The following is a 57,671-nucleotide window of genomic DNA, read 5'->3' on the forward strand; positions in this document are numbered from 1 at the left end:
ATCGGCATGGTCGTTCCTCCCAAGCAGAGAGGAAATCCTGACACGAAGGTCGGTGAGCTTCTTGAGAATCGTCAATCGGATGAGCCGAGCTCAAAAGAGCGGCGCCTGAAGTCCTTCGACCGTGAGAGCCTCTTGCACGGCAGGGCGCGCAAGCACTCGCTCGGCCAATGCATTCAGATTGGCGAGAGTCCGCGGCGGGCGCGGCATGGCCCGTCCCCATCGGATCAGGAGGAACAGGAAGAGATCCGCCGCGGAGAAGCGATCTCCGAGGAGCCATGTCCTGTCGCCGAGCTGTTCGGAGATCACGTCGAACATCCGGTAAAGGCGTTGCTCGGCAGCCCTCTTCGCTGCCGGGACAGCGGCCTCATCGGTCACATGTTCACGCGGATAGAACCAGGCGCGATACTCGGCCTGCGGCGTGTTCGTCAGGTGAACCATCCATTTGTAGAACTCCGCCCGCTCGCGGCTCCCCACTTCAGGGGCGAGACCGGCCTGCGGGAACCGGTCGACGAGATGCAGGGCAATCGCCACGGTCTCGAACAGCACGAGGTCTCCATCGACCAGCACGGGGATGCGGCCGTTCGGATTGAGCCTCAGGTATTCCGGACTTTTCTGGGCCTTGTTGTCCTGGTCCACGAAACGCATCTCGAAGGGCGCCCCGATCTCCCGCAGCATCATGTGCGGCAGCAGGCTGGCATAGCCAGGATAGTAATGGAGAACCAACATCGGACGGGCGCCTTTCTTGACTGTGGAGCTACCTTGCTAGGATGCGAGCGGCAGCTCGTAAAGGTGGCTCCGGCCCTGTCCAGACCTTCCTTTCAGGGACGGGTGCCCTATCGTCCTGAGGAGTTTCGGGAGTGTCGGGTATGACGGACCATGTGCGCGCGATCATCGAGAAGCTGCGGGTCGAACCGGGAGAGCGCGCTCGATTGAATGAGCGCGACCCTCGCGATTCCAGCCTGTTTTCCGACGAGAAGGAGACGAAGGTCGCCACGGCCGACCTCGCCCGGGACATCGACGTGCTGCAGGACCGGCTTTATGCGGAGGGGTCGCGCGCCCTCCTCGTCATCCTTCAGGGCACCGACACCTCGGGCAAGGACGGCACGATCCGCACCGTGTTCAACGCGACCGGCCCCCTGGGGGTCTCCGTCACCGCCTTTGGGACGCCGACGACACGAGAACTTGCGCACGACTATCTGTGGCGCGTCCATTCTGCCTGTCCGAGACGCGGCACCATCGGCATCTTCAACCGCTCCCATTACGAGGACGTCCTGATCGCCAAGGTGAGGAAACTCGCCCCGCAGGAAGCCATCGAGCAACGCTACGACCAGATCAACGCCTTCGAGAAAATGCTCGCCGAGAACGGCACGACCATCCTCAAGTTCATGCTTCATATCTCGAAGGGCGAGCAGAAGGAGCGGCTCCAGGAGCGGCTCGACGATCCGAAGAAGCACTGGAAGTTCAATCCGGGCGACCTGGAGGACAGGGCCTATTGGGACGAATACCAGGATGCCTACGAGACCATGCTGGACCGCTGTTCGACGCATCACGCCCCATGGCATGTCGTTCCCGCCGACCGGAAATGGGTGCGCAACGCGGCCATCGCCTCCATCGTCAAGGCGACGCTCGAAGAGATGGATCCGCAATATCCGACGGTCAGCTGGAACCCTGGCGACTTCACCATCACCTAACGGGAATGCCACCTTCGTCGAAGGCCCTTGCCGAGGTGGGCTCCGCGCGCGACAATAATCTCATGAAAAGCATTCTCGTCCCGATCGAAGATCATGGCCTCGTCGAGAGCCAACTCGAGTTGGCGCTCCTCCTCGGCCGAACCTTTGAAAGCTATATCGAGGGTCTCGCAATTACCCCCGATTACCCCGTCGTCCTGCCGGTCGACATCGCCATCGGCGTCCCCTCGCCGCTGACCCCGGAAAACCGCATCGATATCGCGCGAACCTGCCGCGAGCGGTTCGACGGCTTCATGGCCGCCAAGCAGATTTCGCGTTCGTCCGCGGGACTGGCGGGCCTGAGTTTCGGCTGGCGCCAGGACGGGTTGATGGAGGATGCCTTCCTGGGCGCCTATGGTCGGGTGTTCGACACGGTCGTGGTCGGCAGGCCGGACGGCTCGGAAGGCCAGACCCGTCTTTCCACCGTCGAGTCCGCGCTTTTCGAGACGGGCCGTCCGGTCCTGATCGCCCCACCGCGCGTGCCCCGGACCTTCGGCGAAGTCGCCGTCATCGCCTGGAACCGCAGCACCGAGACGGCACGCGCGGTGCTCGGTGCCATGCCGCTGCTGAAAAAGGCGCGCCGTGTCGTCATCCTGGAACTGGAGGATTGGGGTGTGCCCGGCCCGTCGGGGTCGGAACTCGCGCGCTCCTTGCGGATGCACGATATCGCCGCTGAAGCCATGACCGCTCCGGATCCGGCGGACAAGCCGGGCGAGACCATTCTGTCCGAATGCGCCGCTCTCGGCTGCGACCTCCTGGTCAAGGGCGCCTATACCCAGAGCCGCCTGAGGCAGATGTTCTTCGGCGGGGCGACAAGTCACATCCTGAGCAACACCACGATCCCCGTTCTGATGGCTCACTAGAGCATCGGACCCAAAAGTGGATTTGCACTTTTGGGTCCGATCCGGTGCTCCACCTTTTGGATGAGCGCATCGTGCAAATGCCGGACTCGGGTTTCGCGCGATGCGCCAAGCAGTGAGGATTCACCATGTTGCGTGACATGGCCGTCGTTCTGGACGAGCGTTTCCGCCGCCTGGTCATTCCTTCGGCCCGGCTGGAGAAGCTCGCGGAAGGGTGCCGCTGGGCGGAGGGACCGGCCTATTTCCCGGCCGGACGCTGTCTCGTCTGGAGCGACGTGCCCAACGACCGGATGATGCGGTTCGACGAAACCTCGAACACGGTCAGCGTCTTTCGCGCCCCGTCCGGATATTCCAACGGCAATACGGTGGACCGCCAGGGCCGACTCGTGACCTGCGAGCACGGCAACCGGCGCGTCACCCGCACCGAACATGACGGCTCCATCACGGTGATCGCCAGCCATCACAAGGGCAAGCGGCTCAACAGCCCCAACGACGTGGTCGTGAAGTCGGACGGCTCGATCTGGTTCACGGATCCGGCCTACGGGATCGATTCCGATTACGAAGGCCACAAGGCGGAGAGCGAGATCGGCGCCTGCCATGTCTATAGAATCGACCCGCAGGACGCCTCCATCAGCATCGTTGCCGACGATTTCGTCCGCCCGAACGGCCTCGCCTTTTCTCCCGACGAGACGAAGCTCTACGTCGTCGACACGGGCGCGACGCATGTCACGGACGGGCCCCGCCACATCCGTGTCTTCGATGTGGACGAGAGCGGTCGCCTCACGGGAGGGGGCATCTTCGCCACCTGCACCAGCGGGCTTTTCGACGGGTTCCGGCTGGACGACGAAGGGCGGATCTGGACCAGCGCGGGAGACGGGGTGCATTGCTATGAGAGCGACGGCACACTGATCGGCAAGATCCTGGTTCCGGAAGCGGTCGCCAACGTGGTTTTCGGAGGCGTGAAGCGCAACCGGCTCTTCATCTGCGCGACGACGTCGCTTTACGCCATCCTGCTCCCCGTGAACGGGGCGAAGACGTTCTAATCGTCCACGCCGGGGCGTCCCTCCACCGTCATGAGCGTGGCCATCAGAACGGCGACGAGCTTTTCCTGGCCCTCGCGCTCGGCAATGACATCGGTCTGCGCGAGAGTGAGGGTGCGGCCCGCCTTGACGACCTTGCCGCGTGCCAGGATGCGTTCTCCCAGGGCCGGCGCGAGAAGGTTGATCTTGAATTCAGCCGTGAGAACGCCCGCTCCGGGCGGCATCAGGGTCAGGGCCGCGTAACCGGCAGCCGAGTCCGCAATGCTCGCCACGGCTCCCGCATGCGTGAATCCATGCTGCTGCGACACGGCCGGAGATGCCGGCAGCGCGATGTCCACCACCCCCGGCGAGACGCGGGCGATGGATGCCCCTAACGTCTGCATCAGCCCCTGTTTCGCGAAACTCGCCCGCACCCGTGCCTCGAAATCGGCGTCCTGCGGCACCGGTTCGTTCATGTTCGCGCCTCCTTGATCGCGTTCATTAAGACAGCTTTCATTCCCCTTGTGAATGATGCGCGCTTCCATCATGTGTGCGGGCCATGAGTCACGCTGCCTCCCTCTCCCCCCGAGTGCGCTCCGGTGCCCTGATCGGCATCGGCCTGATGCTGCTCGGCACCTTCCTGTTCTCCGTGAACGACGTCATGGGCAAGTGGCTCGTCGCCACCTATTCCGTCGGACAGGTTCTGCTCCTGCGCGGCCTCGCGGCGCTGGCCGTGCTCCTCCCGATCATGCGGCAGCAGGGCATCCCGGTCAGGATTCCGCCGCGACCGGGCCTCCACGCCTTCCGCATCCTGCTTTCGACGCTCGAAGTCTCCTGCTTCTATTGGGCCGTCACCTACCTGCCGCTCGCGGACGTGATGACCTATTACCTGGCCGCGCCGATCTATGTCGCGGCCTTCGCGGCATTCTGGCTGGGTGAGAGGATCGACAGGCCGCGCATCGCCGCCATCGCCGTGGGCTTCATCGGCGTGCTGATCGCGCTTCGCCCCTCACCGGCAACGATCTCCTGGCCGGCCCTCATCGCCCTTGCCGGCAGCATGTTCTACTCGCTCCTGATGATCACGACCCGGAAGCTGAAGGATACGGACGACGGTACGCTGGTTCTGGGCCAGATGCTCGGCAACGTGATCTTCGGCATCGCCGTCGCGCCCTTCGCCTGGGTGACGCCGGGCTGGCTGGACCTAGCGGGCCTTTTCCTGCTCGGAATCGTCTCGATGACGGCCCATGCCTGCGTCAACCGCTCGCTCAAAATCGCCCCGGCCTCCGTCGTCGCGCCCTATCAGTACACCCTCATCATCTGGGCGATCGTGCTCGGCTACATGGCCTTCGGAGACATCGTCGAGTTCTGGACCCTCGTGGGCGCCGGCGTCATCTGCACGGCAGGCGTGGTGCTGCTGCTCCTCGAACGCGAAGCCGCCCGGCGCGGGCGCGTGGCGAAGGACATCGAGGAACCGGTCCTTCCGGAGGCTTAACCCAAAGACTGATAACCTCTGCACGGGCTCGCCCCACAAACGACCTTGACAGGTTCGGCGCCGCGACCGTCAATGACGTAATAAAAACACAGAGGGAATCCGATGCGTCTCAAGCTCACCATTGCTGCCGCTACGGCAGGAATTCTCTTTGCCTCCGCCGCCTTTGCGCAGGACATCAAGATTGCTCTGATCGCCGGCAAGACCGGACCGCTCGAAGCCTACGCCAAGCAGACGGAAGCCGGTTTCATGATGGGCCTGGAGTACCTCACCAAGGGCTCCATGACGCTGAACGGCCGCAAGCTCTCCGTGATCGTAAAGGACGACCAGCTCAAGGCGGATCTCGCGAAGACCCTGTTGGAACAGGCCTACAGCGACGACAATGTCGACATCGCCGTGGGCACCACTTCGTCCGCTGCAGCGCTCGCGATGCTGCCGGTCGCGGAAGAAAACGGCAAGGTGCTGATCGTCGAGCCCGCCGTGGCCGATGCGATCACCGGCGAGAAGTGGAACCGCTTCATCTTCCGGACAGCCCGCAACTCCACGCAGGATGCCTATGGCGCGGCGGCCGCCGTCCCGGCGACCGGCGACGTTTCCATCGCGACCCTCGCCCAGGACTACGCTTTCGGCCGCGACGGCGTCGCCGCCCTCAAGAACGCACTCTCGGAAATCCGCCCGAATGCCAAGGTGGTTTTCGAGGAATACGCCCCGCAGAACGCCACGGACTTCACGGCCTCGGCCCAGCGGATCTTCGACGCCTTGAAGGACAAGCCCGGCAAGAAGATCATCAACATCATCTGGGCAGGCCAGCATCCGCTGCCGAAGATCGCGGATCTGAAGCCGGAGCGCTTCGGCATCGAGATCGCACCCGGCGGCAACATTCTGCCCGCCATGCAGATCTACAAGAACTATCCCGGCATGGAAGGCGCGATCTACTATTACTGGGACTTCCCAAAGAACGCCATGAACGACTGGCTCGTGGCCGAGCATCAGAAGCGCTTCAACGCGCCGCCGGACTTCTTCACCGCAGGTGGTTTCGCCGCCGCCTCTGCGGTCGTCACGGCCATCCAGAAGGCCGGGGGCACCGACACCGAGAAGCTGATCGCGGCCATGGAGGGCATGAGCTTCGAAACCCCGAAGGGCACCATGACCTTCCGCAAGGAGGATCATCAGGCGCTGCAGGACATGTATCACTTCAAGGTCAAGACCAGCGGCAAGGATTCCAGCGACCTGCTCGATCTCGTCGCCACGATCCCCGCCGACAAGATGCCGATCCCGGTCCGCAACAAACGCTAGGCAGACGTGACGTCCCCGGCAGCCGCGATGCCCGCGCTCGAAACGCGCGGGCTCACCGTTCGCTTCGGCGGCCATGTGGCCGTCGACAATGTCTCGTGCCGGTTCATCCCCGGAACGCTCACGGCCATTGTCGGCCCGAACGGAGCGGGCAAGACCACGTATTTCAACCTGATCTCCGGTCAGCTGCGCGCCACATCGGGACAGGTTCTGGTGGAGGGAGAGGACATCACGTCTCTTGCCCCGTCCGCCCGCGCCAAGCGCGGATTGGGCCGGGCCTTCCAGCTCACCAATCTCTTTCCCGACCTGACGGCGCTGGAGAACGTGCGCCTGGCGGTCCAGAGCCGTGCGGAGGCAGGATGGTCGCTCCTGAGGGTGTGGAACGGCCGCCGCGACCTGATCGACAGGGCGGACGAGATCCTCGATCGCGTTCGCCTGAGCGACAAGCGCCACATCGCGCCGAAGGCGCTCTCCCATGGCGACCAGCGCAAGCTCGAAGTGGCGCTTCTGATCGCGATGGAGCCCAAGGTCTTCATGTTCGACGAGCCGACGGCCGGAATGAGCGTCGACGAGGTGCCGACCGTGCTCGAACTGATTCAGGACATCAAGCGGCGCGGCGACGCCACGGTCCTTCTCGTGGAGCACAAGATGGACGTGGTGCGCTCGCTCGCGGACCGGATCGTCGTGCTGCACAACGGTGCTCTCGTGGCGGATGGAGACCCGGCGAAAGTCATCGCCTCGCCCGTGGTGCAAGAAGCCTATCTCGGCGTGGAGACGGCCCATGCCTGAGCCTCTGCTGCAACTCTCCGGGGTTCAGACCCATATTGGCCCCTATCACATCCTGCACGGCGTGGACTTCGCCGTCCCCGCGGGTCAGTTGACGATGCTGCTCGGCCGCAACGGCGCTGGCAAAACGACCACCCTGCGGACCATCATGGGCTTGTGGCAAACCTCGTCCGGAACGATCCGCTTCGATGGCCGGGACATCACGAAGACCAGCACGCCGGACATCGCGCGCGCAGGCATCGGCTATGTTCCAGAAACGATGGGCATCTTCACGGATCTCACGGTGCGGGAGAACATCGTTCTCGCCGCCCGCAGCGGCCCGGTGGATCCCACGCGCCTCGACTGGATGCTCGGCCTCTTTCCGGCCCTGAAGCGTTTCTGGAACCTGCCGGCGGGCAATCTATCCGGGGGGCAGAAGCAGATGCTCGCCATCGCCCGCGCCATCGCGGAACCGCGCCGCCTCCTGCTCATCGACGAGCCGACCAAAGGCCTTGCGCCCGTGATGGTGCGCAGCATGATCGAAGCGTTCAAGGCACTGAAAGCCGCGGGCGAAACGATCCTGCTCGTGGAGCAGAACTTCCACGCGGCGTCGGTGCTCGGCGACAGCGTGGTCGTGATGGACGACGGGCGCGCCGTTCATTCCGGCGCCATGGGCGATCTGGTGACGGACAAGACTCTTCAGCAGCGCCTGCTCGGCCTCTCCCTGGACGCTCACCAATGACCGATATGGCTGCCGACACCGCCGCCTCCCATGATCCTCTTCCGCGCTCACGGACGGATTGGCTGCCGCTTCTCCTCGTTCCGGCGCTTGCCCTCGCCGCCCTGCCCCTGGTCGGAAGCGGCTCGACCTGGGTGACGCTCACGGTCGCCGGCCTTGCCATGGGCATGATGATCTTCCTCATGGCATCAGGGCTCACGCTCGTGTTCGGCCTCATGGACATCATCAACTTCGGCCACGGAGTCTTCATCTCGCTCGGGGCCTACGCCACCCTCATCGTTCTCGGCCCCCTCGCAGGCTGGGCACAGGCCGAATCCGTCTGGCTGAACCTCGCCCTTCTTTCGCTCTGCATCCTGGTCGCCATGGGCCTCACGGGCATCGTCGGCATGGTGTTCGAGCGCGTCATCGTTCGCCCGGTCTATGGCAGCCATCTCAAGCAGATCCTCGTCACCATGGGTGGCCTGATCGTGGCCGAGCAGGCGATTCACGCCATCTGGGGCGCATCGCCCATTCCCATTCCCCTGCCAGAAACCCTTCGCGGCGCATTCGTGATCGGCGATGTCGTGATGGAGCGTTACCGCGTCGTGGCCGTGGGCATCGGCCTCGTGGTGTTCATCGGCATGCAGCTTCTGCTCAACCGCACTCGCATCGGCCTTCTCATCCGGGCCGGCGTCGAGAATCCGGAGATGGTCGAAGCGCTCGGCTACCGCATCCGCCGCCTGTTCGTCAGCGTTTTCGTGGCAGGCTCGGCCCTCGCGGGGCTCGGCGGCGTGATGTGGGCCTTCTACCGACAGACCCTGACTGCGGGGATGGGAATGGAAGTGATGGTGCTCGTGTTCATCGTCATCATCATCGGCGGCCTCGGCTCCGTGGGCGGATGCTTCGTCGGCTCCATCCTGGTAGCGCTGGTTGCGAATTACGTCGGCTTCATCGAGCCGAAGCTGGCGCTCGTCTCCAACATCCTCGTCATGGCTCTCGTGCTGATCTGGCGTCCGCAGGGCCTCTTTCCGGTTGCGCGCCGATGAACCCGTCTCCTGCCCGATCCCCGGATCTTGATGAAGTCCGTCAGAAAGGCGGATTCATCAGTGTGGTCCTGTCCTCGGATCCGCCGCGCTCGAAGGCGCTGACCTTCATCCTGATCGCCATTCTCCTCGTCCTGGCGGCGACGCCGTTCCTGTTCTCCGGCAGCCAGCCCCTGAGCACGGCCGCGAAGATCTGCGTCTTCATCGTCCTGGTGGCAAGCTACGATCTGCTGCTCGGCTATACCGGGATCGTCTCCTTCGCGCATACCATGTTCTTCGGCATCGGGGGCTACGGCATGGCCATCGCGCTGGAACGGCTCGGACCCACCTGGAGCTCGGTCCTCATCGGCCTTGTCGCGGCGCTGTTCCTCTCGGCTCTGCTTGCAATCGCCATAGGCCTCCTGTCCTTGCGCGTGCGGGCGATCTTCTTTTCCATGATCACCCTGGCGGTGGCCTCCGCCATGGCTGTCCTCGCCTCCCAGCTTTCCACCATCACGGGCGGGGAGGACGGCCTGTCGTTCCAACTTCCCCATGAGCTGCGCCCGGCATTCCGGCTTCTGTCGGAGCCGGTTCTGGGCGTGTCGATCAACGGGCGCCTGATCGCCTATTACATGCTGTTCTTCGTTGCGCTTCTCGTGTTCCTCCTGCTCCTGCGCATCGTGAACTCGCCGTTCGGGCGCGTGCTGCAGGCGATCCGCGAGAATGAATTCCGCGCCGAGGCTTTGGGCTATCGGGTCGTGGCCTATCGCACGGCGGCCTCGGTCATTTCAGCGCTGGCCGCAACGGTCGCGGGCGCTCTCATGGCCCTGTGGCTGCGATACAACGGACCGGATACGACGCTCTCCTTCTCGATCATGATCGACATCCTGCTGATGGTCGTGATCGGCGGCATGGGAACAATGTACGGATCCGTGATCGGCGCGACCCTCTTCGTGCTGGCCCAGAGCTATCTGCAGGTCCTCATGGATGCCGGCAGCAAGGCGCTTGCGGGCATTCCGGTGCTGCCCAACCTGATCCATCCCGATCGGTGGCTGCTCTGGCTCGGCGCGCTGTTCGTGATCAGCGTCTACGCCTTTCCGGGCGGAATCGTGGGGCGGCTCAGACAGGCTGAGCAATAAAGTCGTAACCGGGAAACCTCGCCGGTCTGCTGCGTTTTCTTCCAAAGCGCGGAGGGAGCGCCAATGAGCCGTGCCTTTGTTCGTGAAACGGAAGGTGGGGAAGCCTTCGAGGACCTCCCTGACCGGACCTTGAGTCCTCATCATCTCGTCACTCCGTCGGGACTAGCCCAGATGGATGCCGAGATCGATGCCCTGGAACGTCGTCTCGATGAGGCGAAGGCCGCGGACGACAAGGCCGAGATGGCGCGTCTCTCACGTGACCTGCGCTACTGGTCGGCCCGCCGCGTTTCGGCCGAAGTGGTTCCCCCTCCCCGCGACATCGCGCACGTGCGCTTTGGCGCGCGCGTCACCTTCGAGCGTGAGGATGGACGGCGGCAGACCTATCGCATTGTCGGCGAGGATGAAGCCGATCCTGCCAAGGGGACGATTTCCTATGTCTCGCCCCTCGCTCAAGCGGTGATGGGCAAAGAGGTCGGCGACGTCATTCCCGTGGGAGCGACAACGGCGGAGATCATCGAGATCGCGGGGTGAGGAGGCTTAAACCCGGTCCTCGCCCGCTCCCCTCATGGCTGCGTAATGGGCCCGCTTCGCCTCATACATCCGCAGGTCGGCACGCTTGACGACGGCTTCCAGCCGCTCGCCCGGTTCGCTGGTGGCAAGCCCCATCGAGAACTGGAGCGGCAGACCCGTATAGAACTGATTATTGACGTCGAGCATGTTCTCGATGCTCTCCAGCACGAGCTTGGCGTCACGCTCTTCCGTTCCCGGCAACAGCAATGCGAATTCGTCTCCGCCGATGCGGGCCGCGCAGGCGGGCTTGTCCACGGCTTTGCCCAGCACCTCGCCGGCACGGCGCAGCAATGCGTCTCCAGCCGCGTGCCCGAGCTGATCATTCGCGGCCTTCAGGCCATTGAGGTCGATGATGATCACCGTGACCGGGAACGGTCCCTTGCGCTCGAGCCGGTTGAGCTCGTCGACGTAGAAGGACCGGTTGTAGAGCTTGGTCAGCACGTCGTGCTTCCCGAGATATTCCAGGTAAGCCTCGGCGCGCTTGCGGGCGGTGATATCCGTCAGGGCGACCTGAACCAGGGACCAGTCACTCTCGTATCCGGGCAGAACCGAGAACTGAAGATGGAGGTGAAGCTCGTCGCCTGCGAGGGAGTAATTCACGACTTCCCGCTGCTGGAAAATTTTTCCGTTCCAGAGATCGACGAGCTGCTCCCGGAAATGCTCCTGCATCTCCTCGCGGAAGACATCTCCGAGATTGCTGAGCAGCGTCTTCTTGTCGGGCGCCGCAAACAATTCGAGCGTGTGCCGGTTCACGTCGATCACGCGGATTTCGCTCAGGCAGCGGGCGATGAATTCCGGATGCACATCGGTGAATGTGCGAAAATCCCGGATCCCTTGCCGCCGGACATCTTCGAGCAGCTGCTTGACGGCGCTGAAATCCTCGACCCACAGCGAAACCGGAGAATGTTCGAAGAGACCGCGCGCATAGACTTCGCTCATGGCCAGCTCGCGCCGGGCCGTTTCCCTTTCGGTGACATCCTCGATCGCCACGAGGACGCGATCCCATCGCTCCTCGTGGCCCGGCAGGATCGCTCCTTTGAGCTGGATGTCGAGTCGCTTGCCGGACAAGGTGTAATTGACCGTGTTGCTTCCGAACTGGAATTCCCCGTTCCAGAGCTGAACCAGTTCGTCGATATGGGCCTTGAGCATGTCGGCCCGGAAGATTCGGTCGAGATTGCCGATCAGATCCGTCAGGCTGCCGGCCTCGAAGAGGCTGAGCGTCTTGTGGTTGACCTTGATGACGCGGATCCGGCTGGAACAGGCGCTGACACGCTCCACGTCCTCCTCCAGATACTCCCTCAAAGACGTGACCCCGGCCGCCCTCCATTCCTCGAGGAGTTGCTTGACGCCGCTGTAATCCTCAAGCCAGAGGGATACCGGCGCCAGATCGAACATGCGGGCGTCGTCCTGCTGGTCGTCTGGATAGGACGCCGCCAGGACACCGGCGCTTAAATGGGGCATGGAAGGCCTACAGGTATTCTTTCTTGGGGCAATTCACCCCGAAGCCGTGATGTAATACAAGATCAAACCGCCAAAAAACCGGCTCTTTCCATGCTGCAAGCGCAGCAATTGCTGCTGCCGGTCCCGGCGGATCCAACCTGAGCGCCAACCCTCAGCAGGTCACCGGGTGCTCCTGAAGGCAGGCGTTCTTTCCCCCTTGTTTCGCCGACGGCCATGGGTCCTCAGGCATCGGTGCGCATCTGGTCCGCGACGGTCTGGCTCATGTATGGGTGCCCGGCCTCGTTCAGAGCACGGTCCAGAGCCTCGATGGCGTTTAGGATTTTTGAAAGCTCCTCCGCCATCTCGACGGAAGGCAGCGGCGCTTCCGCGATCTGCCGCGTCATTTCCCTTCGCCGCTTCACCAGGCTCTCGCGCGCGGCATTCAGTTCCTTGATCTCCTCGGAAGTCATGGGCTCCTCGTTCTCTTCCGTCGCTTCAGAGATAAGTCCGTTCGGCTGAATATGTTCGTAGACTGTGCCCACAGAATGAGCTGAGCCGTTGAACCTAACCAAGCCGGTTCAGCCAAGCCCGAATACACTCAAGGCGCTCCTCAGGGTGTTCGATCGAACGCGCCAGGACAAGTCGCTCCTCGCTCCAGCGAAGCTCGCCCCTCGATGCCTCGGTCGCCTGCTTAATCGGGAAACGTTCCGCCGCTCCAGGCCGGAACGTCAGGGCTATGGCCTGTGGACCGGCATCGATCCGTGCGATGCCCCACCGAAGGCAAAGCTGCCTTACCTCCGTCAGGCTCATGAGATCACGCAGAGGCGGCGGCAAGGCTCCGAACCTGTCCTCGATCTCCGCGTGGAGATCATCCACGCTCTGGGACGGATCGAGCCGTGCAACCTGCACGTAGAGATTGATCCGCGTTTCCGGATCGTTGACGTATTCCTCCGGAATCCTGCCCGCGATGCCGAGGTTGAGCTCCGGCGACCACATGTCCTCAATGGACTCGCCGCGTAGCGCATGCCGCAGCATGGATTGATAAAGATCCGTTCCGATCAGCTTGACGTGCCCCGCCTGCCTTTCCCCGATAAGGGAGCCCGCTCCCCGCTGGTCGAGATCCCGTGCACTGATGTCGAAACCTGCTCCGAGACGATCCAGCGCCTCCAGCGTCCTCAACCGCTTTTCCGTCGCCTTTGGGAGATCCTGGTCGGGCTCCGTGAGGAAATACGCTGTTCCGCGAAGACGTCCGCGCCCGACGCGTCCCCGCAACTGATGCAACTGCGCGAGACCGAAGCGGTCCGCTCGCCAGACGAGCATGGTATTGGCGCGAGGCACATCCAGACCGCTTTCGATGATGTTGGTGGCGAGCAGCACGTCCCCTTTCCCGTCGGCGAAGCGAACCATTGCCTCGTCCGTCTCGGCAGGCGGCATCTGGCCATGCGCCACGATCAGGTCGAGTTCGGGAACGATTGTCTGCAACTGCTCTCTCATCGGTTCGATATCTTCGATTCTCGAACACACCACGAAGCTCTGCCCTGCCCGGCGCTTCTCGCGCATGAGCGCCTCGCGAGCCATCGCCGGATCGAAAGCCGTCAGAAGGGTGCGGATCGGCTGCCGCCGCGCAGGTGGCGTCGCGATGATGCTGATGTTCTGCAAGCCCACCAGCGACGATTGCAATGTGCGGGGGATCGGCGTTGCCGTGAGCGTGAGAACGTGGCCGCTCTTCGCCAATTCCCGGAGCCTCGTCTTATGACCGACTCCGAAGCGCTGCTCCTCGTCGATCACGACGAGCCCGAGATCGCGAAACTTGATTCCTTTCCCGGCAAGGGCATGTGTCCCGATGACGACCCTGATGGAGCCATCGGCAAGGCCCTTTTTGACGCTCCGCGCCTCCGCAGGAGGCACCAGGCGCGAAAGGTGGGCAACCTCGATCCCAAGTCCGGCGAAGCGCCGTTCAAAAGTGCGCAAGTGCTGCCGCGCGAGAACGGTCGTCGGCGCGACGACGGCGACCTGCCTGCCCGAGAGGGCGACGGCGGCGGCCGCGCGCAACGCCACTTCGGTCTTGCCGAAGCCGACATCGCCGCAGATCAGGCGGTCCATCGGATGCCCCGAAGCAAGATCCTGGAGGACCTCCTCGATGGCGCGGGACTGGTCCGGCGTCTCGGAAAATGCAAAACGGGCGACGAAGCGCTCATAATTGCGCGTGCGCGGAACGACAGGATCACATTTGACGGCCTGTCGCTCAGAAACCAGCGCCCGCATCTCGCGGACGGTTTCCTGGATGTCTTCCTCGATCTTTCGACGACGATCGGCCCATGTACCGGCACCGAGCTTATCCAGCCTGACGGCGTCAGAGGCCGCGCCGTAACGCCAGATCCGATCCGTCTCCGCCGTCGGCACCATCAGCTTCGCGTCGTCTGCGTAGGCCAGGCGCACAGCATCCTCGCTATGCTCGCCGTCGAGCGATATGGTCTCGATGCCATCCATCCTGCCGAGACCGTGCTCGATGTGAACGACAATGTCGCCGATCCGGAAATCCGTATCCGTCAGAGGCATGGAAACCGTTGCGGCGGACGATTCATCATCTTCACCGCTTGCGCGGCTTCCGAGCAGGTCATGGGCCGTGATGACGGCGACATCGGACGACGGGTCGATGAAGCCGTTCTGGATGTCGGCTTTGATGGCGAACCAGTCCTGGGGTAGCCCGGAGACAATCTCACTCCATCGCTTGACGTCGATTGGCTGTGCCTGGAAGTTCCTCGCCCTGCGCCGCAGACGGTTCAGGTCCTGCTCGCTGGCAGCAAGAAGCACGATTTTCCGCTTCTCCTGCATCTGCCCATGGATGAAGTCGGACAGCGCCTCCATGGGTTTCTGCGCGCCCGCGAAGAAGGGCACTCTGGCCTCGTCGCTCGCGAAAGATTCGTGAATGACCGTCACTTCCCGTCCACTGAGGAGAGCCTGCCACTCTCCGTCGGGAATGAAGAGCCTTTCAGGCTTGATTGCGTGGTCAACTCCGGTGCCGAAACTGGTTCGGCTTTCGAACGCATCCGCGATTTGCTCCAGGACGTCCTGGCGACGCTCCTCTGCTCCGTCTTCCTGAACGATCGCAGCATCGGGCCAGTAGTCGAGGACAGTCTCCATTCTCCCATAATATTCCGGCAGGCGATGCTCCATGCCGGCATATCGCTCCCGAGCAGATGCATCGTCGTCCACCTCGCTCAGCACGATTTCCGATGCGGGCTCCAGCATGATGCTGTCGACCTCCTCCTCCGTCCGTTGAGAAACGGGGTCGTAGCGGCGAATGGCAATGATCCTCCCGCCATCATGCTCTACGCGAAACGGTCCGGTGGATCCGGCTGGAAAAATATCGACAACTTGTCCATGAAGAGCCGCCTCGCCCGGCTCATCGACCCGATCGTCGATCACATATCCTGTACGATGCAAAAAACGCTTCAGCGTCTCCTGTACGAAATCGCCCCCTGCGGTAAGCGTCATGGTGGCACTCGGCCATACAATCCGCGGCGGCGCGCGCTGAACGATGGCGGCTGGACTTGTGATCAGGACGCATTTTTCGCTCGCCGACGCCATCTGCCGCAGCACCGACATTCTCTGGCCCATGATCTCGAGGGAGGGGGACGCGCTGTCATAGGGAAGGCAATCCCATGGCGGCAGGTGGAAGACCCTCAAGTCCGGAGACAATCCTTTGACAGCTTTCGCCAACTGCTCGGCCCTGCGCTGCCCTTGCGCCAGATAGATCAGGCCTTGAGCTCCGGCATCATGTGCGAGCTCGATCAAACGCACCGCGTGGAGACCGAGGGACGGAGCCAGCGACAAATGGTTAAGCCCTCTGTCCTGGGTACCGGCGGGCTTGGGATGCATCGGACTCTCATGGGCGGAAGATTCTCTGAACGGAGCATCAACGCCCGGTGGTCCCGCCGGTTTCACCTAGACGCTTCGCCGTCGCAGGAGCGCTCCAATCCGCGGAACAGCCGTCTCGGCTCTGCGCATGTCCAGTAAAGCATCCTGAAGAGCATCGATCGATGCGCAGGCCTGAGCCCGGGATGCGGCAATGGTTGCAGGATCGCGCACGGCAAATCGATCCGCGTCGCGCGCCAGCTTCGCGCATCGTTCTTGAACGATCCGGCGAGCCTCCTGCAGACGCGGTGACGGGGGACAGGCCCGCGCTATTTCATCACAGACCTTGAGCACATCCCGGGTCAGATTCTCTCCAGGATAAAGCCCGGTATAGGAACGGATCAGACCACGGACACCACTCAACGAATCGCGGAGTTCCTGCCGCAGGATGGCTTCGTCGTTCATTGTGCGTTTCCGAAAAAGCTCCAGCCGGAGCCCGTCTTCCTGGAGGCCGCTGGCCTACACTCCCGAAGCTAAAAGAATCTTAGCCCCGTCCCCCCGAGCCCGATGTCGCTTTGACACGGATCAGCTCCGGTCCTGGCTGGTCCTGCGCGGCCGTGATCGACTGAGGAAGTCCGGCCTTCGGCAGAAGCGGCCCCGCGATGATCCCTGCAACGAATGCAAATGCGAGCATGACCAGTGCAATACGCCCACAGAGGGCAACCAATTCCTTGGGTACCATTCATCTCTCCTAGGACTGCTTCGCTGGAGGAATCATAAGAGGAGGCCCTGCTTCGGCCAAGATCATAACCTGTGCCGAAGGCCCGCGAGGGCTGAAACGATCTACAGTTTCTGGCTCAAGTCGCGGAGATTGATAACGATTTAAAGGAGTCTTACTCGAAAAATATTTTTCCACAGCATGGTTGATGAGTGGTATATTCTTATACTTCATTACAACTCGCCGACACATCGCGGCTTTATTTCCTTCGGCGTCCGCTAACATGGAACCGTGAACGATCCTGCTGGAGTGAACGGCTGGACCCTCAGCGAGTTGAACCGGATAAACGGAACTTGACCTGATGCCTCCTTCTCCTGCGTATCGCCCTTCGACCCGCCATCAGGCGCTCGGGCCCGACTTTTACGATATCGTACCACCCGCGCACTTCCCGATGCATTGTCTCAGGTACCGGAATCAACGATGGGCCGAGCGTATCGGCCTTGGGAGTCTGACGGATGAGGAGTGGGTGCGGCACTTCGGTTGGTTCGATCCGCTTCCCGACAGTTTCCAAGAGCCCCTCGCGCTGCGCTACCACGGCCATCAGTTCCGAACCTATAACCCTTACCTCGGAGACGGGCGCGGATTCCTCTTCGCTCAACTCCACGATGCACAAAATGGAAGATTGCTCGACCTCGGCACGAAGGGCAGCGGACAAACCCCGTGGTCGCGCCATGCCGACGGACGGCTGACCCTCAAGGGTGGCGTCAGGGAGATCCTCGCGACGGAGATGCTGGAGGCGCTCGGCGTCGATACATCGAAGTCCTTCAGCCTGGTCGAGACGGGCGAAGAGCTGGAACGAGGGGACGAGCCCTCGCCGACCCGATCGGCGGTTCTGGTGCGCCTCAGTCACTCGCATATTCGCATCGGTACGTTTCAGCGCCTGCTTTATCTCAACGAGACCAGCAACATCAGCAGGCTCCTCGACTACACGATCACGACCTACATGCCCGACATCTGGCGCGACGACGAAACGGAGCGGGCCGCCGCCTTTGTCGAGGAAGTCTCACGGCGCGTGGCGCGCATGGGCGCGCAATGGATGGCGGCCGGTTTCGTGCATGGAGTGCTCAATACCGACAACATCAACATCACAGGCGAAAGCTTCGATTACGGCCCCTGGCGCTTTCTTCCCGCCTATGATCCAGCCTTCACGGCTGCGTATTTCGACGAGACGGGGCTCTATGCGTTCGGACGTCAGCCTGACGCTCTTCTTTGGAATCTGTTCAGGCTTGCGGAGTGCTTTCTCCCGATCGCGGAACAAAGCCGGCTTGAAGCATCGCTCGCGGCCTTCGAACCCGCTCTCCATCAGGAATTTGCAGCAGCCATCCTCCGTCGCCTGGGTCTTCGGCCGCGCACTCCCGAACTGAACGGCTCGCTCGCGGGCCACTTGTGGACGTTCCTGCATCGCACCAGAGCCCCCTTCGAGCAAACCTTCTTTGACTGGTTCGGCGGTGTCCTGAGCGCCGAGCGCGCGGAACGAAGCCCCTCCTCCTCGTTCTACTCCGATGGTGCGTTTCAACCATTCCGCGCTGCTATCGAGCAATTCGAACCTCTTCCGGAGGTGAGGCTGAATCATCCCTATTTTGCGGGAGAGAGGCCCTGCACGATGCTGATCGACGAGGTCGAGGCGCTTTGGGACCCCATTGCGCAGCGAGACGATTGGTCCGCCTTCGGGATCAAACTCGCGGAGATCCAGCAGATGGCCGAGGCGTATGGCTGGAGCGATGCATAACGCCCTCTCAGCCGATCGAAACTAGGACGTCAAGGCGCGCTATATACCGCTCAACAATTTGCGTCTGCGATTGGGATAAGGGCGCGCGCCGGCGACCGCCGCAGCGGCACGGTTGTTGACGCCGAAGTAACGGAAGATCGCGGCCATGTGGATCTTCACCGTTCCCTCACCCAGCCCGAGCGCCAGCGCAATTTCCTTGTTCGTCTTTCCCTGTACGAGAAGGTCGAGCACATCCTGCTGACGTGGCGTCAGCGGACTGACCCGATCATCCTTATCAGCGATCTGTACCGGGGCTTCGTCGACGTAGTCGGATGATGGTTCCGGGCGCTCGCCTAAAACTTCGTCCGGCATTGACGAGATATCGGCCAAACTGGCTGGAACGTAAATGCCCCCATCGAGGATGATCTTGAGAGCGGCCATCATATCGGCCGGCTCCATGGTCTTCAGCAGATAGCCGTGCACTCCGGCCTCAAGCGCCAGGAGAATGTTGCGCCGATTGTTGGACGCAGAGACGACGGCAACCCGCGTCTGCGGAAAACTCTCCCGAACCGTCCGCAGGTTGGCAGGCGTTCTCACGCCGGGCGCGGACAGGTCGAATAAGGCAAGAGCAACATTCGGGCGCTCTCCCAAGCGCTCCAATGCCGCGTCCAGAGAATCGACTTCAATAAACTGCGAACAGCTGAAGTGCCTCTCCAGGATCTCCCCCATGGCCATGCGGAAGAATGCATCATTATCGACGATCAGGCCTATGCGCGGAGGCGTGCTCATTGATTTCCCTCTCCAGACACAGGCCCGAATAAAAAAGGAGAGGACAGAACACAACTCTGAATAGCCGAACCGACCAACGTGCCGCAGCCTCGCCTCAATTTAACGTCATATCATGATATTTGAAACCCTGCATGCCGCTGGCCAGGTAGTTCCACAGGTCGTTTAGGAGGCGGAGGCGCCCCTTCCCAGATTAACCGATGTCCCGGTCGGCGCCGGATCATTCGGCGCCAGCCCTCCCTGCGTCGGGCGGACCGAGCAGCTTTCCCGCTGGCAAAGAGAGCTTCCGCGCGGCAGCCCTCTGCGTCAGAGCCTCCCTCCTGGAACCCGGAGGCGGCTCAGTTGTGCGATGTCGTAGGATCCACATGACGAGGGCGAGCAAACCACGTGGTTTGCTCGCCCTCGTCATGTTGGAGACTGTCGCATGTCACGCGTAAGCGGCCGTTCGACACGCTCGCTCGTAGACTTCCTTGTACTTGGACGCAGAACGATCCCACCCGTGCGGTCTGCTCATCGCGGCGCGCCGCATCGCCGTCAGTCGAGGACGCGAGCGGAACGTCTCGAGTCCCCGCTTGATCGCATCCATGAAGCGATGGAGGCATGGCTCTCCGAAGAGGAAACCATTGACTCCATCTTCGATCGTGTCCGCCAAGCCGCCTGTCTTATGAGCGATGGGCAGAGATCCGAAGCGTTGCGCATACATCTGGCTCAGCCCGCAAGGCTCGAAACGGGATGGCATCAGAAGAAAGTCGCTGCCCGCATACATGCGGCGCGCATCGCCTTCGTCATAACCGATCTTCACGCCGACGGAGCCCGGATGGCGCTGCGCCAGGGCGCGAAGCTCGGTTTCGAACCTGGCTTCGCCCTGCCCGATGACGGCGATCTGGCCGCCTTGGGACACGATCGTTTCTGCAGCTGAGATGGCCAGATCGACTCCCTTCTGATGAACCAGCCGTGACACGACCGCAAAGAGCGGTCCATTGGAGAGTGCAAGCCCGAAGTTCTCGCGCACATTATCGGCGTTGGCGCGCTTTCCTCTGCAGTTTTCCGCCGAGAAGCGGCTGACCAGGTAGGGATCAGAGCTGGGATCCCAGCTCTGATCGATGCCGTTGATGATGCCGTCGAGCCGCCCCTGCCACGCGCGGGTTCTCAGGAGACCATCGAGCCCGCAGCCGTGTTCAGGTTGCGTAATCTCCCTTGCATAGGTCGAGCTCACGGTCGTGATATGCGACGCGTAAAAGATTCCCGCTTTCAGAAACGACACCTTGCCGTAGAATTCGACGCCGTTGATGTGAAACGCAGCATCGGGGATGCCGAGGCTCGGCAATCGATCGCGGCCGAAGTTTCCCTGATAGGCCAAGTTGTGAATGGTCAGGATAGTGGGGATGTGCTGTCCGCGCCACGTGAGATAGGCAGCAGCCAAACCTGATGGCCAGTCGTTCAGATGCAGAAGATCCGCGCACCAAAGAGGATCTCCGCTTCCGCAAGCGATATCGGCGGCGGCCAAGCCGAGGCGCGCGAAGCGAATGTCATTGTCGCTCCAATCCTTGCCGAAGGAATCGACATAGGGAGATCCATCCCGATCATACAGTTCCGGGCACAGGAGAACGTAAACCGTCAAGCCGTCCTTCGTCATGCCCCGGCCAAGCCCGCAGGCCGGTATCCCGAAGGAAGAAGGCAGTCGCGCGATCTCCTCGATCGAACCGATCTGAGAAAGAACCTGCCGATAACCCGGAATCAGGATGCGGACATCGTAGTGGGACCTCAGCGCCCGAGGCAGGGCTGCAGAGACCTCCCCGAGGCCTCCTGCCTTGATGTAATCGGCTATCTCGGATGTTACGAAAAGAATAGACTGCCTGCGGGTGATTGATACTGAAGGCCGACGATCCTGATGCAGACCGACACGTGCCCTCGTCGCGAAAGCCGCATCAGCTTCCGAGTGAAATGTTTCCAACATGTTGTCACGAAGGCGCGTTCCCCACTGACCTCCCGCGCCCAAAGCAGGTCGGCCTTTTAACGCGAATTCCGACGGAAAGTTCCGCAAAAACCATGGTTTATTTTTAGCTACTCCGAACCGACTGCTTTCATGCCCAAGCTTGAGCATACCCGATGCGAAAGCCGGCACCGTCGCGCCGCAACACTCAAGCTCAGCCGTAATTTTTGCAGCACCTGGGAACATTGCACAGTGAAGCTCGTTCGCAAGTGCCCCAACCCTCGGAGTTCTCATGCGGCGGATTCATAAGATGCCTTTCGGGGCAGAGATTGTGGACGGTGGCATACGCTTCGCGCTCTGGGCACCTTCGGCGCATGAGGTGAGCCTGATACTGGACGGGGAGGATCATGCCATGCACCCGTCGGACGACGGCTGGTATCGCCTGACTTCGGCCGCCGCGCGGATCGGCAGCCGCTACGGTTACAAGATCGACGGCAACCTCATCGTCCCGGACCCAGCATCTCGCTTCCAGCCGGACGACGTCCATGGCTTGAGTCTCGTCGTGGACCCGCGATCCTATGCCTGGTCGGATGCGTCCTGGAGAGGCCGCCCTTGGGAAGAGACTGTGCTCTACGAGGTGCATGTGGGCACAGCGAGCCCGGAAGGAACGTTCGCCGGCCTGATGAACAAGCTCGAGGCTCTACGCGCCCTCGGAGTCACGGCGATCGAGCTGATGCCGATCGCGGAATTTCCGGGACGCAGAAACTGGGGCTATGACGGCGTGCTCCCCTATGCGCCTGACGCCGCCTATGGCAGCCCCGAGGATCTGAAGCGGCTGATCGACCGCGCGCATGAGCTCGGCCTGATGATGTTCCTCGATGTGGTCTACAACCATTTCGGACCTTCCGGGAATTATCTCCATGCCTATGCCGAATCCTTCTTCACGGACAGGCATCCAACCCCGTGGGGGGCGGGCATCAACGTGGATGGCGAAGGAAGCCGCATCGTGCGCGACTTCTTCATTCACAATGCGCTCTACTGGCTGGAGGAATATCACTTCGATGGACTTCGCTTCGATGCCGTTCACGCCATTGTCGATGAGAGCGCGCCGCATTTCCTCGAAGAGCTTGCGACACGCATCCGTCACACCTTTCCTGAACGTGAGATTCATCTCGTCCTGGAGAACGAGGCCAATCAGGCCCGCTGGCTTGGGCGCGAATCCGATCGGAGCCCCCGCCTCTACTCAGCGCAATGGGCCGACGACATCCACAATTCCTGGCATGCCCTTCTGACAGGCGAGGCAGAGGGCTATTACGAGGATTATTCCGGCCAGCCATTGGAGCGCCTCGCCCGTGCGCTTGCCGAGGGCTTCGCCTATCAGGGAGAGCCATCGACCCACCGGCCCGGCGTCATCCGCGGCGAGCCGTCCTCACATCTGCCGCCGACCGCGTTCGTGTCCTTCCTCCAGAACCACGACCAGATCGGAAACAGGGCGTTTGGAGAGCGCCTCGCTCACCTGATCCCACCGGAGCACCTCAGGTTGGCACAGGCGATTTTCCTTCTCTCCCCCCATATCCCTCTCCTCTTCATGGGCGAGGAATGGTCGGCCTCATCGCCGTTCCAGTTCTTCGTCGATTTCGAAACCGAGCCGGCGCTCGCCAAGGCCGTGCGCGACGGACGTCGAGGCGAGTTCAAACACTTCAAAGCATTCGCCGACCCCGAAACTGCGCGGCGCATTCCTGACCCGACGGACGAGGCAACATTCGCGCGCTCCAAGATCGATTGGTCAGAGAGAGGCCGTTCACCACACCGGGAAGCCCTGCTGGAAACAGAACAGCTGCTCAAGCTCCGAAGAGATGAGGTGATCCCCATGATCAAGAGCGAATTCCGTGGTTCGCGTCATCTCATCTCGCAGGCGCACGCCCTCGACGTATCCTGGACTTTCGAGAGAGGGACGCTTCGCGTTCGCGCGAATGTCGGAGGTGGCCCCATTTCCGCCGATGTCGGAAGCGATAGCCGCGTTCTATGGTCGAATGCGCAGACCGAGCCTGTCCACGGCAAGCTCCAACTCGGCCCCTGGGAAGGCGTCATCGTGAAAGAGGCATCGGCATGAGCGGGCTGGATGCTCTCCTGGAACGGATGGCCAAGCTGATCGGTCTCGCGCCCGATTATACGGATGCGTTCGGACGACGCATCGAAACCACCCCAGGAACTCGAAACGCCATTCTGGAAGCGCTTGGGCTTCCGATTGCGACGGAAAAGGAAGCTCAGGACAGCCTCGCGAGGCTCGTAAGGCTGAAACGCGCACCTCTCCCGGCCGTCATTCCGGTCCCGTCGGATCGCCCGATTCGAATCGGATTGCGATCGAAAACCGAGCAGGTCCGGTGGACCGTCGTTGAGGAGAGCGGGCCAATTCATCAGGGGAAAGTCTCTCAGGGAGAGGCCGTCCTCAAACTTCCCGACCTGCCCATGGGCTACCACCGTCTTCAGCTCGGCGAGTTCGAAGCGTCTCTGATCGCCTCGCCGGACCGTTGCTGGCAGCCCGACGTCCTCGAAGGTGACAACCGCCTTTGGGGCGCTGCAGCGCAGATCTACTCCTTGCGCTCCGAGCACGACCTCGGCGTGGGCGGATATTGCGACGTCGCGCTCCTGGCGGAAAACCTCGCCCCCTGGGGAGCATCCTTTCTGGGTCTCAGCCCTGTCCACGCCCTTTTCTCCAGTGATCGCACGAAGATCTCACCCTATTCGCCGTCGTCACGGCTTTTCCTGGAGGCGCTGTATATCGATCCGGCGGCGGTCGAAGGCTTTGACGCAAGCGAAGCCAAGCGAATTTTCGACAGCCCTGATTCCCAGGAGCGTTTGTCGCGTCTGCGGGAAACTCAACTCATCGACTATCGCGAGGCATGGTCGATCAAGCGCACACTTCTCGATGCCCTGTGGCTGCACTTCCTGGAAAATGGCGACCAAGCAGCCTTCGAATCGTTTCGCCGGGCCGGCGGAGAGGCTCTCGAAGCGCATGCCACCTTCGAGGCGCTCTCCGAGCATCTGCGCGAGCAGGGATGTGCATGGGTTGGCGATTGGACGGAGAGTTACCGGGATGTGCGCTCCACCGAGGTCGAGCGCTTTCGCTCGGAGCACAAGGAGCGCATCGCCTTCCATGCCTGGCTTCAATTTCTCGCGGATCGTCAATTGGCTGATGCCGCAAAGCGGGCGCGGGCGGCTGGCCTGAGCATCGGCCTCTATCGCGATCTCGCTGTCGGAGCCGATGGAGGCGGTTCGGAAATCTGGGCGACGCCCGAGCGGTTTGCCACCGGACTTTCGATCGGCGCGCCTCCCGATCCGCTGGGTCCCCAGGGCCAGAACTGGGGCCTGCCGCCTTTCAACCCGCTGACCCTGGAGGAGCAGGGCTTGGCGGCGTTCCGAGACCTCGTCGCCGCGAACATGCGACATGCGGGTGCGATCCGGATCGATCATGCTTTCCAGCTCCAGCGCCTTTTTCTCATTCCCTCGGGGGCACCGGCATCAGAGGGAGCCTACGTCGATTATCCGTTCGAGGCCATGCTCGCGGTTCTGCGGATTGAGAGCCACCGGGCACGGTGCCTCGTCATCGCGGAGGATCTCGGAACCGCGCCGGAAGGCTTCTCGGATGCGATCATGGCATCCGGCGTGCTCAGCTATCGCGTTCTCCCGTTCGAGCGCGAACGAGCGCTCTTCAAGAAGCCCGAGGCGTATCCGCGCTCCGCGCTGGCCGTTCTCACGACCCATGACCTGCCGACATTCAATGGATGGTGGCGCGGGCTCGATATCGATCTCCGCCAGACACTCGGCATCTTCGACCCGAAGATGGCCGCCAAGGAGCGCGTGGCGCGGGACACCGACAAGCAGAATTTCGCAAAGGCCCTCGCCGAAGAGGGTCTGCTCGCCACGCCCGACACGCTAGGCCAACCGCCCTTGGAGGAAGCGGTGCGCTATCTCGCGCGCACGGCCTGCGCTCTCACTGCCTTGCAGGTCGAAGACATTTCCGGCGAGCTGAACCAGCCCAATATGCCAGGCAGGGAGGCGGGCCACCCGAACTGGCGCAGGCGCCTGTCCGACACCATCGAAGTCATCACGGCGCCGGGAAGCCTCCTGGCAAAACTGTCCGTCGCTTTGGGGGAAGAAGGGCGAAGCTCGCAAGGGCGCAGAAGCGCACTCGCCTCACCTCCGCCTCGGGCCACCTATCGCTTGCAGTTTCACAAGGATTTCACGTTCGGCGACGCGGTCAAGATCGTGCCGTATCTGGCGAAACTCGGCATCAGTCATGTCTACTCGTCTCCCATCCACATGGCGAGTTCCGGCTCCACGCATGGCTACGACATCGTAGACCATTCATCGATCAATCCGGAACTCGGCGGAGAGGACGGGTTCCGCCGTTTGTCGGATACCTTGACCAATCACGGCCTGAAGCTCCTGCTCGACATCGTCCCCAACCATATGGGCGTCGGCGGCGCGGCGAATGACTGGTGGCTCTCCGTCCTGGAATGGGGGCGCTTGTCGCCCTTTGCAAACGCCTTCGATATCGATTGGGATCGCCCGGGTGCGAATGGCAAGCTTCTCGTTCCCGTTCTCGGCAGCATGTACGGCGAGGCTCTCGAAGATGGCCAATTGCAACTGAAATTCGACGTGCAGGACGGAAGTTTCAGCGTCTGGCACTGGGAGCACCGACTCCCGATCTGTCCGACGACCTACCCCATGATACTCGACTACGCCCTGGCAGCATTCGACACCCGTGAGAACGCTGGAGACCTGCTCGCCCAGACGGAGCATATGCGCGACAAGGGAGAAACGGCATCTCGGGATCAGCCCTCCCTTCTGGTGGAAAAAGGCAAAGAGCTGAAGCAGGGCTTGGCGGAGATTGCCGCTCGTCAGCCAGCAGCCCAAGAAGCCATCGATCACGCCGTGATGGTCATCAATGGCTCGAAGGGTCATCCTGAGAGCTTCAACGCCCTGCATCGCCTGCTCGAAGCCCAAGCCTACCGCTTGGCCTATTGGCGCGTCGCGTCAAGTGACATCAATTACCGCCGCTTCTTCGACATCAACAATCTCGCGGGCGTGCGCGTCGAGATCCCCGACGTTTTCGAACGCACCCATGAGCTCGTGGCCCGACTGGTGGAAGAGAACCGTGTTCACGGACTGAGAATCGACCATATCGACGGGCTCGCGGATCCGGAGGGTTATGCCCATGACCTGCAGCGTAAGGTTGGGCCCGGCTTCTATGTGGTCGTCGAGAAGATTTTGGAGCCGGGTGAAGAGCTCCGCCCCTGGCCCGTCGCCGGTACGACCGGATACGACGCGCTCAATCAGATCGACGGCGTCCTTGTCGATCAACAATCGGGCGAGATCTTCGAGCGCATCTACCGAGAAGCCTCGGGCCTCTCGGATGATTACGACGAGATGCTCACCCAGGCGAAGCTCGGCATCACTCGCGCGAACTTTGCAAGCGAACTCGATGTCCTGGCTTCGGATCTCAAGAAAATCGCCGATTCCAGCCGCCGCACGCGAGACTACACGATCCAAGCGCTATGCCAGTCGCTCGTGGACGTCATCGTCGCATTCCCGGTCTATCGAAGCTATCTCACGGACGGCAAAGCGTCGGCAGCCGACGTTCGGTTGATCGAGACCACCATCGAGGCTGCCAAGCGATCCAGCACCCTGCCCGACCGGAGCGTGCATGACTTTGTTGCCGCAGCCCTCTTTGGCCACACGGAAGGAACCAGTCCGGAGGACGCCCGACGCTTCCGTCGGCGCTTTCAGCAATTGACCGGCCCTGTCATGGCCAAGAGCCTGGAGGATACTCTCTTCTACCGCTACGGACGATTGATCGCCCTGAACGAGGTTGGCGGCGACCCTGGACATTTTAGCATGCCGCTGGAGGCTTTTCACGGGGCGAATGCCGACAGGGCGCTGAACTGGCCCCACTCCATGGTCGGGACCGCCACCCACGACACGAAGCGGGGCGAGGATGCCAGGGCCCGCTTGCTCGCACTCTCCGAAATGCCGGAGGAATGGGAGAGCATCGTCAGGCTCTGGCGCGCTATCATCGTCCCCTATCTCTCGGACGTGAACGGCGCTTCGGCGCCGGATGCCAATGATCAGCTCATTCTGCTTCAGGCTCTCCTTGGCGCATGGCCCATCGAGCTTCTCGATCAGGACGACGAAAAGCACCTCGGCGAATTTCGCGAGCGCATGGGGGGCTATCTCACGAAAGCTCTTCGTGAAGCCAAGCGTCAGACGAACTGGATCGCCCCGAACGAGGGCTACGAGAAGGCTGCGCATGACCTCCTGCGGGCAGTGCTCGATCCGAGGAACAGCGTTCTCGAACAGCTTCGCCCGCTTGCGCGACGTCTGTCCGTCCTCGGCATGCTCAACGGATTGTCTCGCTCCGTTCTGAAAATGACATTGCCGGGCGTGCCCGACATTTATCAGGGCACGGAATTCTGGGACTTTTCTCTCGTCGACCCGGATAACAGGCGTCCGGTGGATTACGCACTTCGAGCTCAAGCCCTGGATGAGGAGGCTCCTGCGGATATGCTGCTGGCGCAATGGCGGGATGGCCGCATCAAGCAGCATGTGCTCCGACGCCTGCTGCGGGATCGTGGTGAAACCCCAGCACTCTATGGCGATGGGGACTATAGCCCCTTGTCGGTCGAAGGCGCACGCGCCTCCCATCTGATCGCCTTCCAAAGGCAGAATGGGGCAGACAGGGTTGCCGTGATCGTCCCGCGTTTCTGGAACCGGCTGACAAGCATAGACAGCCTGCCATCCGACCCTCGGATCTGGGACGGCACAAGCATAGCTCTGCCGGAGGGGCACTGGCGGAATGTGATAACAGGCGCGACCGTCGAGATCACGAATGAAGGCCAGGCTTTGAGCACGATCCTGTCCCCCTTCCCTTTCGCTGTTCTCAAGCTGGTCTGACGGCCCGGCCACAAGGCCGATCGATCCTTTCGCTCTCGATCTGGTCGCCGCATGCGCCCGCTCCATAATGGTGTCTCTCACGAAGCAAGAATGCCGTTGAGCGGGCACATTGGTGGCTGCGGCAGCATGAGCGAGGATATGCCGAAATGGCTCAGCGCAGGGGTGGATCGCACAGCATCATGGAGCGTCCGGACGAACCGCGAACCATCGCCGACATCCTTGGCTCGGGCGATCCGTTTTCCGTGCTTGGTCCTCATGAAGTGTCACCGGGCACGTGGGAGATTCGCGCCCTGGTTCCTGAAGCCGACAATGTCGTTCTCGTCGGCCCGGACGGCAGGACCCTTCTCGCCCCGATGGAGAAGAAACACGCCGAAGGGCTTTACATCGGCACCCTCAACGCATCCGAGCGACCGGACTACCGCCTGCGGATCGAGCGGGAGGATCATGCCGAAGTCAGGCATGATCCGTACAGCTTCGGAACTTTCCTGTCTCACGAGGATATCACCGCGCTTCGCGATCCCGCGAGCGATGCGACTTATAGGAAACTCGGCGCGCATCATCTGGACCTCGGCGGGATCCAGGGCTTTCTCTTCGCCGTTTGGGCTCCGAATGCACGCCGCGTGAGCGTCGTCGGCGAGTTCAATGCATGGGACGGGCGTCGCCATCCCATGCGGCGGCGTCACGAGGGCGGCGTGTGGGAACTCTTCATTCCCGATGTCGCTGCGGGCCAGCGCTACAAGTTCGAGATCGTCGGCTTGCATGGGAATCTGCTCGCGCTCAAGGCGGACCCTGTCGCCTTTACGGCCGAACACCCTCCTGCGACCGCTTCCGTTCTGAGGGGGGACCTGGCGTTCGAATGGCGGGACGGAGAATGGATGAAGTCTCGCGCGGCTAAGAACCAGCGCAAGGCGCCCATGTCGATTTATGAATGCCATCTCGCCTCATGGGCACGGGTGCCGGAGGAGGATAATCGCTATCTGACCTATCGCGAGCTCGCGGTCAGGCTCATTCCCTATGTGAAGGATCTGGGTTTCACGCATATCGAGCTTCTGCCGATCACCGAATACCCTTTCGACGGTTCATGGGGCTACCAGCCGATTTCCCTCTTTGCGCCGACGAGCCGGTTTGGAACGCCGGAAGACTTCGCGGCATTCGTTGAAGCCGCTCACGAGGCGGGGATCGGGATTATCCTCGACTGGGTCCCCGCTCATTTTCCGAACGACCCGCACGGCCTGAGCTATTTCGACGGCACCCATCTCTACGAGCATGCCGATCCGCGCCTTGGCTTCCATCAGGATTGGGGAACCTACATCTACAATTACGAGAGGCAGGAGGTTGCGACCTTTCTCGTGGCCAATGCGCGCTTCTGGCTCGAGCGCTACCACCTCGACGGGCTGCGTGTCGACGCCGTGGCCTCGATGCTCTATCTCGACTACTCCCGCAAGCCCGGCGAGTGGATTCCGAACCGCTATGGCGGCAACGAAAATCTGGGCGCCATCGATTTCCTGCGCCGCATGAACGAAGTCGCCTATGCCTCCGCGCCGGGCGCGATCACGATCGCCGAGGAATCGACCGCATGGCCGGGAGTGTCGCAGCCGACCTATGCCGGCGGCTTGGGCTTCGGATTCAAATGGAACATGGGATGGATGCACGACACCTTGCGCTATATCAGCAAGGATCCGGTCTTCCGGCGCCATCACCATCACGATCTCACGTTCGGTCTCCTCTACGCTTTCTCGGAAAACTTCATCCTGCCGCTCAGCCATGATGAGGTCGTCCATGGCAAGGGCTCCCTCATTCGCAAGATGCCCGGTGATCGATGGCAGCGGTTTGCGAACCTGCGCGCCTATTTCGGGTTCATGTGGGGGCACCCTGGAAAGAAACTCCTGTTCATGGGCGGCGAGTTCGCGCAGGAGCAGGAATGGGACCACGACAAAAGCCTCGACTGGCATTTGCTGAGCGATCCCGCTCACAAAGGCGTTCAATCCCTCGTTCGCGATCTCAATCACGCCTATCGTACGATACCGGCGCTGCATGAGCGGGACTGCGACTGGAAAGGGTTCGAGTGGATCGTGTCGGACGACAGGGACAACAGTGTCGTCGCCTGGCTGCGCCGCGGGGACGAGGATGATGCGATCGCCGTCGTCATCTCGAACTTCACGCCCGTCCCGCGGGAGGGGTACCGCATCGGCGTTCCGCTCCCCGGCGTTTATCGGGAGGCCGTGAACACGGATGCCTCCATCTATGGCGGCGGCAATGTCGGAAATCTCGGTGGGGTCGTGGCGGAGGAAGCGCCCAGCCACGGACGGCCCTGCTCCCTCTGCCTGACCCTTCCGCCCCTCGCCACCCTCATTCTGGTTCTGGAGCGCCCTCGCACGTGAACCGTTATTGTCGAGCTTAGACGGGACTTCCTGCCTCTTCGCGCGTTGATGAAGTAAGCCGATCTGCCCCGCTTGCCGAGACCTCTGATGAACGATAAAGTCGAAGTCCAAGAGCCTGCCTCAGTCGAAATCGTCACCCCGACAGTTCGGCGTACATCCCGGCTTCGGGAAGGCCTGCCCTATCCCCTTGGCGCTACCTGGGACGGCCTCGGCGTCAACTTCGCGCTCTTCTCCGCCAACGCCACCAAAGTTGAGCTCTGCCTGTTCGATACGAACGGCAAGCGGGAACTGGAGAGGATCGAGCTTCCCGAATACACGGACGAGGTTTGGCACGGCTATCTTCCGGACGCACGCCCCGGCACCACGTACGGGTATCGCGTCTACGGTCCCTACGAGCCTGAAGCCGGACATCGCTTCAACCACAACAAGCTGCTTCTCGATCCCTATGCCAAGCAGATCTTCGGCGACCTAAAATGGGACCCGGCGCTTTTCGGATACACGGTCGGCTCGCCCGATGCCGACCTTTCCTTCGACGAACGCGACAGCGCACCCTTCATGCCCAAGTGCCGCGTCATCGAGTCCGCCTACACCTGGGGCAATGAACGCCGGCCGCAGACGCCTTGGGAGCGCACGATCGTCTATGAGGCCCACCTGCGCGGCTTCACCATGAAGCATCCGGCAATCCCGAAAGAGATCCGCGGCACATGCGCGGGTCTGATGCACCATGAAGTCATCAACTACATCAAAAGCCTCGGCGTTACTGCGATCGAGCTCCTGCCCATCCACACCTTCGTCGATGACAGCTACCTCATCGAGAAAGGGCTGCGCAATTACTGGGGCTACAACACCATCGGCTTCTTTGCTCCTCAACCGCGCTATCTCGCGACTCCGTTCGTGAACGAAATGAAGGAAATGGTCAGCCATTTCCATGATGCGGGAATAGAGGTGATCCTCGATGTCGTGTACAACCACACGGCCGAAGGCAACGAGCTGGGTCCGACCCTTTCATTCAAGGGGATCGACAACGCTTCCTATTATCGACTCGCTCCTGACAAGCGATACTATATCAACGACACCGGCACCGGGAACACCGTCAATCTCAGCCACTCCCGCGTCCTGCAGATGGTGACGGACAGCCTGCGATACTGGGCGCAGGAAGTGCGTGTCGACGGCTTCCGCTTCGACCTCGCCACCATTCTCGCCCGCGAACCGCATGGCTTCGAAGAGGATGGCCGCTTTCTTGACGCCGTGCGGCAGGATCCGGTGCTCAGCCGCGTCAAGCTGATTGCCGAACCTTGGGATTGCGGCCCCGGCGGCTACCAGGTCGGCCGCTTCTCGCCCGGCTGGGCGGAGTGGAACGATCGCTACCGCGATACTGTGCGCGCCTACTGGAAAGGCGAGGATGGACAGCTTCCGGAACTTGCCTCCCGCATCACCGCCTCGGCAGATCTGTTCAACAAGCGTGGGCGGAAACCCTGGGCATCCGTGAATTTCGTCACGGCCCATGACGGCTTCACGCTTCATGATCTCGTCTCGTACAACGAGAAGCACAACGAGGCGAACGGCGAGGACAATATGGACGGGCATGATCACAACCTGTCCTGGAACCATGGCGTCGAAGGCGAGACGAAGGATCGAGAGATACGCTCCTTGCGCAATCGCCAGAAACGCAACATTCTCGCGACGCTGTTCTTCTCTCAGGGTACGCCCATGCTGTTGGCGGGTGACGAATTCGGCCGAACCCAGAAGGGCAACAACAACGCTTACGCTCAAGACAACGATCTCTCCTGGATCGACTGGGAGGGCGTCGATGAAGATGGAGCCGAGCTTTTTGAGTTCACGCGCAAGCTGATCCAGTTGCGGCAGAACCTGCCCATCCTGCGGCGCGGGCGCTTTCTGTCCGGCGTCTACAATGCGGAACTCGACGTCAAGGATGTCACTTGGCTCACGCCGGCTGGCGATGAAATGACGCCCGAACATTGGCAGGATCCGCATGCCCGCTGCATGAGCATTCTTCTGGATGGCCGCGCTCAACCGACGGGCATCCGCAGGCGCGGCACGGACGTGACCCTGCTGCTGATCGTCAATGCCCATCATGACGTCGTGAAATGCAAGCTGCCGCAGGTTACGGGGGGCCAGGGCTGGACCTGCCTTGTCGACACGAACAAGCCGGAACTGTCATTTCCAACGCCGTTCAGGTTCGGAAAGGAATATACGGTGACGGGACGCTCGCTCCTTCTCTTCCAGCTCCAGCCGGAGGAGCAGCCCAAATCAGAGACAAAGCAGAGCGCGTGAGAGACCTTCCTCAGGCCGCCTGGAGGCACGAACGATAGACCTCGGCATAGTGCCGGGCGGGCCTGCTCCATCCAACCTCCGCGGAAAGGCCATTCCGCTGGATCGTGCGCCACGAGTTCCTGTCTGGCCAAAGCATCTTGGCCCGTCCTATCGCATCCATGAGACCGGTCAGATTGACGGGCGAGAACTGGAAACCCGTCGCGACCCCGGATGCAATTGCCATCTCGTTCGCATCGATCACCGTATCGGTGAGGCCGCCGACGCGAGAGACGATGGGCACGCTGCCATAGCGCATCGCGCAGAGCTGCGTGAGGCCGCAGGGCTCGAAGCGCGACGGGACGAGCAACCCATCGCTTCCCCCCTGGATGAGATGCGCGAGCGCCTCGTCATAGCCGAAGAAGCACCCGACCTGTCCCGGATACACGACGGTGGCAGCCCGGAAGCTATCTTCGAGCGTCCGCTCGCCTGCTCCGAGAAGCGCGAGCTGCGCTCCGTCGGCGAGAAGCGCAGGCAGGGCTGCGAGCACGAGGTCGAGCCCCTTTTGCTCCGTCAGCCGGCTCACGACCCCAAAGAGCAGCGCATCCGGATCCGGCTCCAGCCCCAGCCGTTCCTGGAGCGCCTGCTTGTTCACGCTGCGCCGCTCCAGAGTGTCGGCGGCAAAGGGAGCAGCCAAGGAGCCGTCCGACGCCGGATTCCAGACGCTTTCGTCGATCCCGTTCAGGATGCCGAATACATCCTTCGAGCGGGATCTCAGGAGGCCGTCGAGCCCCATCCCACCTTCCGGCGTCTGAATCTCCTTCGCATAGGTCGGTGAGACCGTGGTGATCCGGTCGGCCAGCCGCAGCCCGGCCTTGAGGAAGCCGATCTGACCGTAATACTCGACACCATCCACGGCGAAGGCATAGGGCGGCAGACCTAGCTCATACAGAAGGTCAGCCGGAAATATGCCCTGGAAGGCGATGTTGTGAACCGTGATGACAGTGCCTGGACGAGATCCGCCGTCGTAATGCAGATAAGCCGGTGCAAGACCGGCCTGCCAGTCATGAGCATGAACGATATCGGGGAGGAACCCGGGCACTGCCCCCTGTCCGATATCGGCGGCAACGCGTCCGAGCGCCGCAAAGCGCGGAGCGTTGTCGGGCCAATCCCGCCCATCGGGCGTCAGATACGGAGAGCCCGGGCGCGCATAGAGATGCGGCGCGTCGAGAACGAAGAGCTCCATTCCGCGCGCCGTTGCAGAAATGAGCCGGGCCGGTCCTCTCAAAAGGTTCGGATAGTCGCGGATGACTTCGACATGCTCCAACGCCTTCATGACCACGGGATAGCCCGGGAGAAGCGAAACGACGCGCCCCCCTTCATTCTTCAAGGCAAAAGGCAGAGCGCCGGCCACATCGGCCAGGCCGCCGGTCTTGATGATCGGAAACAGCTCCGACGTGACGGACAGGACGTTCAGAGGCTTCATCCAGAAAGCCTGTCGATCATCGGCTTCGTGATAAGGCTGATCCCGCGCTCCGTGCGGCGGAACCGGCGCGCGTCCTCCTCCGGGTCTTCCCCCACGACCAGGCCCTCCGGGATGCGCACGCCGCGGTCGATGATGACATTCTTCAGCCGCGCCCCGCGGCCGACATCCACATAAGGCAGTATCACGGCACCCTCGACCTGTGCGTAAGAATGCAGATGAACGGCGGTGAAAACGAGCGATTGGCGAAGGGACGCCCCGGAGACGATGCAGCCGCTGGAGACGAGGGAGTTGATGGCGTGCCCGCGTCGTCCATTCTCGTCGTGAACGAACTTGGCTGGGGGCCATGTTTCCGAGAATGTCGAGATCGGCCAGTCGCGGTCATAGAGATCGAGGGTCGGGACGATGGCCGTCAGATCGATATTCGCTTCCCAATACGCATCGACCGTGCCGACATCGCGCCAGTAGGCAGGCGCATCGCTTCCGCCGGCTTCGGCCCCGGACCGGACACAGGAATGGGTGAAGCGGTGCGCGACCGCTTTGCCGTGCTCGACGAGATAAGGAATGAGGTCCTTGCCGAAATCGCGGCTCGAGCCGGGCGTCGCGGCGTCGCGCCTCAATTGATCGAAGAGGAAGCGTGTATTGAAAACGTAGATCCCCATGCTGGCGAGTGCCAAGTCGGGTCTGCCCGGGATGCCGGGAGGATCGGCCGGCTTTTCCAGAAACGAGATGATGCGGTCAGTCTCGTCGACGCCCATCACTCCGAATCCTGTCGCTTCCATGCGAGGAATCTCAAGGCAGCCGACCGTCACGTCCGCGCCGGAATCCACGTGCTGGCGGAGCATGATCTCATAATCCATCTTGTAGATATGGTCGCCCGCCAGAATGATGATGTACTCAGGATCGATGCTCGCGATGATGTCGATGTTCTGGTACACCGCGTCCGCCGTCCCCTCGTACCACATGGTCTCGGAAACGCGCTGACTCGCCGGAAGGATGTCAAAGCTCTCGTTGCGCTCGGAACGAAAGAAATTCCAGCCTCTTTGCAGATGCCGGATCAGGCTGTGCGCCTTGTACTGCGTGGCGACGCCGATGCGGCGGATGCCGGAGTTCAGCGCATTCGAGAGTGCGAAGTCGATGATCCGCGTATTGCCGCCGAAATAGACGGCGGGCTTTGCGCGAATATCGGTCAGCTCCATCAACCTGGAGCCGCGCCCTCCCGCAAGAATATACGCCATGGCATGGCGGGCGAGAGGCGCAGAGGAAACGCTCGGTCTAGGCAAGGTCAGGCCCTCACATTAACGGCGGATCTCCGCCCTGCTCTGTAGACTCCCGAACCGGCCGGCAGGTTCTCTTCGCCTGTTCCGGAAATCTGGAGTAAACGCCTGCCCCTAGGCCTCCCGCTCGAACCGAGCGAAGACCTGAATGCTCCAAATCTATGGGGTCGTTTTCCTTGATCTCTTCCGCTTCGGCGCAACAACCGTCTCGCCGGCCGCCTCGTTGACCTCTGCGGCAGCGGCGGCGGTTTCGGATGCCGTGCTCTTCCGCCTGCGGATTTTCGGGGCTGCCGGAGCCCTCAAGACCTCGTCCAGGGTTTGGCTGGTCATCCCGAGTGGCGCAGGGCTCGTTTCGACGGGAGCCGCTTCATCGCCGTCGCCAATAAAAGGCCGTTCGCCGCCTTGCTCGCTGCCCTGCCCCCGGAGGATTTCTTGTTCGGCCTGATACCAGTATTCATCAGCCCGGTCCGGCAGGCTCCCGTGCTGCATCCAGAGTTCGTACGCCCGTTCCCGGATTCTCTGTTCAAGCTGCTTGTCCATGACACCCTTTGCCCTAACCCCTGACGCGCCTCGACACGCGGTGAACCGATCTCCACTCGCAAGGCCGCGATCCAATATCTGCAAACTGCATAAGTTATTAGGCGCTCTTGGCGAATGGCAACGGCTCGGAATGGGCAAGCTTGAGGTTTTCGCCTTCGGCAGGCGATTAATTCTTGGGCCGCGGCGATCGGGCCAGCATCAAGCTAGGCAAAGTATCTCATGGGCTGGAACCATAGCTTGGCGATCGAGTTGCCGATGCAGTCCCCATGACGATGAGCAACGTGAACTTTCTCGATGACGCGAGCGAACTGACCGGACGGAACCGGAGGGCAGAGACGGCCCACGCAGTCTCACGCCCGATCCTTCAGCCCGGCAGAAATTGCTGGCGTGTCGTGCCTGCGGACAAGGCCGCGGCCCTCGTCGATGGAGAGGAATATTTTGCCCATCTGGAAACGGCTCTCCGCAAGGCGCGACACTCCATTATGATCATCGGCTGGGATTTCGATGGCAGCATTCGCCTGAGGCCCCCTGTCGATCACTCGGTGTCACCAGCTCTCGGAGACCTGCTGCGGTCGCTTGTGGAAGAGAAACCGGATCTCCACGTGCGTATCCTGGTCTGGAGCGTGGCTGTCGTGCATGCTCCCGGCGCTCCCGGGCCGCTGATCTTTGGCGCCGAATGGCAAAACCACCCCCGCCTTCACCTGCGCCTCGACACGCACCACCCCCTGTATGCCGCCCATCACCAAAAGATCGTGTGCATCGACGACAGCCTGGCCTTCGTCGGAGGCATGGATCTCACCGTCAGACGTTGGGATACGAAGGATCACGCCTGCGACACTCCCCACCGGTTGCGGGACGATGGTACGATCTACGACCCGGTCCATGATATCCAGATGGCCGTCACCGGCCCGGCGGCGCATTCAATCGCCGAACTCGCCTATGACCGCTGGAACATCGCGACCGGCGAGATCGTCCAACGACTTCCCGTGCCGGACATGGATCCTTGGCCCTCGGATCTTTCACCCGACTTTGCCAACGCCTCGGTCGCGATCGCGCGCACCTATCCTGCCTGGGGACGGCAATCTGCCGTTCAGGAGGCCGCCGCACTCAATCTCGATGCGCTCTCCGCCGCCAGGAAATCGATCTACATCGAGGCGCAGTACATGACCGCGCCTTACATCGGCGATGTTCTGGAGCGACATCTGGCCGATCCGGACGGGCCCGAGATCGTCGTGATCCAGACCCACGAATCCCATGGCTGGGCGGAGAAAAAGGTCATGGGCACGAACCGCGACCGCCTCATCCGCCGCCTGCGCCAGGCAGACCGGTACGACCGACTCCGCGTCTATTATCCGGTCGTGCCCGCCGACGACGGCTTCTGCCAGGTTCTGATCCATTCCAAACTGATCATCGTGGACGATACGTTTCTCCGCATCGGATCGTCCAACCTGAACAACCGGTCGATCGGCCTCGACACGGAATGCGATCTCGCCATAGAAGCGACCAACGACGAGATGCGCGGCATCATCATCGGCCTGCGCGACCGTCTCCTTGCGGAACATCTGGATGCGGATGTCGATGCCCTGGCGAGAACAATCACCGAGGAGAGAGGATCCCTGATTGCCGCCATCGAGCGTTTGAACGTCAATGAGCGGCGCTTGCATCTGTTCGATGCGATGTTCGACGAGGGGCCGGTTGAGCCTGCCGTCGGCACGAACCTTCTCGATCCTCTCGAACCTTTCGAGCCGCTCTGGTTCATTAGGCGCCCCAGAGCCTGATCAGGCCCTGGCCGGAGCATCGGCCATCGTGGCGTGAGCGCGCTTCTTCCGGCGATAGACGAGTTCCGTCACCAGTAAAACAAGGACGCCGATGCAGAGCGGGATCAGGAAGTAAACGAACCGGAAAACCAGCAACGGTCCAATGAGATTCTGTCCCGGCAGAAGATACATGACCACGCTCTCGATGACGCCAAGTCCTCCTGGCACATGGCTGATCAGAGTAGCGGTGTTCGCAATCACATAAACGGACGCGACGCCAATGTAGGAGACATCCGCAACTGCCGCGAGGGCTTGGTGAAGACAGGCGGCGACGCACGCGAAATTGACGGAACCGAGAACGACCTGTCCGATCGCCAGTCGCAACCGAGGCAACTCGAACGACCAGCGCCACACTCTGAGAGGCTTACGGACGAACGCCGAAAGCACCAGGTAAAGTGCAGGCAAGGACAGACAAACGCCGCCAAGGGCGATGACAGTGACCATCGAGAGCTTCGTAAGCTCAACTGCCAGTCCAGGACGCAGCAGCAAGGCCGCGCCGCCCAGCACCATGAGGCCGATCCCGACTGTCGTGCCGCAAAACACGATCACCTTCGCCACCTGCTCGGCATTCAAGCCCCAACGCTTGTAGAACCGGTAGCGCACGGCCCCGCTGCTCAAGAACGCGAGGCCGATATTGTGGCCGAGCGACAAACTGGTGAACGACGCCCAGGCGGCCTTATGATAAGGCAGCGGCCGACCGACATAGCGCAGCGCGAGGTAATCGAAACCGCTGAGGCAGACATAGCTTGCTGCGGCAAAGCCCCCAGCCGCAGCCAAGCGCGCTGCAGGAACGGCAGCGACAGCGTCTATCAAGTCGTCAATGCTGTAGCCACTGAGGGTGCGGTAGAGCAGGAAGGCGGCAAGGCCGATGGCAACGATCGCAATCAGAGGCTTCCAGAACTTCCGCATCCATATTCCCGTCTTATGAAGAGCCGATGAGGCCTGCGGCGTAAGACTGCCGGGCCGCCCGAGGACAAGCGATCCTGATGCGTGCCGGTTCCCTCTCTACTCGCGGACCTGCTCCACGTCGGCCTTTTGTCCCCTGACCGGATGAACCTGGAACTCGATCATGAGCGGCAGATGGTCCGAAGCGATCCGAGCCATGGGTGAGCGCACGGGCTCGACGCGAACCACATGGATCGAGCGGGTGACGAAGGCATGATCGATCCGCAGGATCGGCAGACGGGATGGAAAGGTCGGTTTTGCACGCTGATGCGGCACTGATACCTGGGCATCGCGAAGACGGGATGCCAGTCGCCGGTACGCTCTGGATCGGGGCGACGCGTTGAAATCCCCCAGCAGAATGACAGGCTCGCGGCAGGACGGGTGCCCCAGCCATTGGGGTCCGAGAAGACAATCCACCTGCGCCAATCGTTCATGACGGCGCAAACCAAGATGCGTGGTGATCACCTGCACATCCGTCCCGCCGAGATCGATCGACGCCCAGAGAGCCCCTCTCGGTTCAGGCGCCAGTCCGCCAGATCCGCCGGGAAGCGATCCCGCCTTGACCACCTGCGAGGGCCGATGGGTCAGGATGGCATTGCCGTATTCCTCCTCAAGCACCCGAAGGCTGGCATGAAAGTGCATCTGCATGCCGAGGGCCTGCGCGATGGCATGCGCCTGATCGACCCCTCCGGTGCGCGCGCGCCTGACGTCGAGCTCCTGCAACGCCACGACGTCCGGCTCGCAACCTGCGATCACGTCAGCGATGCGCCCCGGTGAAACGCGCCCGTCCGTCCCGAGACATCGGCGGACATTGTAGGTCAGTATCCGCGGCACCGCGCCTCCTCTTCGTGGAACATATGCCTATGAAAGAAAGGCTGCGGAATGGCAGCCTCAGCCGTACTCACACGTGAACGACGCAGAGCTTCCTCGCCCGGTTCCATCCGTGGCCGCCCTGCCGAGACAAAGGGCAAGCTGAGGAATCGGCGCCCATCGGATATGAATCTGGGAAGTTTTGCAACAAAGAAACGGGAGCCGTGCGTACATCCGGCACCGGCTCCCGTCTTTCTGACCGACTGCCCGAGCAATCGGATTGATTCAAGATACTCCCAAACCGTTAGGGGACCGTGACGCATAGGAGGTATGAAATTGCCTCCTTCGAGGAGCTTTCCCCCTTGCAAAGACGCCCCCGGCTGGGGCACTGACCGTCACGGCGGATGTCCAGCTCCCGCCGGGACGCCCGAAGGATTTCTCCAGACGTTCCGTGAGAGCGATGGGCATTGCGTGACAGGTGAATGGAGCCGACATGAGCGAGCAGTTCTCACTCCAGAAAGATAAGATTCGCGTGCTTCTCCTCGAAGGCGTCAACGATAGCGCGGTCGAGTTGATCCGGTCGGCAGGCTATACGAACCTGACCTATCTCAAGACTGCCCTCGATGAGGAGCAGCTGATCGAAGCGCTCCAGGGCGTGCATATTCTTGGCATCCGCTCCAGGACCCAGCTGACCGGCAACGTCCTCGCCGCAGCGAACCGGCTCATCGCCGTCGGCTGCTTCAGCGTGGGCACGAACCAGGTCGATCTGGAAGCGGCCCGTCATGCCGGGATTCCGGTCTTCAATGCTCCCTTCTCCAACACCCGCAGCGTCGCCGAGCTCGTGATCGGCGAAATCGTCATGCTGCTTCGCCGCATCTTCCCGAAATCCGTGGCGGCCCACGCCGGCGGTTGGGAGAAGTCGGCGGTCGACAGCCACGAGGTGCGCGGCAAGACCCTCGGTATCGTCGGCTACGGCAATATCGGCTCGCAGTTGTCGTATCTCGCCGAGTCGATGGGGATGCGGGTCATCTTCTACGATCAAACCGACAAGCTTCGCCATGGCAACACGGAACCGGCGGACAGCCTGCACGATCTGCTGATCCAGAGCGATGTGGTGAGCCTGCATGTGCCCGAGACACCCGCCACGCACGGCATGATCGGCGCCGCCGAACTGGCCGCCATGAAGAAAGGGGCGTATCTCATCAACAACAGCCGCGGCACCGTGGTGGACCTCGATGCGCTCGCGGAGGCCTTGAAGAGCGGACATTTGCGCGGCGCGGCCGTCGACGTTTTCCCTGTTGAACCAGCCTCGAACAAGGAACGCTTCGCGACGCCGCTCCAGGGAATCGACAACGTCATCCTTACGCCGCACATCGGCGGCTCGACGGAAGAGGCGCAGGAGCGCATCGGCGCTGAAGTCGCCAGAAAACTGATCGACTATTCGGATGTCGGCTCGACCATAGGCGCGGTGAACTTCCCGCAAGCGCAACTGTCGTCGCGCGCCACGGGAACGCGCTATATCCATGTGCACCGTAACGTGCCCGGCATCCTCGGACGCCTCAACCAAGCGTTCTCCAAGCGTGGCCTCAACATCACGGCACAGCACCTGCAAACCGACGGTGAGATTGGTTATGTCGTCATCGAGGTGGAAGGCCAGCCCGAGCAGAGCCGGGAGATGTTGAAGGAGATCCGCGCCCTGGAGGGCACGATCCGGGCACGCCTGCTCTATGCGCTTGGCTGAACGAGCGAGCCTCGAGTGACACGGCACTTTCCTAAAGTGCGCCGTCGTGCTTGGATCGCCGCATGATCGCACGCGTTCAGGAACGCCTTCGCAGCCTCCTGCAGCAGACGGCATCGCGCATTGCGGATGCTGCACGTCTTCCGGCTGTGACAGTGAAGGATGCCGACGCTGCGCTCGACGACTTACAGTCGCCGTCACGGTCGAGAGAGAGTAACTCCATGACCGGAGACGCGATCACGCCCGCCCCTCCCGAAGAGCGAGACATCCCGATCGATATGAGCGCCTCCGTCGACACGTTAGCCGAACAGATGCTGACTCTTGTGGATATTGTTTCATCTCAAGAGAAGGACCTCAAGTCCCTGAAAGAGCAGTGCAGAAGGCTGGAAGAGCACAACCAAGCCGTCATGGTGGCTTTCTCGGCCTTCTTCCATGTGCTGGCGGTGGGACGGGTGGCAAAGGCGAGCGAAATCGCCACTCTTCTGCAAAACATCAGCAAGATCGCCGAGCAGGAAGGCCGCCCCGCAGAGGCGGTTACCTTCCTCCAGAACCTGGCCAAGATGGTTCCGGGACATTCGGAGGCCGGACCCGACGCATGAGCGCCCCTTCCTTCGCCCTGGATCGAACACGTTCCTTTTTAAGTCTCCGTTAACCTTAAGAATTCATGATCGGGAGGCTATTGTCGGCCGCAGTCATGGTCAAACCGTCGACGCGGCCTTCAGGGAAGGAAGCGATACATGTCGATGGAGACGACTTCCATAGCGGTTGAGAGCCTGATTGCGGATCATGTTGCAACATCCTTCCAGCTGGAAGGAGCATCCTCCGGGACCGCCGACACGGCGGCGCAGATCCGCAGACGCATCACCGATCGCTTCCAAGCGCCTCATCTCAGCGCGGAGCAGGACAATTCCCCTCCTGCGATTCAGGCGCTCTACAATCGCCTCTTCAGCGCATTTTCCATCGCCCAGCCGGCCGCCGGCACCGTCCACGACCGACTGCTGCAACTGAACCTGCTGCAAAAATCGCTCGAAGCACTATGCCATGGGACGCGTGCCGCGCCACGCAAGGGCACGAACTCCGCCAATGTCGACCTGCTCCTTGAGCGCCAGCAACTCGCCCTGAAGAACGAATACACCATGGGCTTCGGGCGGATCGAGATGTGGCTTGTCTCGATCGCGGCCTTCATCCTCGTTCTGCTGAATGCAATCGACATTCTCTGGTCGATTCCGGTCCTTGGACTGAGCATCGGCCGTTCCTGGCATCTCGACCGGCAGTGCAAGAAACGCTGCGCCAGGATCGCCGAGATCAATGCGATCGTCGGCCCTACCGGCCAGCGATTTCAGAGCTGAGCCGGCAGAAGGGCATCGCGCAACGCCTGCCAGCTTTCCTTGTCGGGGGCGCTGATCAGCCCGCCTCCACGATGGGTCGGCCGGTAGGGAGAACCGTCGAAATGGGCCGTATAGCCGCCCGCTTCGCGGTGGATCAGCCAGCCAGCCGCATGATCCCAAGGCATGATGCTCGACGAGAAGGCGAAGTGCAGATGACCGCCGGCGAGCAGGCGATAGGTGTGCGCGGCGCATCGCAAATCCGCCGCCATGGCGATCTGCGGCAGATTGCCGGTCACGACGGGGCGCAACGCCTCGGGCAGATACCGCCAGGATACGTTGCCCGCCATTTCCCGCAACGGAACGGGCGGCGCTACGCCGAGAGCGCGCGTCGAGCCGTCGGATCGCTGCAGCCATGCGCCTTCGCCGCGCACGGCGAGAGCCCAATCGTCGGAGATCGGATCGAGGATGACGCCGCCGACGACCTCCCCCTTCATCACGGCCGATGCCATGACGCCAAACAGCGGCAGGCCGGATGCGAAATTCAGGGTGCCGTCGACAGGGTCGAGGATGAAGGCAAGCTCGGCCTCCCCCAATCCGTCGAGAAGGGCCGGGTTTCGGCTGACGCCCTCTTCGCCGATCACGAGAGCCTTCGGAAACGCCTTGAGAAGCTGAGCTTCGATGGCGCGCTCAGCCGCCTCGTCGGCGTCCGTCACCAGGTCGAGCCGAGAGGTCTTGGTGCGGATCTCACCGGCGGACAGGTTCTTGAACCTCGGCAGGATTTCGGCTTGGGCGGCGTTCCTGAGGATCTCCGCAACGGTAAGGGCATCGGCTCTGGAAAACATCATCGGACTCAACGCAGTGGCTGTTCAATCATGACCGGGAGAAGCAAGCGTCAGATCATCTCAAGCGGGCGCTTGCGCTTGGGCGGCGGAAACTCGGCGTCGATGGCCCTCTGCTCGTCGGGGCTGAGCGTTATGTCGAGAGCACGCCGGTTGTCCCGCACGTGCGCAGGGCTCGAGGCCTTGGGAATGGCGATGATGCCGGGTTTCTGGAGCAGCCAGGCCAAGGCGATCTGATAGGCGCTTGCATCGTGACTGCGTCCGATCTCCTGCAGAACGCCTGCTTTCGGCAGCCGTCCCTGCTCGATGGGGCTATAGGCCATCAGCGGCATCCGGCGTTTCTCCATCCAGGGGATCAGATCGTATTCCGGCCCGCGCCGCGTCACGTTGTAGAGGACCTGATTGGTCGCACAGTTCGCACCGTCCTCGACCTCGAACAGCTCTTCCATGTCGTCCGTGTCGAAATTACTGACGCCCCAATGGCGGATCTTGCCGGCGCGGCGCAACTTCTCGAATCCGGCAACGGTCTCTTCCAGAGGCACCGTCCCGCGCCAGTGCAGAAGATAAAGATCGAGCCGATCGGTCTTGAGGCGCTTCAGACTCCGCTCGCATGCCTCGATGACGCCCGCACGGCTCGCATGGTGCGGATAGACCTTGCTCACGAGGAACAGCCGCTCGCGCTCTGTCACCAAAGCCTCGGCGATGAGCTCCTCCGAAGCGCCCTCGCCGTACATTTCCGCGGTATCGATCAGGCTCATGCCCAGTTCGACGCCCAGGCGCAGCGCCTCGATCTCGCGAGCGCGTCGGCCGGCGGTCTCGGCCATTTGCCATGTTCCCTGCCCGAGAGCAGGAACCGTTTCGCCGGAGGGAAGCGCAACCGATCGGTTCATAACGGCGCTGCGCAAAGGAGGATGAGCATGAAACTGTCCTTCAGTGATGGGAGGAGCCCGGAGTGATAGGCTATTGCAGGCGGGGCGTCTTCATGAAGCGGCTGCGATCGGCGGATCTGATCGTCACGTCGAAGGTATCGCCCTCGCGCTCCAATGTCAGCGGCACATCCACGCCGGCAGGGCCGAGCGCCCAGATGGCGCGATAGAACTCCGCAAGCGACGATACATCATGCCCGGCGACAGCGCGAATGTTATCACCGGTCTTCAGGCCCGCCCGCTGAGCCGGAGCATCGCCCGCAAGGCCAATGATCGAAACCTGATCCTCTTCCGTCTCCGAGGCATAGAAGCCGAGCCACGGCTTGGGCGGAGCGCCGACCCGACCCAGGGTCAGCAGATCGTCCAGGATCGGTTTCAGAAGATCGATGGGAACGCTCATATTCAAGGGAACGATGGCCCCGCCCTGGGCTTGGTGCTGGAGCTGGAGGGAACCGATTCCGACGAGGTCTCCCCGCGGCCCGATCAGGGCCGTCCCGCCCCAATTGGGATGTGCGGGCACGGTGAAGATTGCATTGTCGATGAGATATTCCCAATAGCCGGCGAATTCCTGACACGCGACCACCTGAGCGGCCAATGAATGCGTGCGACCGCCGCTTCCTCCCATGACGACGTTGTCTCCCGGCGACAGGCGCCGGGAATCCCCGAGAGGCAGCACCGGCAGCCCGAGTGGTTCGAGCGCCTGCACCAGACCGAAGCCGCTGTCGTAATCATAGGCGATCACGTGGGCGCCGACCGTACGGCCTTTGTTGGTGGTGAGCCACACCTCCTCCGCCTCGGCGATCAGGTATCCGATGGTCACGATGAGACCATCCGCCCGAATGACCACACCTTGGCCGGCCCGGTCGGTCCCGAGGGTTTCTGCGGTAAAAGCATCGTCCGGCACCCGGGCCCGGAGCGCGACGACGGCTCCCAGGGCCTCTCGCAGATCGTAGGCGAGCCCATCCGGATCGGGTTGGAATTCGGGCGGGATCTGCCACTCCTCCGGTGATTGCATCGACAAACTCCTTGAACCCCGCCTCTCGAGACCTCGCCGCAGCGGATCCCGAGGCACCATCCATACAATGAAGATGGCGGATCCCGCCCCGCGTTCAACCCGTCCCCCCTTGCCTTGACTTAGATCAAGGCTTCCGGCGCCCGGACGAAGCAAAGAGCTGGCATGACCCCAGAACTCATTGCCCGCTACGACCAGCGCGTCCCCCGTTATACGAGCTATCCGACCGCGCCCCACTTCAAGCCTGAAGTGGACCCGGCCACTTACGCGCGCTGGCTCTCGGAGCTGTCGCCGCAGACCGCGCTCTCGCTTTACCTGCACGTCCCCTTCTGCGCGGAGCTGTGCCTCTATTGCGGATGCCACACTACCGTCGCCCGCAGCTACAGCCCGGTTGCCTCCTACGTGGAACTCCTCGCGCGCGAGATCGAGCTCGTGGCCAAGTCTCTGCCGAACCGCATGGACGTGGCCCATATCCACTGGGGCGGCGGCACACCGACGATCCTGTCCGGGACAGATCTGCGGCGCATCATGAGCCTTCTGGAGCGCTCGTTCGGGATTCTTCCGTCTGCAGAGATCGCCGTCGAGATCGACCCGCGCACCATCACCCCCGACCATGTGGAGGCCCTTGCGGCGTCCGGTCTCAACCGGGCGAGCCTGGGCGTGCAGGATTTCGATCCCAAGGTCCAGAAGACCATCAATCGGATCCAGTCGTTCGAGCAGACGGCAAAGGTTGCCGCCTGGCTGCGCCAGGCAGGCGTCACCGGTCTCAACCTCGACCTGATGTACGGCCTTCCCTACCAGACGACCGAAAGCGTCCTGCGCACGGTCGAGCAGGCCCTGAGGCTCGATCCGGACCGCATCGCTCTGTTCGGCTATGCCCATGTTCCTTGGATGAAGCGCCATCAGGCGCTCCTTCCGGAAGAAGCAATGCCGGACGCCATCGAGCGTGTCGAGCAGAGTACGGCGGCGGCCTCCGCTCTCCTGAAGGCCGGATATGTCCAGATTGGCATCGATCATTTCGCGAAGCCCGACGACCCGCTCGTCCTGCGTCAGCGCGAGGGCCGGCTGCACCGGAACTTCCAGGGCTACACCACCGACGAGGCCACAGCCCTCATCGGCTTCGGAACCTCAGCCATCGGCTCTCTGCCGCAGGGCTATGTCCAGAACGCCCCGAGCACCGTCGCGTATCGGGAATCGGTCACGAAAGGCCGCCTTGCCACCGTGCGGGGCCGGGCTCTGACGGACGACGACCGCCTGCGCAGAGGCATCATCGAGCGCCTTATGTGCGACTTCTCCGTCGATCTCGCCGAGATCGCGCCCGAAGCGAAGAGGCATGATTTTGCGGCCGAGCTTGTCGCAATCGACGAACTGGCGCGCGACGGGCTCGTCAAACGCGATGGGCTTTGCATCGACATTCCTGAGGACAGCCGTCTGCTGGTCAGGAACGTCTGCGCGGCTTTCGATCGATATCTCGAAAGCGGAACCGCGCGTCATTCGCGCGCTGTCTAGTCCTTTCGGCGAGCAGCGGCGGGGCGAAAGCATCGGTTTGATTTGCATCAATGCCCCTTTTCCACCCCACCCCTAGTGAGGAAAACTGATGGCGAAGCTCAAGGCCTCGCCAAACTTTAGAACGGTCGAGACCTATGGCTCAAACGGCAACAACTCCCAAAGGAATGACAATCGGTGAGGCAGGATCTGCTCTTGCATTCGCCGCTTTGGCTTTTCTCAGCATCATCATCGCAGCGAAAGCCTACACGCCCGAATACGCATTTCATGCGTATCTCTTCGCGGCGGCGAGCGTCGCGGCTGTCTTTGCAATCGTCAACCGCTACTACGAGCGGCCCGCGGCTCGCCCCGCCCTGACGATCAACGGAAAACCCAACTACAACATGGGCCCGGTGAAGTTCGCGACCCTCGCCTCCGTCTTCTGGGGCATCGCAGGCTTCACCATCGGCCTTCTCATTGCCCTTCAGCTGGCGTTCCCGGCCCTCAACTTCGACACGTCCTGGCTGTCCTTCGGACGCATGCGGCCGCTGCACACCTCCGCGGTGATCTTCGCCTTCGGCGGCAACGTGCTGATCGCAAGCTCGTTCTATGTGGTGCAGCGCACCTGCCGGGCCCGCCTGGCGGGCGACATCGCGCCCTGGTTCGTCGTTCTCGGCTACAACTTCTTCATCGTCATTGCCGGAACCGGCTACCTGCTCGGCATCACGCAGAGCAAGGAATATGCCGAGCCGGAATGGTATGCTGACCTTTTCCTGACGGTCGTCTGGGTAACGTATTTCCTCGTCTTCCTGGTCACTGTCATGCGCCGCAAGGAACCGCATATCTATGTGGCGAACTGGTTCTATTTCGCCTTCATCCTGACGATCGCGGTCCTGCACCTGGGCAACAACGCGGCGATTCCCGTCTCGATCTTCTCGCCGAAGAGCTACATCGTGTGGTCCGGCGTTCAGGACGCTCTCGTCCAGTGGTGGTACGGCCATAATGCCGTCGGCTTCTTCCTCACGGCCGGCTTCCTCGCCATCATGTACTACTTCATCCCGAAGCGGGCCGAGCGGCCGGTCTATTCCTACCGCCTGTCCATCATCCACTTCTGGTCCCTGATCTTCATCTACATCTGGGCCGGGCCGCACCACCTCCACTACACCGCCCTGCCCGATTGGGCGCAGACGCTGGGCATGGTCTTCTCGATCATGCTGTGGATGCCTTCCTGGGGCGGCATGATCAACGGCCTCATGACCCTCTCCGGCGCCTGGGACAAGCTCCGCACGGATCCCGTGCTGCGCCTGATGGTCGTGTCCGTCGCCTTCTACGGCATGGCCACCTTCGAAGGTCCCCTGATGTCGGTGAAGGCCGTGAACTCCCTGTCGCACTATACCGACTGGACCATCGGCCACGTGCATGCCGGCGCTCTCGGGTGGGTCGCCTACATCTCCTTCGGCGCGGTCTACTGCCTCGTTCCGTGGCTGTGGGACAAGAAGAGCCTCTATTCGCTCAAGGCCGTCTCTTGGCACTTCTGGATTTCGACCCTCGGCATCGTCCTTTACATCTCGTCGATGTGGGTCGCCGGAATCCTCCAGGGCCTCATGTGGCGCGCCTACACCAGCCTCGGCTTCCTTGAATACTCGTTCATCGAAACCGTGGAAGCGATGCACCCCTTCTATGTCATCCGAGCCCTCGGCGGCGCCCTCTTCGTCGCCGGCAGCCTGATCATGGCCTGGAACGTCTGGAAGACCATCACCACAGCCGAAGCTGTCGAGGAAGAGGCTCTTCCCGCACAGCCCGCCCTCGTTGCAGCGGAGTAAAGGAACCGATCATGTCATTCTGGTCCCGTCATAAGATCTTCGAGACCAACTCGATCATCCTTGTCATCGGCGTGCTGTTCGTCATCTCGATCGGCGGCCTCGTGGAGATCGTGCCTCTCTTCTACCTCAAGAGCACCATCGAGAAGGTGGACGGTGTTCGTCCCTACACGCCTCTCGAACTGGCCGGCCGGAACATCTATGTGCGCGAAGGTTGCTACAACTGCCACAGCCAGATGATCCGTCCGATGCGCGACGAGGTGGAGCGGTACGGCCACTATTCTCTCGCCGCCGAGAGCATGTACGACCGCCCGTTTCAGTGGGGTTCCAAGCGCACGGGTCCGGATCTCGCCCGCGTCGGCAACAAGTACTCCGACGACTGGCACCGCGACCATCTCAAGGATCCCCGCGCCGTGGTGCCCGGCTCGATCATGCCGAGCTATCCCTGGCTCGAGAAGAACGAGCTCGACGTGACCTCGATCGCCGAGGACATGAAGGTCCAGGCAATGCTCGGCGTGCCCTACACCGAGGAGATGGTGAAAAAGGCGGAAAGCGACGTTCGCATCCAGGCCACGACCGACGATCCGAACGCCGAAGACCTCGCCAAGCGCTACCCGAACGCTCAGTCGCGCAGTTTCGATGGCAATCCGCAGAAAGTCACCGAGGCGGACGCTCTGATCGCCTATCTGCAGATGCTCGGCACACAGGTCGACTTCAAGCTCTACGACAACAAGGCCAACGTGCGCTGAGGACAATGCCATGCCAGCCGCATACAAATTCTTCGCCGAATTCGCCCAGACCTGGGGGCTGCTCTACTTCGTAGGCGTCTTCCTGGTGGTCCTGGTCTATGCTCTCGCCCCCTCGCGGAAGGAGCGTTTCGACGCTGCCGCCCGCATGCCTCTCCAGGAGGATTGATCCCATGGCCCATGACACTCACGAAAAGGTCGATGCCGTCTCGGGCGTGACCACGACCGGGCACAGCTGGGACGAAATCGAGGAGCTCAACAATCCGCTGCCGCGCTGGTGGCTGTGGACCTTCTATATCACCATCGTCTGGGCAATCGCTTACTGCATCGCCTATCCGGCCTGGCCGCTCGTATCGTCCTATACGAAAGGCGTTCTCGGCTGGCAGTCTCGGGAGGCGGTGGAAGTCGATCTCGCGGCCCTCAAGGATCTGCGTTCGGGCATGACGGCCAAGCTCGCCGCCAGCTCCCTCGACGAGATCAAGCAGGATCCCGAGATGTTCGCCTTCGCCCGCACTCAGGGCAAGGCAGCTTTCGGCGACAACTGTGCGCCCTGCCATGGGGCGGGCGGCGGCGGCGCCAAGGGCTATCCCAACCTGAACGACGACGACTGGCTGTGGGGCGGCTCCCTTGAGCAGATCCATCAGACGATTCAGTTCGGCGTTCGTTCCACCAGCGACCAAGGTCACTCCGGAAGCATGCCTGCGTTCGGCCGGGATGGAATGCTCAAGCGCGAGGAGATCTCGCAGGTGGCGGATTATGTCCGTTCCCTGTCAGGCCTGCCCACGGAAAAGGGCGTCGATCTCGCCGCAGGAGCGAAGGTCTTCGCCGACAACTGCGCGGCCTGCCATGGCGCCAACGGGCAAGGCATGCAGGAAATGGGCGCGCCGAACCTTACGGACAAGATCTGGCTGTTCGGGTCCGACAAGGCGACCATCGTCGAGGGTATCAACATTGGCCGCGGCGGTGTGATGCCGACCTGGCAGGGACGCCTCGACGACACGACCATCAAGGCCCTGACGCTCTACGTCCACTCCCTGGGTGGCGGTCAGAACCCGTAAGCTGCGGCAATCCACCCCATACGGATTTATACGGACGGCCGGAGAGGCATCTCCGGCCGTCCGCTTGACCCAAATCAAGGCGGTTCGCCGACCCCCCCCCTATCCAGGTCTCTCTTGTCCGAGAACCTGTGACGGATTCGATGGCCGACGCTCCAATCTCCCCCTCCCTTACGAATTCAGGCACCGAAGACGCCCCGCTCTATGCCCCGCGCAAGCAGATTTATCCGCAGGCCGTGAAAGGCCGCTTCCGCACGATCAAATGGATCGTGCTGGCCATCACGCTCGGCATCTATTACCTGCTTCCCTTCATCCGCTGGGATCGAGGCCCCCATGCCCCCGATCAGGCCATTCTGGTCGACCTGCCTCATCGCCGCTTCTATTTCTTCTTCATCGAGATCTGGCCGCAGGAAGTCTATTACTTCACGGGACTTCTGGTGCTGGCCGCGCTCACTCTCTTCCTGATGAATGCCGTGGCCGGCCGTGTCTGGTGCGGCTATCTCTGCCCGCAGACGGTCTGGACCGATCTCTTCTATGCCGTCGAGCGGTGGATCGAGGGCGACCGCCGCGAGCGGATGCTCAAGGATAAGGGGAAGCTCACCCTCAAGACGGCGGCGCAGAAAAGCATGAAGCATTTCATCTGGCTGATGATCGCCTGGTGGACCGGCGGCGCGTGGGTGCTCTACTTCGCGGATGCGCCCACTCTTGTCCGTGACCTGGCGACGTTCCAGGCCCCGATGATCGCCTATATCTGGATCGGCATTCTCACCTTCACCACGTACACCCTGGCAGGCTTCATGCGCGAGCAGGTCTGCACCTATATGTGTCCCTGGCCCCGCATCCAGGCCGCTCTGACGGATGAGTACGCTCTCAATGTCACGTATCGCTACGATCGTGGAGAGCCGCGGGGCTCGATGAAGAAGAACGATGCCCTGAGGCTCCTGGGCCTGCCGGCCGGCGACTGCATCGACTGCGATCAATGCGTCAATGTTTGCCCCACGGGCGTCGATATCCGCAAAGGGTTGCAGCTCGACTGCATTCAATGCGGTCTGTGCATCGACGCCTGCAATACGGTAATGGAGAAGATCAATCGCCCGCTCAACCTGATCGCCTACGATACCGAGATGAACGTGAAGGCTCGCGCCGAGGGCCGTCCGGAGGTGCACCGTATCGTTCGCCCGCGCACGATCTTCTATGCGGTGATCATCGCCCTTGTCGGTGCGACGATGATCGGCTCTCTCGCCATGCGCCAGAACGTTTATCTGAGCGTCATGCATGATCGCAACCCGCTCTTCGTTCACCTGTCCGATGGATCCATCCGTAACGGCTTCACCGTTCGCGTGGCCAACAAGAACCTCGATGAGCGCAGCTATGTCCTCACCGTCGACGGCCTCTCGAATGCGAAGCTCGACATCGTCGGCGGCGAGATCGACCAGCAGGGCCGCGCCGTCGTCAAGGTCGGGCCCGACCAGACCCTGGAAGCCCGTGTCCTCGTGAGCTCGCAGGGCTCGGACGTCCCTTCCTCGACCGATATCCACTTCACGCTCACGGATCTCGCCACGGGCGATACGGCCCGGATGAGTGATTACTTCAAGGCGCCTTGAGAGGATCAAGCTATGTCCACGGCGGCAAAACGCTCTCCCCGTGTCCTGACCGGACGCACCGTTCTCATCTACCTGATCTCGTTCTTCGGCGTGATCTTCGCCATGAATTTCGTGATGATCCGTGTTGCCGTATCGAGCTTCAGCGGCGTGGAGACCGAGAGTTCCTACAAGGCGGGTCTCACCTTCGAGAACGATGTGGCAGCGGCCCATGCGCAGGACGCGCGTCACTGGACCGTAGAGGCGCAGCTCCAACGCGGCCCCGCGAGAGGCATTCTCATCACGGCCCGTGATGCGAAGGAGCAAGCCCTCTCCGGCCTCACCGCGCAGGTCCTCCTTGCCCACCCAACGGACAAGCGCAACGACGTCACGGTCGATCTTGTGGAGACGTCCGATGGTCGTTACCAGAGCCTCAGCCCGCTGCCGGAGGGGCGATGGGACCTCGTCATCGACCTGAAGCGCGGAGATGATGTCGTCTTCCGCTCGAAGAGCCGCATTTCTCTCTAGCAGAAAGACCGCGACCATGGCCGAGACGCTGGATCTCTCAGTTTTCGTCAAGCATCAGGAAGATGGGACATCGCATCTCGATCTCGCCATCGAGGGCATCGACTGCGCCGCCTGCATCGACGAGATCGAGGGCGGACTGTGCCGCTTGAACGGCGTCGTGGATGCACGCCTCAACTACACGACCCACCGCCTGTCCGTGCAGTGGCAGGAAGGAGCCGTCGCCCCCTCCGCCATCGTCGGCGAACTGGATCGTCTCGGGTATCGCGCCCACCCTTACCAGGCGCGTCTGGTCGAAGAGGAGGAGGCGCGCCGGTCTCAATGGCTGCTGAGGTGTCTGGCGGTCGCGGGCTTCGCCTCCATGAACATCATGCTCCTCGCGGTCTCCGTCTGGTCGGGCAACGTGACCGACATCACGCCGGAAACCCGTGACTTCTTCCACTGGCTCGCCGCCTTCATCGCTCTTCCGACCGTTGCCTATGCGGGGCAGCCCTTCTTCCGCAGCGCCTTGGGCGCACTGAAGGCCAAGCGCACCAACATGGACGTGCCGATCACCATCGGCATCGTGCTGGCCCTCATCATGTCGGTGGTGGAAACGATCAATCACGCGGAGAACACCTATTTCGATTCCGTCGTGATGCTTCTCTTCTTTCTCCTCTGCGGCCGCTATCTCGATCAGGCCATGCGCCGCCGCACACGCGCCGTCGCGGGCAACCTCGCGGCGCTCAAGGCGGAGGTGGCGCATCGCATCGACGAGCATGGCGAGACCGTTCTCGTTCCCACGGCGGCGCTCAACCCTGGCGACCGTGTCCTGGTGCGCCCTGGTGAACGCATCGCCGTCGATGGGATCGTCCTTTCCGGAATTTCCGAGCTCGACGAGAGTCTCGTGACCGGCGAAACCGCACGACGTGCCGCCGCGACCGGCGATCATGTCTATGCCGGCAGCATGAACCACGATGGCACCCTCACCCTGAAGGTAACGGCAGCCGGAACAGGCACGCTTCTCGATGAGGTGGAGCGGCTTCTCGAATCCGCGTCCGCCGCCAAGTCCCGCTATGTGCAGCTTGCCGATAAGGTGGCACGCGCCTATGTGCCCGTCGTGCATCTTACGGCCGCCATCACGGCCCTCGTCTGGATCGCCATGGGCTCGTCGGTGCACGATGCCATCATCACGGCCGTGGCCGTGCTCATCATCACCTGCCCCTGCGCTCTGGCCCTTGCCGTTCCTGTCGTTCAGGTCGTGGCGTCAGGCGCCCTGTTCCGCTCCAACGTCTTCCTCAATTCCGGCGATGCCTTGGAGCGCCTGGCCCGCATCGACACGGTCGTGTTCGACAAGACTGGCACGCTGACCCTGCCGGAGATGCGTGTGGCCAATGCCAGCGCGATCCGCCCCGATCTGCTCGAGGCGGCCTCTCGCCTTGCGCTGTCGAGCCACCATCCGCTCGCGACGGCCGTATCGAAGGAAGCGAAGGAGCGTCGCCCCTATGAGGAGGCGACGGAGGAAGCCGGACAAGGCGTGAGGGCCGTCGTGTCCGGAGTGGAGCTTCGCCTCGGAAGCCCGAACTTCTGCGGGGCTTCTGATCTCGCCGCCGAGCGGGCGGACAAGGAGGCGGATGTCTCCGTGATCGCCTTCTCCCGCGGCCATGAACGTATCATTCTGCATGTGCGTCAGGCCCTGCGCCCCGATGCCATGGCCACGGTCAGGGCTCTGCAAGGTCTCGGCGTCGATTGCCGCATCTTGTCCGGCGACCGCCCCGAAGCTGTCGCGCCGATCGCCTCCGCCCTCGGCATTCGCGAGTGGCGCGGCGGCGCGAAGCCTGCCGAGAAGATCGCGGCGATCGAAAGTCTCAAAGCCGATGGCCGTCGGGTGCTCATGGTCGGGGACGGCCTCAATGACGCTCCGGCCCTCGCTGCAGCCGACGTGTCCATCTCGCCGATCACGGCAGCCGATATCACACAGGCTCAGGCGGATGCGGTCTTCCTTGGAGACAAGCTCTCGCCGGTCCTCGATGCCGTCGCCATCGCGCGTCGCGCCCACGCCCTGATGCGCCAGAATCTGCTCATTGCGCTGGTCTATAACCTGATCGCGGTTCCCCTGGCCTTCCTTGGCTACGTGACTCCGCTGGTCGCTGCCCTCGCCATGTCCGGTTCGTCGAGCCTCGTCACCCTGAACGCCCTTCGCGCGCGGCGCGGCAAAGCCAGTGCCTCGGCTGAGACGCTCGTACAGGCCGACGCGGCCCCAACCGTCCCAACCCTGCAGGGAGCCTGATCCATGGAAGTCCTGATCTATCTCGTGCCGACGGCCCTGGTTCTAGGCCTTACAGGCTTGGCCGCCTTTCTCTGGTCACTCAGGAGCGGGCAATTCGAAGACGTGGAAGGCGCCGCCGTTCGCGTCCTGAAGGATGACGACCTGAGGCCATGAGCGCATCGTCTGCCATACCGCGGGCGGGGCGGCTCGACTGCCTCTGCGAGCCGATCGATGCCGCCGGCGATGAGCCGGATTACGGCGGCACGGCGCTGCTCGCAGCCGCCTTTGCCTTGTCGGTTCTCTCGCAGGTATTCACCCTGACCATCCTGCCGATCGCGGGCCTCTCCCTCGCCCCGAACGCAGCCTGGGCAACCCTGCCCTATGCGGCGTTCTATGCGGGAGCGGCATTGGCCAGTCTGCCGGCCTCCCTGCTGCTCGACGCCTTCGGCCGCCGGGCCGCCTTTTCCTTGGGTGCCGCGCTGGGCGTCGCCGGTGGTCTGCTCACCGCGTGGTCTCTCCTGCAATGGCAGTTCACGAGTCTGGTGCTGGGAGCGTTGTGGCTCGGCATCGCCAGTGGCTTCAGCCTGTTCTACCGGCATGCGGCAGCACCTCTCGGAGCCAAGGGAACGGGCTCCGTTCTCCTGGTCTTCGGAGCCGCCACCGTGGCGGGTCTTCTTGCCCCGAGCCTTGCGGGCTTCGCTGAAGGTCTTGCCGTTCCTCACACGATGGTGGGCATGGCGGCCGCAGCGGCTCTCGCGCATGTCGGATCACTCGGGGTCACCGCTGTTCTACCCCATCGCCCGGCTCGCCGCATGCGTGCGGAAGCGGCTCCCCGGCTGGGATGGCGGCATATTCTGTGGCCCAGCGCGCTGGGGGCCCTGGCCTGGTTTGCCATGACTGCCCTCATGGGCGCGACCCCGATCGCCATGGTCGGATGCGGCCTGGGCGAGGCCGTTTCGGGCGCCATCGCATGGCACGTGATCGCCATGTACGCCCCATCTCTGGCGCTTGCCGGCATTCCCAAAGCGATCCGCCCCCGCTGGATCGCCATCGGCGGCTGCATCCTGCTCGCTGCAGCAGGTGCCGTCTTTCTGCTGGCTGCCACGACTGGCGCCTTCACTCTCTCGGCGGCCCTTCTCGGCGTAGGCTGGTCGCTCGTGACGATGGGGACGACGCTTTGGATTCATGAACAGGGCGAGCCCTCCCGCTGGCTTCTCGGGCTACACGACGGGACGCTTCTCGGCTCCGCCCTTCTGGGAGCCATCGCAGCGGGTCTCGTCTAAAGCCGCAGCCGTCGCGACAATATACACCTGTATGAACGCTCTTATGCCTGTGCTAGGAACGTCCTAGGAATGGTGACCGTTTTCCCGCTGCCGGTCCTCGTCGGCGGCTGGAAAACTATCCCAGACTGGAGTTTCCTTTGACCGCCTCGGCTTCCCCCCCGACTGTCCCGCAACAGGATATCAGCTTTCAGCTCCTGGTCGACGCCGTGACGGATTATGCCATCTGCATGCTCGATTCCGAGGGCCGGGTCATCAGTTGGAACGCGGGCGCCGAGCACATCTGTGGATGGAGCAGGGACGAAATCCGTGGTCGCCATCTTTCGATCTTTCATACACCGGAAGACCTCGCCAGTGGCAAGGCCGACCAGGCTCTCGAGATTGCGCGCGACAAGGGGCGCTTTGAAGACCAGGGCCTCCGCCTGCGCAAAGACGGGTCGAGCTTTATTGCCCATGTCAGCCTGACTCCGTTGAAGAACGAAGCGGGCGAGCTTCTCGGCTACGCCAAGGTCACCCGGGACATCACCGAACGCGTGGCGGCCGAGGAAGCCCTGAAAACCCGAGAAGCGCATCTGCGCTCGATTCTTGAGACGATTCCGGACGCCATGATCGTCATCGACGAGCAGGCCCTCATTCAGTATTTCAGCGCCGCCGCCGAGAGGCTTTTCGGCTACAGGGCCGACGAGGTCATCGGGGAGAACATCAAGATCCTGATGCCGGATCCCTATCGTGAGCAGCATGACGGCTACATGCACCGCTATCTCACGACGGGCGAGAGGCGCATCATCGGCATCGGCCGGGTCGTGGTGGGACAGAGCAAGGACGGGGCCACCTTTCCGATCGAGCTCGCCGTCGGCGAGATGCGCTCGAGCGGCCAGCGCTATTTCACCGGCTTCATCCGCGACCTCACGGAGCGCCAGAAGACGGAGGCCCGCCTGCAGGAGCTTCAATCCGAACTCGTGCACATGTCCCGCTTCACGGCGCTCGGCGAGATGGCCTCGACCCTGGCTCACGAGATCAACCAGCCGCTCACGGCCATCGCGAATTATCTGAAGGGCTGCCGTCGCATTCTGCAGCGCATGGAAGGCCAGGACGTGCCGATGCTGGAAGGCGCCGTGAACCAGGCAGCCGAGCAGGCGCTGCGGGCGGGCCAGGTCATCCGCCACCTGCGCGAATTCGTGGCGCGCGGCGAGAGCGAACGTCACATCGAGAACCTGCCCAAACTGATCCAGGAAGCGAGCGCTCTCGCGCTGGTGGGGGCTCGCGAAAAGGGCGTGCGCGTCTCATACAAGTTAGACACGAGCGCGCCTCTCGTGCTGGTGGACCGCATTCAGATTCAGCAGGTTCTTCTGAACCTCATCCGCAACGCGATCGAAGCCATGCAGGACGCGCCCAAGCGCGAACTGGTGATCGCCAGCCACGCCTTGCCCAAGGACGGTCTCGTGGAGGTGAGTGTCGGGGACACCGGAACGGGGATCGAGCCCGAGGTTCTGAAGCGTCTGT

Annotated in this window: 48 protein-coding genes (2 of these 48 running past the window's edge); 30 read left to right on the top strand and 18 right to left on the bottom strand. The window is 62.2% G+C overall.

The window, feature by feature from the left end; translation table 11 throughout:
• Nucleotides 1–8, bottom strand: partial view of a GYD domain-containing protein gene (locus ACS5Q0_RS03485; protein ID WP_473125207.1) — the 5' portion only. The gene continues 355 nt to the left of window position 1, outside the view; the window shows 8 of its 363 coding nt (coding positions 1–8); its start codon is at nt 6–8; its stop codon lies beyond the left edge, outside the window.
• A gap of 82 nt (nt 9–90) precedes the next feature.
• Nucleotides 91–726 (bottom strand): glutathione S-transferase family protein, encoded by a 636-nt coding sequence (locus ACS5Q0_RS03490; RefSeq protein ID WP_473125208.1) that lies wholly within the window; start codon nt 724–726, stop codon nt 91–93.
• A 140-nt stretch (nt 727–866) separates the two neighbouring features.
• Here ACS5Q0_RS03490 and ACS5Q0_RS03495 point away from each other — a divergent pair, with 140 nt between their 5' ends.
• The 3 genes from ACS5Q0_RS03495 (at nt 867) to ACS5Q0_RS03505 (ending at nt 3,630) form a co-directional block, all read left to right on the top strand.
• Nucleotides 867–1,691: a polyphosphate kinase 2 family protein gene (locus tag ACS5Q0_RS03495; RefSeq protein ID WP_473125274.1), complete on the top strand. Its 825-nt coding sequence runs from the start codon at nt 867–869 to the stop codon at nt 1,689–1,691.
• A gap of 62 nt (nt 1,692–1,753) precedes the next feature.
• Nucleotides 1,754–2,590 carry a universal stress protein gene (locus ACS5Q0_RS03500; RefSeq protein ID WP_473125209.1) on the top strand — a complete coding sequence of 279 codons (837 nt, stop codon included), beginning with the start codon at nt 1,754–1,756 and terminating at the stop codon, nt 2,588–2,590.
• A 125-nt stretch (nt 2,591–2,715) separates the two neighbouring features.
• The gene (locus ACS5Q0_RS03505; protein WP_473125210.1) at nt 2,716–3,630 is read left to right on the top strand and encodes an SMP-30/gluconolactonase/LRE family protein; all 915 of its coding nucleotides are present in this window, start codon (nt 2,716–2,718) and stop codon (nt 3,628–3,630) included.
• Here ACS5Q0_RS03505 and ACS5Q0_RS03510 read toward each other — a convergent pair.
• Nucleotides 3,627–4,082: a PaaI family thioesterase gene (locus ACS5Q0_RS03510; protein ID WP_473125211.1), complete on the bottom strand. Its 456-nt coding sequence runs from the start codon at nt 4,080–4,082 to the stop codon at nt 3,627–3,629. The two genes, ACS5Q0_RS03505 and ACS5Q0_RS03510, sit on opposite strands and share 4 nt — an antisense overlap.
• A gap of 83 nt (nt 4,083–4,165) precedes the next feature.
• On the opposite strand from ACS5Q0_RS03510, the gene ACS5Q0_RS03515 reads away from it, so the two are divergent.
• The 7 genes from ACS5Q0_RS03515 (at nt 4,166) to greA (ending at nt 10,563) form a co-directional block, all read left to right on the top strand.
• Nucleotides 4,166–5,098 (top strand): DMT family transporter, encoded by a 933-nt coding sequence (locus ACS5Q0_RS03515; protein WP_473125212.1) that lies wholly within the window; start codon nt 4,166–4,168, stop codon nt 5,096–5,098.
• 102 nt (nt 5,099–5,200) lie between these two features.
• A complete protein-coding gene (locus tag ACS5Q0_RS03520; protein ID WP_473125213.1) occupies nt 5,201–6,391 on the top strand; it encodes a substrate-binding domain-containing protein in 1,191 nt (396 codons plus the stop codon).
• A gap of 27 nt (nt 6,392–6,418) precedes the next feature.
• Nucleotides 6,419–7,177 carry an ABC transporter ATP-binding protein gene (locus ACS5Q0_RS03525; protein WP_473125275.1) on the top strand — a complete coding sequence of 253 codons (759 nt, stop codon included), beginning with the start codon at nt 6,419–6,421 and terminating at the stop codon, nt 7,175–7,177.
• Entirely contained in the window at nt 7,170–7,895 is a 726-nt protein-coding gene (locus ACS5Q0_RS03530; protein ID WP_473125214.1) for an ABC transporter ATP-binding protein, read from the top strand. Before ACS5Q0_RS03525 ends, ACS5Q0_RS03530 begins: the two co-directional genes overlap by 8 nt.
• A complete protein-coding gene (locus tag ACS5Q0_RS03535) occupies nt 7,892–8,917 on the top strand; it encodes a branched-chain amino acid ABC transporter permease (RefSeq protein WP_473125215.1) in 1,026 nt (341 codons plus the stop codon). Before ACS5Q0_RS03530 ends, ACS5Q0_RS03535 begins: the two co-directional genes overlap by 4 nt.
• Complete coding sequence (locus ACS5Q0_RS03540) at nt 8,878–10,032, top strand: branched-chain amino acid ABC transporter permease (protein WP_473125276.1); 1,155 nt, start codon at nt 8,878–8,880, stop codon at nt 10,030–10,032. Before ACS5Q0_RS03535 ends, ACS5Q0_RS03540 begins: the two co-directional genes overlap by 40 nt.
• A gap of 63 nt (nt 10,033–10,095) precedes the next feature.
• Nucleotides 10,096–10,563, top strand: a complete 468-nt coding sequence (gene greA, locus ACS5Q0_RS03545; RefSeq protein ID WP_473125216.1) for a transcription elongation factor GreA — start codon at nt 10,096–10,098, stop codon at nt 10,561–10,563.
• A gap of 6 nt (nt 10,564–10,569) precedes the next feature.
• Here greA and ACS5Q0_RS03550 read toward each other — a convergent pair whose 3' ends face one another.
• The 5 genes from ACS5Q0_RS03550 to ACS5Q0_RS03570 all read right to left on the bottom strand — a co-directional run bounded on the left by ACS5Q0_RS03550 (nt 10,570) and on the right by ACS5Q0_RS03570 (nt 16,642).
• A complete protein-coding gene (locus tag ACS5Q0_RS03550) occupies nt 10,570–12,063 on the bottom strand; it encodes a sensor domain-containing diguanylate cyclase (RefSeq protein ID WP_473125217.1) in 1,494 nt (497 codons plus the stop codon).
• 221 nt (nt 12,064–12,284) lie between these two features.
• A complete protein-coding gene (locus tag ACS5Q0_RS03555; protein WP_473125218.1) occupies nt 12,285–12,512 on the bottom strand; it encodes a hypothetical protein in 228 nt (75 codons plus the stop codon).
• Between the two features lie 94 nt (nt 12,513–12,606).
• Nucleotides 12,607–15,924, bottom strand: a complete 3,318-nt coding sequence (gene mfd, locus ACS5Q0_RS03560) for a transcription-repair coupling factor (RefSeq protein WP_473125219.1) — start codon at nt 15,922–15,924, stop codon at nt 12,607–12,609.
• A gap of 66 nt (nt 15,925–15,990) precedes the next feature.
• Nucleotides 15,991–16,365, bottom strand: a complete 375-nt coding sequence (locus ACS5Q0_RS03565; RefSeq protein ID WP_473125220.1) for a hypothetical protein — start codon at nt 16,363–16,365, stop codon at nt 15,991–15,993.
• A 79-nt stretch (nt 16,366–16,444) separates the two neighbouring features.
• The gene (locus ACS5Q0_RS03570) at nt 16,445–16,642 is read right to left on the bottom strand and encodes a hypothetical protein (protein WP_473125221.1); all 198 of its coding nucleotides are present in this window, start codon (nt 16,640–16,642) and stop codon (nt 16,445–16,447) included.
• 337 nt (nt 16,643–16,979) lie between these two features.
• Here ACS5Q0_RS03570 and ACS5Q0_RS03575 point away from each other — a divergent pair, with 337 nt between their 5' ends.
• The gene (locus ACS5Q0_RS03575; protein WP_473125222.1) at nt 16,980–18,407 is read left to right on the top strand and encodes a protein adenylyltransferase SelO; all 1,428 of its coding nucleotides are present in this window, start codon (nt 16,980–16,982) and stop codon (nt 18,405–18,407) included.
• A gap of 39 nt (nt 18,408–18,446) precedes the next feature.
• On the opposite strand, the gene ACS5Q0_RS03580 is transcribed toward ACS5Q0_RS03575, so the two are convergent.
• Both ACS5Q0_RS03580 and glgA (ACS5Q0_RS03585) read right to left on the bottom strand, forming a co-directional pair.
• Nucleotides 18,447–19,175 carry a LuxR C-terminal-related transcriptional regulator gene (locus tag ACS5Q0_RS03580; RefSeq protein WP_473125223.1) on the bottom strand — a complete coding sequence of 243 codons (729 nt, stop codon included), beginning with the start codon at nt 19,173–19,175 and terminating at the stop codon, nt 18,447–18,449.
• 424 nt (nt 19,176–19,599) lie between these two features.
• The gene (gene glgA / locus ACS5Q0_RS03585; RefSeq protein WP_473125277.1) at nt 19,600–21,129 is read right to left on the bottom strand and encodes a glycogen synthase GlgA; all 1,530 of its coding nucleotides are present in this window, start codon (nt 21,127–21,129) and stop codon (nt 19,600–19,602) included.
• A 268-nt stretch (nt 21,130–21,397) separates the two neighbouring features.
• On the opposite strand from glgA (ACS5Q0_RS03585), the gene treZ reads away from it, so the two are divergent.
• The 4 genes from treZ to glgX all read left to right on the top strand — a co-directional run bounded on the left by treZ (nt 21,398) and on the right by glgX (nt 32,738).
• Nucleotides 21,398–23,218, top strand: coding sequence for a malto-oligosyltrehalose trehalohydrolase (gene treZ / locus ACS5Q0_RS03590; RefSeq protein ID WP_473125224.1), 1,821 nt, complete (start codon nt 21,398–21,400; stop codon nt 23,216–23,218).
• The gene (locus ACS5Q0_RS03595) at nt 23,215–28,062 is read left to right on the top strand and encodes a malto-oligosyltrehalose synthase (protein WP_473125225.1); all 4,848 of its coding nucleotides are present in this window, start codon (nt 23,215–23,217) and stop codon (nt 28,060–28,062) included. Before treZ ends, ACS5Q0_RS03595 begins: the two co-directional genes overlap by 4 nt.
• A 146-nt stretch (nt 28,063–28,208) precedes the next feature.
• Entirely contained in the window at nt 28,209–30,443 is a 2,235-nt protein-coding gene (glgB, locus tag ACS5Q0_RS03600; RefSeq protein WP_473125226.1) for a 1,4-alpha-glucan branching protein GlgB, read from the top strand.
• An 87-nt stretch (nt 30,444–30,530) separates the two neighbouring features.
• Complete coding sequence (gene glgX, locus ACS5Q0_RS03605; protein ID WP_473125227.1) at nt 30,531–32,738, top strand: glycogen debranching protein GlgX; 2,208 nt, start codon at nt 30,531–30,533, stop codon at nt 32,736–32,738.
• Nucleotides 32,739–32,748: 10 nt separating this feature from the next.
• Here glgX and glgA (ACS5Q0_RS03610) read toward each other — a convergent pair whose 3' ends face one another.
• The 3 genes from glgA (ACS5Q0_RS03610) to ACS5Q0_RS03620 all read right to left on the bottom strand — a co-directional run bounded on the left by glgA (ACS5Q0_RS03610) (nt 32,749) and on the right by ACS5Q0_RS03620 (nt 36,014).
• The gene (gene glgA, locus ACS5Q0_RS03610) at nt 32,749–34,200 is read right to left on the bottom strand and encodes a glycogen synthase GlgA (protein ID WP_473125228.1); all 1,452 of its coding nucleotides are present in this window, start codon (nt 34,198–34,200) and stop codon (nt 32,749–32,751) included.
• Nucleotides 34,197–35,480 carry a glucose-1-phosphate adenylyltransferase gene (glgC, locus tag ACS5Q0_RS03615; RefSeq protein WP_473125229.1) on the bottom strand — a complete coding sequence of 428 codons (1,284 nt, stop codon included), beginning with the start codon at nt 35,478–35,480 and terminating at the stop codon, nt 34,197–34,199. Before glgC ends, glgA (ACS5Q0_RS03610) begins: the two co-directional genes overlap by 4 nt.
• A 153-nt stretch (nt 35,481–35,633) precedes the next feature.
• Entirely contained in the window at nt 35,634–36,014 is a 381-nt protein-coding gene (locus tag ACS5Q0_RS03620; RefSeq protein WP_473125230.1) for a DUF2934 domain-containing protein, read from the bottom strand.
• Between the two features lie 266 nt (nt 36,015–36,280).
• On the opposite strand from ACS5Q0_RS03620, the gene ACS5Q0_RS03625 reads away from it, so the two are divergent.
• Nucleotides 36,281–37,792, top strand: a complete 1,512-nt coding sequence (locus ACS5Q0_RS03625) for a phospholipase D-like domain-containing protein (protein ID WP_473125231.1) — start codon at nt 36,281–36,283, stop codon at nt 37,790–37,792.
• Here ACS5Q0_RS03625 and ACS5Q0_RS03630 read toward each other — a convergent pair whose 3' ends face one another.
• The gene (locus tag ACS5Q0_RS03630; RefSeq protein WP_473125232.1) at nt 37,793–38,740 is read right to left on the bottom strand and encodes a lysylphosphatidylglycerol synthase domain-containing protein; all 948 of its coding nucleotides are present in this window, start codon (nt 38,738–38,740) and stop codon (nt 37,793–37,795) included. It abuts the gene before it with no gap.
• Nucleotides 38,741–38,836: 96 nt separating this feature from the next.
• Nucleotides 38,837–39,610, bottom strand: coding sequence for an endonuclease/exonuclease/phosphatase family protein (locus ACS5Q0_RS03635; protein ID WP_473125233.1), 774 nt, complete (start codon nt 39,608–39,610; stop codon nt 38,837–38,839).
• Between the two features lie 469 nt (nt 39,611–40,079).
• On the opposite strand from ACS5Q0_RS03635, the gene serA reads away from it, so the two are divergent.
• From serA to ACS5Q0_RS03650, 3 genes are all read left to right on the top strand, one after another.
• Nucleotides 40,080–41,327: a phosphoglycerate dehydrogenase gene (gene serA, locus ACS5Q0_RS03640; RefSeq protein ID WP_473125234.1), complete on the top strand. Its 1,248-nt coding sequence runs from the start codon at nt 40,080–40,082 to the stop codon at nt 41,325–41,327.
• Between the two features lie 62 nt (nt 41,328–41,389).
• Nucleotides 41,390–41,923, top strand: a complete 534-nt coding sequence (locus ACS5Q0_RS03645) for a hypothetical protein (protein WP_473125235.1) — start codon at nt 41,390–41,392, stop codon at nt 41,921–41,923.
• 138 nt (nt 41,924–42,061) lie between these two features.
• A complete protein-coding gene (locus ACS5Q0_RS03650; protein ID WP_473125236.1) occupies nt 42,062–42,673 on the top strand; it encodes a hypothetical protein in 612 nt (203 codons plus the stop codon).
• Here the strand turns inward: ACS5Q0_RS03650 and ACS5Q0_RS03655 are convergent.
• From ACS5Q0_RS03655 to ACS5Q0_RS03665, 3 genes are all read right to left on the bottom strand, one after another.
• Nucleotides 42,664–43,497, bottom strand: coding sequence for an inositol monophosphatase family protein (locus ACS5Q0_RS03655; protein ID WP_473125237.1), 834 nt, complete (start codon nt 43,495–43,497; stop codon nt 42,664–42,666). The two genes, ACS5Q0_RS03650 and ACS5Q0_RS03655, sit on opposite strands and share 10 nt — an antisense overlap.
• A gap of 47 nt (nt 43,498–43,544) precedes the next feature.
• A complete protein-coding gene (locus ACS5Q0_RS03660) occupies nt 43,545–44,381 on the bottom strand; it encodes an aldo/keto reductase (RefSeq protein WP_473125238.1) in 837 nt (278 codons plus the stop codon).
• 70 nt (nt 44,382–44,451) lie between these two features.
• Entirely contained in the window at nt 44,452–45,432 is a 981-nt protein-coding gene (locus ACS5Q0_RS03665) for a S1C family serine protease (RefSeq protein WP_473125239.1), read from the bottom strand.
• A 162-nt stretch (nt 45,433–45,594) separates the two neighbouring features.
• Between ACS5Q0_RS03665 and hemN the strand changes: the two genes are divergently transcribed.
• The 11 genes from hemN to ACS5Q0_RS03720 form a co-directional block, all read left to right on the top strand.
• Nucleotides 45,595–46,938, top strand: coding sequence for an oxygen-independent coproporphyrinogen III oxidase (gene hemN, locus ACS5Q0_RS03670; RefSeq protein ID WP_473125240.1), 1,344 nt, complete (start codon nt 45,595–45,597; stop codon nt 46,936–46,938).
• Between the two features lie 134 nt (nt 46,939–47,072).
• Entirely contained in the window at nt 47,073–48,737 is a 1,665-nt protein-coding gene (gene ccoN / locus ACS5Q0_RS03675) for a cytochrome-c oxidase, cbb3-type subunit I (protein WP_473125241.1), read from the top strand.
• Nucleotides 48,738–48,748: 11 nt separating this feature from the next.
• Entirely contained in the window at nt 48,749–49,483 is a 735-nt protein-coding gene (gene ccoO / locus ACS5Q0_RS03680) for a cytochrome-c oxidase, cbb3-type subunit II (RefSeq protein WP_473125242.1), read from the top strand.
• A 10-nt stretch (nt 49,484–49,493) separates the two neighbouring features.
• Nucleotides 49,494–49,649 (top strand): cbb3-type cytochrome c oxidase subunit 3, encoded by a 156-nt coding sequence (locus tag ACS5Q0_RS03685; protein ID WP_370436822.1) that lies wholly within the window; start codon nt 49,494–49,496, stop codon nt 49,647–49,649.
• A 4-nt stretch (nt 49,650–49,653) separates the two neighbouring features.
• The gene (ccoP, locus tag ACS5Q0_RS03690; RefSeq protein WP_473125243.1) at nt 49,654–50,538 is read left to right on the top strand and encodes a cytochrome-c oxidase, cbb3-type subunit III; all 885 of its coding nucleotides are present in this window, start codon (nt 49,654–49,656) and stop codon (nt 50,536–50,538) included.
• Between the two features lie 140 nt (nt 50,539–50,678).
• Entirely contained in the window at nt 50,679–52,139 is a 1,461-nt protein-coding gene (ccoG, locus tag ACS5Q0_RS03695) for a cytochrome c oxidase accessory protein CcoG (RefSeq protein WP_473125244.1), read from the top strand.
• A 12-nt stretch (nt 52,140–52,151) separates the two neighbouring features.
• Nucleotides 52,152–52,643, top strand: coding sequence for a FixH family protein (locus ACS5Q0_RS03700; RefSeq protein ID WP_473125245.1), 492 nt, complete (start codon nt 52,152–52,154; stop codon nt 52,641–52,643).
• Between the two features lie 16 nt (nt 52,644–52,659).
• On the top strand, nt 52,660–54,909 hold the full coding sequence (locus tag ACS5Q0_RS03705; RefSeq protein WP_473125246.1) for a heavy metal translocating P-type ATPase: 2,250 nt from the start codon (nt 52,660–52,662) through the stop codon (nt 54,907–54,909).
• Between the two features lie 3 nt (nt 54,910–54,912).
• Complete coding sequence (gene ccoS / locus ACS5Q0_RS03710; protein WP_473125247.1) at nt 54,913–55,062, top strand: cbb3-type cytochrome oxidase assembly protein CcoS; 150 nt, start codon at nt 54,913–54,915, stop codon at nt 55,060–55,062.
• Entirely contained in the window at nt 55,059–56,171 is a 1,113-nt protein-coding gene (locus ACS5Q0_RS03715; protein WP_473125248.1) for an MFS transporter, read from the top strand. Before ccoS ends, ACS5Q0_RS03715 begins: the two co-directional genes overlap by 4 nt.
• A gap of 137 nt (nt 56,172–56,308) precedes the next feature.
• Nucleotides 56,309–57,671, top strand: the 5' portion of a protein-coding gene (locus ACS5Q0_RS03720) for a PAS domain-containing sensor histidine kinase (protein ID WP_473125249.1). Its footprint extends 176 nt past the window's final position; the window shows 1,363 of its 1,539 coding nt (coding positions 1–1,363); its start codon is at nt 56,309–56,311; its stop codon lies off the right edge, out of view.

The sequence above is a fragment of the Microvirga sp. HS2 genome (genome assembly GCF_055792805.1).

Bases quoted from the DNA above. Each gene is read 5' to 3' on its own strand.
- ACS5Q0_RS03490 (WP_473125208.1), bottom strand. From the start codon at position 726: ATGTTGGTTCTCCATTACTATCCTGGCTATGCCAGCCTGCTGCCGCAC.
- ACS5Q0_RS03495 (WP_473125274.1), top strand. From the start codon at position 867: ATGACGGACCATGTGCGCGCGATCATCGAGAAGCTGCGGGTCGAACCG.
- ACS5Q0_RS03500 (WP_473125209.1), top strand. From the start codon at position 1,754: ATGAAAAGCATTCTCGTCCCGATCGAAGATCATGGCCTCGTCGAGAGC.
- ACS5Q0_RS03505 (WP_473125210.1), top strand. From the start codon at position 2,716: ATGTTGCGTGACATGGCCGTCGTTCTGGACGAGCGTTTCCGCCGCCTG.
- ACS5Q0_RS03510 (WP_473125211.1), bottom strand. From the start codon at position 4,082: ATGAACGAACCGGTGCCGCAGGACGCCGATTTCGAGGCACGGGTGCGG.
- ACS5Q0_RS03515 (WP_473125212.1), top strand. From the start codon at position 4,166: ATGAGTCACGCTGCCTCCCTCTCCCCCCGAGTGCGCTCCGGTGCCCTG.
- ACS5Q0_RS03520 (WP_473125213.1), top strand. From the start codon at position 5,201: ATGCGTCTCAAGCTCACCATTGCTGCCGCTACGGCAGGAATTCTCTTT.
- ACS5Q0_RS03525 (WP_473125275.1), top strand. From the start codon at position 6,419: ATGCCCGCGCTCGAAACGCGCGGGCTCACCGTTCGCTTCGGCGGCCAT.
- ACS5Q0_RS03530 (WP_473125214.1), top strand. From the start codon at position 7,170: ATGCCTGAGCCTCTGCTGCAACTCTCCGGGGTTCAGACCCATATTGGC.
- ACS5Q0_RS03535 (WP_473125215.1), top strand. From the start codon at position 7,892: ATGACCGATATGGCTGCCGACACCGCCGCCTCCCATGATCCTCTTCCG.
- greA (WP_473125216.1), top strand. From the start codon at position 10,096: ATGAGCCGTGCCTTTGTTCGTGAAACGGAAGGTGGGGAAGCCTTCGAG.
- ACS5Q0_RS03550 (WP_473125217.1), bottom strand. From the start codon at position 12,063: ATGCCCCATTTAAGCGCCGGTGTCCTGGCGGCGTCCTATCCAGACGAC.
- ACS5Q0_RS03555 (WP_473125218.1), bottom strand. From the start codon at position 12,512: ATGACTTCCGAGGAGATCAAGGAACTGAATGCCGCGCGCGAGAGCCTG.
- mfd (WP_473125219.1), bottom strand. From the start codon at position 15,924: ATGCATCCCAAGCCCGCCGGTACCCAGGACAGAGGGCTTAACCATTTG.
- ACS5Q0_RS03565 (WP_473125220.1), bottom strand. From the start codon at position 16,365: ATGAACGACGAAGCCATCCTGCGGCAGGAACTCCGCGATTCGTTGAGT.
- ACS5Q0_RS03570 (WP_473125221.1), bottom strand. From the start codon at position 16,642: ATGGTACCCAAGGAATTGGTTGCCCTCTGTGGGCGTATTGCACTGGTC.
- ACS5Q0_RS03575 (WP_473125222.1), top strand. From the start codon at position 16,980: ATGCCTCCTTCTCCTGCGTATCGCCCTTCGACCCGCCATCAGGCGCTC.
- ACS5Q0_RS03580 (WP_473125223.1), bottom strand. From the start codon at position 19,175: ATGAGCACGCCTCCGCGCATAGGCCTGATCGTCGATAATGATGCATTC.
- glgA (WP_473125277.1), bottom strand. From the start codon at position 21,129: ATGTTGGAAACATTTCACTCGGAAGCTGATGCGGCTTTCGCGACGAGG.
- treZ (WP_473125224.1), top strand. From the start codon at position 21,398: ATGCGGCGGATTCATAAGATGCCTTTCGGGGCAGAGATTGTGGACGGT.
- ACS5Q0_RS03595 (WP_473125225.1), top strand. From the start codon at position 23,215: ATGAGCGGGCTGGATGCTCTCCTGGAACGGATGGCCAAGCTGATCGGT.
- glgB (WP_473125226.1), top strand. From the start codon at position 28,209: ATGGCTCAGCGCAGGGGTGGATCGCACAGCATCATGGAGCGTCCGGAC.
- glgX (WP_473125227.1), top strand. From the start codon at position 30,531: ATGAACGATAAAGTCGAAGTCCAAGAGCCTGCCTCAGTCGAAATCGTC.
- glgA (WP_473125228.1), bottom strand. From the start codon at position 34,200: ATGAAGCCTCTGAACGTCCTGTCCGTCACGTCGGAGCTGTTTCCGATC.
- ACS5Q0_RS03620 (WP_473125230.1), bottom strand. From the start codon at position 36,014: ATGGACAAGCAGCTTGAACAGAGAATCCGGGAACGGGCGTACGAACTC.
- ACS5Q0_RS03625 (WP_473125231.1), top strand. From the start codon at position 36,281: ATGACGATGAGCAACGTGAACTTTCTCGATGACGCGAGCGAACTGACC.
- ACS5Q0_RS03630 (WP_473125232.1), bottom strand. From the start codon at position 38,740: ATGCGGAAGTTCTGGAAGCCTCTGATTGCGATCGTTGCCATCGGCCTT.
- serA (WP_473125234.1), top strand. From the start codon at position 40,080: ATGAGCGAGCAGTTCTCACTCCAGAAAGATAAGATTCGCGTGCTTCTC.
- ACS5Q0_RS03645 (WP_473125235.1), top strand. From the start codon at position 41,390: ATGATCGCACGCGTTCAGGAACGCCTTCGCAGCCTCCTGCAGCAGACG.
- ACS5Q0_RS03650 (WP_473125236.1), top strand. From the start codon at position 42,062: ATGTCGATGGAGACGACTTCCATAGCGGTTGAGAGCCTGATTGCGGAT.
- ACS5Q0_RS03655 (WP_473125237.1), bottom strand. From the start codon at position 43,497: ATGATGTTTTCCAGAGCCGATGCCCTTACCGTTGCGGAGATCCTCAGG.
- ACS5Q0_RS03660 (WP_473125238.1), bottom strand. From the start codon at position 44,381: ATGAACCGATCGGTTGCGCTTCCCTCCGGCGAAACGGTTCCTGCTCTC.
- ACS5Q0_RS03665 (WP_473125239.1), bottom strand. From the start codon at position 45,432: ATGCAATCACCGGAGGAGTGGCAGATCCCGCCCGAATTCCAACCCGAT.
- hemN (WP_473125240.1), top strand. From the start codon at position 45,595: ATGACCCCAGAACTCATTGCCCGCTACGACCAGCGCGTCCCCCGTTAT.
- ccoN (WP_473125241.1), top strand. From the start codon at position 47,073: ATGGCTCAAACGGCAACAACTCCCAAAGGAATGACAATCGGTGAGGCA.
- ccoO (WP_473125242.1), top strand. From the start codon at position 48,749: ATGTCATTCTGGTCCCGTCATAAGATCTTCGAGACCAACTCGATCATC.
- ACS5Q0_RS03685 (WP_370436822.1), top strand. From the start codon at position 49,494: ATGCCAGCCGCATACAAATTCTTCGCCGAATTCGCCCAGACCTGGGGG.
- ccoP (WP_473125243.1), top strand. From the start codon at position 49,654: ATGGCCCATGACACTCACGAAAAGGTCGATGCCGTCTCGGGCGTGACC.
- ccoG (WP_473125244.1), top strand. From the start codon at position 50,679: ATGGCCGACGCTCCAATCTCCCCCTCCCTTACGAATTCAGGCACCGAA.
- ACS5Q0_RS03700 (WP_473125245.1), top strand. From the start codon at position 52,152: ATGTCCACGGCGGCAAAACGCTCTCCCCGTGTCCTGACCGGACGCACC.
- ACS5Q0_RS03705 (WP_473125246.1), top strand. From the start codon at position 52,660: ATGGCCGAGACGCTGGATCTCTCAGTTTTCGTCAAGCATCAGGAAGAT.
- ccoS (WP_473125247.1), top strand. From the start codon at position 54,913: ATGGAAGTCCTGATCTATCTCGTGCCGACGGCCCTGGTTCTAGGCCTT.
- ACS5Q0_RS03715 (WP_473125248.1), top strand. From the start codon at position 55,059: ATGAGCGCATCGTCTGCCATACCGCGGGCGGGGCGGCTCGACTGCCTC.